Below are 55,826 nucleotides of genomic sequence, written 5' to 3'. Positions count from 1 at the left end.
GCCTACAATGATCGGGTCGCCCCGTTCGACAACGTGCAGGTACGCAAGGCGCTCGCCCGTGCGACCGACAAGGCGCGGCTCTTGAATTCCATCTGGGGCGAGTACGGCACGCTGATCGGCTCGTTCGTGCCGCCCACCGATCCCTGGTACGTGGACCTCACCGGCGTCGATCCCTACGATCCGGAAAGCGCAAGGGAACTGCTGGCCGAGGCCGGGTATCCGGACGGGTTCGAGTTCACGCTCGACACGCCCGACTACGACCCGCATCCGATCGTCGCGCAGTTCCTGCAGAGCGAGTACGCCAAGATCGGCGTGACGGTGAACATCAACATCATCACCGCCAACGAGTGGTACACCAAGATCTACCAGGAGCATAATTTCGAGGCGACGCTGCAGGAGCACGTCAACCACCGCGATATCGTGTTCTACGGCAACCCGGACTTCTACTGGGGCTACAACAACCCCGAGGTCGTGCAGCTCATCGCCGACTCGGAGGCCGCCTCGAGCGAAGAGGAGCAGACCGAGAAACTCACCGAAGCCAACCGGATCATCGCCGAGGATGCGGCCAGCAACTGGCTCTACCTCTATCCGCAGATCGTGGTGTCGGCGGCCAACGTCACGGGTTATCCGGTCAACGGGCTCAACTCGCAGTTTTTCGCTTACGACATTCAGAAGTCGAACTAACGTCCTGCTGAGTCTATATGAACCACCGGCGCCGCAAGGGCCGGTGGTTTCGTTCGAACGTCGGCGCTATGATCCTGGGCGTCCTATCAGAGGCTACCGTCATTCTCGCCTACACTCTTCGCCGCACCGCAATCCTCCTCGTCTCGCTGCTGATCGCGGCGACCGTGCTGTTCGTGCTGCTGCGCCTCTTGCCGGGCGACCCGGCCAATGCCCTGCTCGGCGTCGGCGCGACGCAGGAGCAGATCGCGGCCGCCCGGGCGCAGGTCGGCTCGGACCAGCCGCTCTCGGTGCAGTTCGTCTCGTTCCTCGGCAATATCGCCAGGCTCGATCTCGGCACATCCTTCGTCAGCCGCGCACCGGTGCTCGCTGAAATCGGCAACCGCATGGCGGTGACGCTGCCGTTGACGCTCATCGGCTTCGCGCTCGCGTTGCTCTTTGCGATTCCGCTCGGCATCATCGCGGCGGTGCGGTCGGACCGCTGGTACGGGGCCGCCATCTCGGTCGTTTCCCAGTTGGGCATCGCCATCCCGGTGTTCTGGGTCGGCATCCTGCTCGTCTGGGTCTTCGCCATCAACCTGCGCTGGCTGCCGTCCGGAGGATTTCCCTTGCGCGGCTGGAGCAGCTGGCAGGAAGCTGCAACGGGCATGGTCCTGCCGGCGCTGACCATCGGGCTCGTCATGGGGGCCTCCCTGCTGCGCTATGTGCGCGCGGCGACGCTCGACGTGCTCGGCAGCGATTTCCTGCGCACCGCGCGCGCCCTGGGCTCGAGCTTTCCCGAGGCGCTCTTCCGTCACGGCATCCGCAACGGAGCGGTGCCGGTGGTCTCGATCCTCGGCATCGAGCTCGCCAGCACCTTTCTCGGCGCGGTGGTGATCGAGCGGGTGTTCAGCCTGCCGGGCCTCGGCTCGATGCTGCTGCTCGCCATCCAGCAGCGCGACTATCCGAATGTGCAGGGGGTGCTCTTCGTCTCGACGCTGCTGGTGCTGCTGATCGGCTTTGCGGCCGATATCGCACAGCGCCTCATCGATCCGCGACTGCGCGGGCGCGTGCAGCCATGACGGCCGCAGCCGAAACACAGGCCGTGGAGCGCCGGCAGCACTCCCTCACACTTTATGCGGGTGCGGTGCTCGTCGGCATCCATGTCGTCATCGCGCTGCTGACGCTCGTCTGGCTGCCCTACGATCCATCCGCCATGGCGGGCGGGCGGCTGGAACCGCCATCCTGGCTGCACTGGGTGGGCACCGACCGGCTGGGGCGCGATCTCTTCACGCAGCTGATGATCGGCAGCCGCATCGCGCTGATGGTTGGCGTCGGCGCTGTCGCCATCGGCGCCGTCATCGGCGTCACGCTCGGGCTCCTCGCAGCATTCGCGAGCCGGTGGTTGGACGATGCGCTGGCGGCAACGCTCGATATCCTCATCGCCTTCCCGACCCTCCTCATCGCCATGCTGGTGGTGGCGGCGAGCGACACGGCGAGCCTCTCGACGGCGATCGTCGCTCTCGGCATCGCGCTCTCGGCGATCGTGGCGCGGTTGACCCGCATCCTCGCCAAGCGCGTGCTGCTGATGGATTACATCACGGCTGCGCGCACCTCCGGCACGTCGTGGCTCGGCATCGTCTTGATCCACGTGCTGCCGAACATCTGGCCGACGTTGTCGGTCAATTTCGCCCTCCAATTCGGGCTGGCGGTGATCGCGGAGGCGTCGCTCTCCTATCTCGGCCTCGGTGCGCCGCCGCCCAACGCCTCCTGGGGACGGCTGCTGCAGGAGGCGCAGGGCACCGTTTACACCGCGCCGATCGGAGCCATCGCGCCGGGCGTCGCGCTGGTGTCGCTGGTCATCGGCATGAACCTTCTCGCCGACGGGCTGCGCGAAGCGATCGATCCGACGAGGCAGGCACGATGAGCGCGCTGCTCGATGTCCACCGGCTGACCATCCGCACGGGTACGACGACGCTGGTGCGCGATCTTTCCTTCCAGACCGCATCCGGCGAGCGAGTGGGCCTGATCGGAGAATCCGGTTCCGGCAAGTCGCTCACCGCGCTTGCAGCGACCGGCCTTCTGCCCGCGGGCCTCGTTGCGGAAGGCTCCGTGGAACTTGCCGGCCAGCAGGTCATCGGCACACCCGATAACCAGCTCGACCAGTTGCGCGGCACCGCTGCCGCCATCGTTTTCCAGGAACCGCTGACAGCGCTCGACCCGCTGAAGCGGGTCGGCCGGCAGGTCGCCGAACCGCTGTCGCGCCGGGCACGACGGGATGGCCGGCCCCTGTCCGGGACGGCTCTCGACGGGGCCGTGCTCGCACTGCTCGACGAGGTCGCACTGTCCGACCCGACCCGCATTGCCCGCGCCTATCCGCACGAACTGTCCGGTGGCCAGCGCCAGCGTATCGCCATTGCCATGGCGCTCGCCTGCCGGCCAGACCTGCTGATCGCGGACGAGCCGACGACCGCCCTCGACGTCACCACCCAGGCCGAGATCCTCAATCTCCTCGACCGGCTGGTGCGCGAGCGCAATATGGCGCTGCTGTTCATCAGCCACGACCTACCGGTCGTCGCCAATACGGTCGAGCGCGTGGTGGTGCTGCGCAAAGGCGAAGCCGTAGAGACCGGACCCGTCGCCACCGTGTTCGGAGCGCCGCAGCACGACTATACCCGCAGCCTGCTCGCCGCCGCGCGCAGCTTCGACGATGCGCTGGAGGGCCGGTCATGAGCCTCGTGCGCGTCGATGACGTCAGCTTCGGCTATGCGCGCGACCGGCGCATCCTCGATGCCGTCTCGCTCGACATCACGGCCGGCGACACGATCGGGCTGGTGGGCGAATCCGGCTCCGGCAAGACGACGCTGTTGCGTCTGCTGCTTGGCCTGCAACGCCCGGCGAGCGGCAGCATCAGCTTCGACGGGACGCCGCTCGATCCGGGCAATGCTGCCTTCATGCGCAGCTTCCGCCGGCAGGTGCAGGTGGTGTTCCAGGATCCCTACTCCTCGCTCGACCCGCGCCAGACGGTGTCTTCCATCGTCGCCGAGCCGCTGCGGTCTCTGCGCGTGCCCGGCGACCATACGCAGATGGTGGCGGACGCCCTCGCCTCGGTCGGGCTCGATCGCGACGCGGCCCGGCGCTATCCGCACCAGTTCTCGGGCGGACAACGCCAGCGTATCGCCATCGCCCGCGCCATCGTGCCCAGCCCGAAGCTGCTGCTCGCCGACGAGGCAGTGAGCGCCTTGGACCTCACCACCCGCACCCGCATCGTTGATCTGCTGCGGCGGCTGGGCGCGGGCATGAGCCTCGTCTTCGTCTCGCACGACATCGGCGTCGTCGCGGCCCTCTGCCGCCGCATCGTCATCCTCGAGAAGGGCCGGATCGTCGAGGCGGGCGAGACTGTGGCCGTTCTCGCCAACCCGCAACACCCTTATACGCAGCGGCTGCTCGCCAGCGTGCCGCGGCTCAAGAGCAAGGACACTTCGCCATGACCGACTACGCGCATTCTTACGAGGACTGGAAGGTCCGTCGCCTCGCGGCGTTGAAGGCGCCGGACGGCTGGCTCAACATCATCGCCCGCGTCTGGCTGTCGGAGGGCACGGTGACCGTCGGCAGCGCGGCGGACAACGACATCGCGCTCTCGGCCGGGCCTGAGCATGTCGGCAGCCTGATGCAGGATGCCTCGGGCGGCGTGACCTACACGCCGGCCAATGGTGGGCCGGCGCAGGTTCTCGCGCTCAACACGAAGAAGCCGCCGCGCTTCACCGCCGGCAACCTGCTGCTGGAGGTCACCACACTCAACGGCGAGAATGCGCTGCGCGTGCGCGATACCACCTCGGATGCGCCCAACCACCTGGCGCCGATCGAGTACTTCCCGCTCGATCCGAGCTGGCGGATCGTTGCCCGATGGGTGCCGCTGGACGCCCCTTTGGGCATCACAGTCGATACCAGCAAATCGATCCCGACGGAGGTCGAGGTGACGCACAAGGCGGTGTTCGAGCGCGACGGCCAGACCTATGAGCTCGTCGCCACGCACGGCACGCCGCAGGCGCCGCAGTTCGTCATCCGCGACCTCACCTCGCGCGATTCGACCTACCCCGCCTGCCGCTTCGTCTATGGCGAGGAGGTGACGCAGGACAGCATCGTCCTCGACTTCAACAAGGCGCTCAACCCGCCCTGCGCATTCACCGAGCACGCGGTCTGCCCACTGCCCCCGCCCGAGAACGTGCTGCCGATCCGCATCGAGGCGGGGGAGAAGCGGCTGAAGTAGTGCAAGGCTGCAAGTGGTGGCGGTCTACAAGAGCGGCTCTGCAAAGAGCGGCGTTCTGCGTTTGGTGCTCACCCTCAACCTCCCCACGCAATGCATCCGCGACATATTGCCTCATCTCGTATGAACGGGCCCCGGAGCACAGGTTCTGGGGCTATCGTTCTCTCGGTTTACCAAGTGACCGGCGCCCACGTAGCGCCGGTCATGGAGCCACAAGCGGCCCGCGGGGGAGACGGGTCGCCGGCTCTCGATTCTCGTTGCCGTGACGGTCTTGCGATGAGCCGTATCTCGCCTCTTCGCGCGTCGCACTGAGGAGGAGAGTATGCAAGCAGCAGCCTTGAGACGTGCGTTTTACGCCGCCAGCCTCGCGCTCGCGGTGCTGGTGCCGGCGTCCGCATCCGCTCAGGAACCCACGGGCGATCCGGCGGCCGGCGAAACCGTATTCCGCAAGTGCATGGCCTGCCATCGGGTCGGGCCCGATGCGCGCAACGCTGCCGGCCCCGAACTCAACGGCATCATCGGACGGCAGGCGGGCAGCCTTGCCGACTTCAACTATTCGCCGGCGATGAAGGACTCGGGCATCACCTGGGATGCCGAGTCGCTTTCGGCGTTCCTCGAAGCGCCGCGCCAGTTCGTCCAGGGCACCAGGATGGCCTTCGCAGGCCTGCCCGATGCGCAGGAGCGCGCCAATGTCGTCGCCTACCTTTCGCAGTTCGATGCGGAAGGCAATACCACCGCTCCGGCGCAATAAGCCGGCGCCGATACTGGCGCCGGGCAATTCTGCACGGCGCCAGCCATTCACATTGACAATCTTCCAAGTCGATGTGAGCATTCAACATTATCGGCCGCGACTCTCATCTGCCGCGGTTACTGTCGTGCCTAGCGTCTGTTCCGAGCATTCAGGTCACCGGGAGGGGTGATGCAAGGGGCGTGGCCATGCGAACGACCACATCATCGCCAGTCGAAGGCAGCCTAGGGCCGCTCCAAGAGCGGTTGCGGGCAATCGAGGCCCTCCCGGCCGCAAGGGAGGTCTGGGGGCGATGATCTTTGCCGTCATCATGGTGCTCATCGTCGTGGGTTCGGTGGTCTTCCACTTCCTGAGCCCCTGGTGGTTCACGCCGCTCGCGTCCAATTGGGGCTATATCGACGACACCACGGTCCTCACCTTCGCGATCACCGGAGCTGTATTCTCGGCGGTGGTGCTGTTCGTCGCCTATTGCCTGTGGAAGTTCCGCCACCAGGAGGGGCGCAAGGCCGCCTATGAGCCGGAGAACAAGCGGCTCGAGAGCATCCTGACGGCACTGACCGCCGGCGGCGTCATCGCCATGCTCACCCCCGGCCTTTTCGTGTGGGCCCAGTTCATCGAGGTGCCGGAGGAGGCGACCAATGTCGAGGTCGTCGGCCAGCAATGGCTGTGGAGCTATCGGCTGCCGGGCGCCGACGGGCAGCTCGGGGGCGCCGACAACCGGCTCATCGGCGTCGACAATACGCTCGGGGTCAATCCGGACGACCCGGCGAGTGGCGACGACGTGATCATCGAGGGCGGCGAGCTGCTGCTGCCGGTCGACAAGCCGGTGCGGTTCCTGCTGCGCTCGATCGACGTGCTGCACGATTTCTACGTGCCCGAATTCCGCGCCAAGATGGACATGATACCGGGCTCCGTCACCTATTTCTGGATCACGCCGACCAAGACGGGCACCTATGAGATTCTCTGCGCCGAACTCTGCGGCACGGGGCATTCCTACATGCGCGGCATGGTCACCGTCGTCACCCAGGAGGAGTACGACGAGTGGCTGACGACGCAGGTCACGTTCGCGGACCTCGCGAGTTGAGGGGGCATCGAGGAGGGACTGATGGCCGACATTCCCCATGAGGCGAGCGCGTCGGCGCCGCCCGCCGAAATCGAGGAAATGGAGCTGCCCCACGCCCACGGCTGGTGGAGCACCTATGTCTTCTCCCAGGACGCCAAGGTCATCGCCGTGCAGTACGCGGCGACGGCCCTCGCCATCGGCGCGGTGGCGCTGGTCCTCTCCTGGCTGATCCGCCTGCAACTCGGCTTCCCGGGCGCCGTCGCCTTCATCGATGCCGAGCGGTACTACCAGTTCATCACCATGCACGGGATGATCATGGTGGTTTACCTGCTCACCGCCCTCTTCCTCGGCGGCTTCGGCAACTACCTCATTCCGCTTATGATCGGCGCGCGGGACATGGTGTTCCCCTACGCAAACATGCTCAGCTTCTGGGTGTACCTGCTCGCCGTGCTGGTGCTGGTCGCCAGCTTCTTCGTGCCCGGCGGGCCGACGGGGGCGGGGTGGACGCTCTATCCACCGCAGGCGATCCTTTCCAACACGCCCGGACAACAGTTCGGCATCGTGCTGATGCTGGTCTCGCTCATCCTCTTCATCGCCGGCTTCACCATGGGCGGGCTCAACTACACGGTCACCGTGCTGCAGGCGCGCACGCGCGGCATGACGCTGATGCGCATGCCGCTCACCGTCTGGGGCATCTTCGTTGCCACCATCATGGCGCTCCTCGCCTTTCCGGCGCTGTTTGTCGCCGCCGTGATGATGCTCTTCGACAAGCTCCTGGGCACCAGCTTCTTCATGCCGACCCTCGTCGAATTCGGCGAACAGCTGAGCTATGGCGGGGGCAGCCCGATCCTCTTCCAACACCTCTTCTGGTTCTTCGGGCATCCGGAAGTCTACATCGTCGCCCTGCCCGCCTTCGGCATCGTCTCGGACCTGATCTCGACGCATGCGCGGCGCAACATCTTCGGCTACCGGATGATGGTGTGGGCCATCGTCATCATCGGGGCCCTGAGCTTCATCGTCTGGGCGCACCACATGTACGTCTCGGGCATGCACCCATATTTCGGGTTCTTCTTTGCGACGACCACCCTGATCATCGCCGTGCCGACGGCGATCAAGGTCTACAACTGGGTGCTGACGCTCTGGCGCGGCGACATCCACTTCACGCCGCCCATGCTCTTTGCGCTCGGCTTCATCGTCACCTTCGTCAACGGCGGGCTCTCGGGGCTCTTCCTCGGCAACGTGGTGGTCGACGTGCCGCTGTCGGACACCATGTTCGTCGTCGCGCACTTCCATATGGTGATGGGCGTCGCGCCGATCCTCGTCATCTTCGGGGCGATCTATCACTGGTATCCGAAGGTCACCGGGCGCATGCTCGACGATGCGATGGCCAAGTTCCACTTCTGGGTGACGTTCCTCGGCGCCTACCTCATCTTCTTCCCGATGCATTATCTCGGGCTGATGGGCGCGCCGCGGCGCTATTTCGAGAGCTCGGACATCCTGTTGATGCCGGAGTCGGCGCACGCGCTCAACGCCTTCATCTCGATCGTCGCCTTCATCGTCGGCTTCGCGCAGATCGTGTTCGTCTTCAATCTCATCTGGAGCCGCAAGCACGGCAAGGAAGCCGGCGGCAATCCGTGGCGGGCGACGACGCTCGAATGGCAGACGCCCGAAACGCCGCCCGGCCACGGCAACTGGGGCAAGGACCTGCCCGTCGTCTACCGCTGGGCTTACGACTACAGCGTGCCTGGCGCGGCCGAGGACTTCATCCCGCAGAACCAGCCGGCGACCGTCACGCGGGAGACACCGGCATGAGCGCGGTGCTGATCTTCATGGCCGTGCTGGCGCTCGGCGCCGGTTGGTGGCTTTCCCGGCAGGGCCTGCTCGCCAAGCCGTGGTTGCAGGTCGACGCGGCCGGCACGCTGGCGCAATCGGCAGAACCGCGCCAGCCGGCGCAGGTCGGGCTCGGTGTCTTCCTCGCCGTCGTCGGATCGCTCTTCGCGCTGCTCATCAGCGCTTATGTGCTGCGCGCCGAGATGACGGACTGGCAGGCGGTACCCCTGCCCTTCATCGTCTGGCCGAACACGCTCTGCCTCATCGTTGCAAGCCTCGCGCTCGAATGGGCCCGAGCGGGCGCCACGCGCGGCAATCTCGGGCACGCGAGGGCCGGCGCCATCGTCGCGAGCGTTGCGGCGCTGGCGTTCCTTGCCGGCCAGCTCGCCGCCTGGAGGATGCTCGCCGGCGGCGGCTACTTCGTCAATTCGGGGCCGGCCGTCAGCTTCTTCTACCTGATGACCGCTGCCCATGGCCTCCACGTCATCGGCGGCATGTTCGCGCTGGCCCGCACGTTCGAGCGCATCTGGCGCAGCGACGGGACGCAGCGCATCCGCCTCAGCGTCGAACTGGCGGCGACCTACTGGCTCTTCATGCTGTTCGTCTGGGTGATCCTGCTTCTGGTGCTCTCCGGCTGGGCCGGCGAGTTCCTCTCGATCTGCGGACAGATCCTGTCGGGGAGTGGCCTCACATGAACGATACCGGCGCAACCCAGCCGCACGCAGCGCCGACGCTGGAACCCGGCTTCAAGGGCATCGTCAAGGACTGGTCTTCCGACCAGCGCTCCTTCAAGACGGCCTCCTGGGGCAAGGTGATGATGTGGGTGTTCCTTCTGAGCGACACCTTCATCTTCGGCTGCTTCCTGCTCTCCTATATGACGGCGCGCATGTCGACGACGGTGCCGTGGCCGAACGCCAGCGAGGTCTTCGCGCTCGAGGTCTTCGGCATGCACATGCCGCTCCTGCTCATCGCCATTATGACGTTCGTGCTCATCACCTCGAGCGGCACGATGGCGATGGCAGTGAACTACGCCTACCGGCGCGACAGGAAGAAGACCACAGCGCTGATCCTGGTGACCGCGTTCTTTGGAGCGATGTTCGTCGGGATGCAGGCCTTCGAGTGGAGCAAGCTCATCCACGAAGGCGTGCGGCCCTGGGGCAACCCCTGGGGCGCCGAGCAGTTCGGCGCAAGCTTCTTCATGATCACGGGTTTTCACGGCACGCACGTGTCGATCGGCGTGATCTTCCTTCTCATCATGGCCCGCAAGGTCTGGCGCGGCGATCTCGACAACGGCAAGCCCGGGTTCCTGACGGGCCGCAAAGGCCGCTACGAGATGGTCGAGATCATGGGCCTCTACTGGCACTTCGTCGATCTCGTCTGGGTCTTCATCTTCGCCTTCTTCTATCTCTGGTGAGCGCCATGGATCATGCAGCCACAGCCAATACCGCCCCGCCGCAGGAGGAGCACCAGGAACATCCGATCAAGCTTTACCTCACGGTCTGGACCTGGCTCTTCATCCTCTCGGTCGGCTCCTACATGGTCGATATCCTGCAGTTCCAAGGGCTCTTGCGCTGGGGACTGATCATTGCGCTGATGCTCTTGAAGGCAGGGCTCATCATCGCCGTCTTCATGCATATGGCCTGGGAGCGGCTGGCCCTCTCCTACGCGATCCTGGTGCCGCCCGTGCTGATCCTCGTCTTCGTCGCCATGATGGGAATCGAAGCAAGCTATACCGAATGGATGCGTGTGTTCTTCCTCAGCGGCGGGACTTGAATCGCCCACCGGCTGTCATCCCTACGAAAGCCGGTACCCGGTAAACGCTGGCCGATCGAGCTGGCTCGACAACCGCCACATCACGGTCATTCCCGCGAAAGCGGGAATCTCTGTCCCTTTCCGGTCCAGCAAACGGAGGTCCCCGCTTTCGCGGGGACGACATGTTGAGGTCTGACGGCCTTGTGGAAAATGTCGCCACGCCCGGCGCCAAACCGGGCGTGGCTTTGGAAGGATAGTCGCCTACGCCGGGCGGACGCCGCTCGGAGCCCGAGCGGCTCGCGGGGCCCTTGCGCGGGCGACGCGACCGGCCTGCGGCACGATCATCTTGCGGTAGAGATGCCAGGTGGCATGGCCGAGCACCGGCATGACGATGATCAGCCCGACGAACAGCGTCGCCATGCCGACCGCCAAGAGGACGGCGACGATGAGGCCCCAGAGCAGCACGGGAATGGTGTTGGTGAGCGAGGCCTTGAGCGAGGTCTCGATGGCCTGGCGCGCCGTCACGTGCCGGTCGAGCATCAGCGGGAAGGTCACCACGGAGATGAAGAGCACCAGCGTAGCAAAGAGGAACCCGATGAGGTTGCCGAAGATGATCAGCGTCCAGCCCTGCCCGGTGGTCAGGATCTCGTAGAAGAGGCCCGAGAGCGATGTCGGCGGCTCGCTGCCGAAAAGCCCGGTGAACAGCACCTGCGCGGTGATGAGCCAGGTGACGAACAGCGCGCAGAGCACGATGCCGACGGTCGCCATCTGCGACAGATTGGGTGAGCGCAAGGCTTCGAATCCATGTCTCCAGGAGGCATCCATCCTCAGCTCCTGGCGGCGACTGACCTCATAGAAGATCAGGGCGACAAAGGGTCCTAGAAGGGCGAAGCCGGTGGCCAAGGGATAGAGCAGCGGCAATATGTTTTGCCCCGAGACCCAAACGGCCGCCACCACCATGACGATCGGGTAGATCACTCCGGCGAACGCGTAGTGCGACGGGTGCTCCCAGAAGTCTTCGAAGCCATGACGCAGGGCCTCCAAGACATCGGAGGTGGTGATGTTGCGGACCTGCGGGGTTTCAACCGTCGTCGTCGTGGCGGTTGCATGCGATTGAGCCATAACCGTTCCTCCCAAACGAGCCATCTGATGGCCGCAGGCTACGTGCCCGGAAAGAACGCTCGGCCACGCGTCTGCGGACCTCATGCCGAACGAGTATAGACAAATCCGTCCGGTCTGTCGCTACCCGGCGGCCAGATAGTCACCGTCCGCCGAAGCTTCCGGCAGTCAACCCCGCAATGAAGGAACGGTTGCCGAGGATGAAGACGGCGATGACCGGCGCGACGGCGAGCACGCTGCCGGTCATCAGCAGCGGCCAGTCGGTGTTGTACTGTCCCTGCAGGGTGCTGAGCGCCACGGTCACCGTCTGCATCTCGGGGCGGGTGGTGACGATCAGCGGCCAGAGGAAGTTGTTCCACTGGCTGACGAACGCGAAAATGGCGAGCGCGCCCAGCGCCGCGCGCGAGAGCGGCATGACGATATAGAGATAGATCTGCCAGTGGGCGCAGCCGTCTATGCGGGCAGCTTCAATCAATTCCTTAGGGATGGTCTTGAAATACTGGCGCAACAGGAACGTGCCGAAGCTCGAGAAGGCAAAGGGCAGGATGAGACCCTGGTAGGTGTCGATCCAGCCGAGCGAGCGCACCAGGATGAAGTTGGGGATGATGGTAACCTGCGGCGGCACCATCAGCGCGGCGAGATAAATGAGAAACAGCGGCTCGCGTCCCCGGAAATCGAGGCAAGCGAAGGCGTAGGCGGCCATGGAGCAGACCAGGAGCTGAGCGAGCGTGATCGCGATGCAGACGACGAGCGAATTGACGAAAGCCCGTCCGAAGGGAATCGCGGAGAAGATCTCGCGGTAGTTGTCGAGCTGCGGATCGGTGGTGAAGAGCGTCGGCGGGAAGCGGAAGACTTCTGCGTCCGGCTTGATCGATGTCGCCAGCATCCAGGCGAAGGGACCGCAGGAGACGATGACGCCGGCGAGCAGCACCGCAAAGATCAGCCAGTCGACGGCGCCGTTGCGGCCCGGCCTAGCCATAATGCACCCACCTGGTCTGCAGCCGGTACTGCACGAGGGTCGCGATGAGGACGATGAGGAAGAGCACCATCGCGGCCGCGCTCGCATAGCCCATCTGATAGAACTGGAAGCCGTTCTGGTAGATGTAGAAGACGAGCGTGTTGGTGGCGTTGGCCGGTCCGGCATTGGTCATCACGAACACCAGCTCGAACACCTGGAAGCTGCCGATGATCGAGATGATGAGGACGAAGAACGTCGTCGGCGAAAGCATCGGCAGCGTGATGTAGTAGAACCGCCTCCAGCCCTGCGCTCCGTCGATCGCGCCGGCATCGTAGAGGTCTTTGGGGATGTTCTGCAGGCCGGCGAGGAACAGCACCATGGCGTAGCCGACGTTCTGCCAGACCGAGACGACGATCACCGCCGGCAGCGCCCAGGTGGTCGAGCCGAGCCAACGCGGCGGATCTGTGATGCCGAAGGCGCTGAGCAGCGCGTTGATCAGCCCGAAATTGGAGTTGAACAGCCATGCCCAGACGAGCGCGGCGGCGATGGTGCTGGTGACCACCGGCAGGAAATAGGCGACACGGAAGAAGGTCTGCCCCCTGATGCCACGGTTGAGCGCCAGCGCGCAGGCCAACCCCAGCACCATCTGCGCGGGCACCGAGGCGAGGACGAAATAGGCGGTGTTGCCCATGACCTTGCCGAAGATACCGTCGCGCGCCAAGGTCATGTAGTTGCCCAACCCGACGAATTTCGCCGGGTTGAAGAGGTCCCACTGGGTAAAGGAGATGAGGAACGCCGCAACGACCGGCAGGCCGGTGAAGGTGATGAAGAGGACGAGGCTCGGCGCGAGGAAGAGCCACGCCGCCACCGCGTCGCGCCGGGCGAGTGATCCCCTCCCCGCCATGGATCAGGCGTCCAGCCCGAAGATGTGTGCGGCGTTGCGGTAGAAGATCATGTCCTGCTGGTCCTCAGTGAGCCCCATCGTGTCGAAAGCCGCCTTCCAGCGAAGGAGATCCGCCTTCATGCGCTTCAGGTCGCAGTCGGAGCCGTAGAGGAGCTTTCTCGGGCTGATCTCCTTGCCGATGTAACCGCCCTCGACGATGTGGTTGTGCACCACGTCGCCACCCGAAATGTCGAAGTAGAGGCGCGGACGCCAACGGGCGATGGCGCAGGCTGTGCGGTAGTCCGGCCAACCCAGGTGCGCGCCGATGATGAAGAGTTCGGGAAAGTAGAAGGCGATGGTGTCGAGATAGATGGGCTGCATGCGGGCGCTCGAGAACCCGTACTTCTCGCGCCGGATCTGCCGGCCGAGCCGATGGACCAGTTCCTCCTCTGCCTTGCCCTCCGGCGGAGCCTTCCAGGCGTCCTCGTTGTCGCCTTCGAGGTAGTCCACCGGCCCGCCGAGGATGCCCGTGTGGAAGAGCAGGCGCAGCCCGCGCGCGGCAGCCGCCTCGTAGTATGGATAGTAGTCCTCGTGGTCGTAGTTCTTGGAGACCCCGATCATCTTGATGCCGTGGAATCCGCGCTGGTAGAAGTCCTCGACCAGCGAGACGGGATCGCGGTCGAGCTCCAGCCGGCCCATGGCGATGACGAGGTCCGGCCGCTGCTCCAGGGCGCGGGCGAGCTTGTCGTTGCCGCGGCCTGGATTGGCGAGGAGCGCGATCTTCTCGATGCCGGCATCCTCGCAGACATCGGAAAGAGCCTCGAGGAAGCCGCGCTCGGCGTCGCGGGTGAAGAGCTTGTCCCAGAATCCATAGTGGACGTGGGTATCGATAACGCGCATCGGAACGGTCCTGATTGCCGGAAAGGTGGAAGGCTCGCGGGAATCCGCCCGCGAGCCGCGATATCACTGGCCGAGGCGGGCGTTGACGTCGCCGGCGATGCCGGCAAGGGCCTCTTCGGCCGTCGCCTCCCCGCTCCAGACAAGGTCGAGAGCGGGCTGGATGTAGAGGTTGGTGATGTCGACGTAATTGGCGAACTGCGGCAGCGGATAGCCGTTCTCGCTTTCAGCCAGGAACACATCGGCGAAGGGCGCGCTGAAGGCCTCGCGCACCGTCTCGCTGCCGATCATCGCCGGCACCGCCGAGGCGCTGGCCGAAGCGAAGATCGCCTGCCCTTCCTCGCCCGCCAGGAACGAGAGGAACTGCCAGGCAGCCTCCTTGTTCTGCGCGTTGGCGTTCATGGCAAAGCCTGCGCCGCCGAGGCGGTTGACCCGCGTGCCGTCGCGCCCGGTCTGAAGCGGAGCCACCGCCCATTCGAACGGAGCATCGGCGAAGGTGCCGAGGCGCGCGGCGTTGGCGATGACCATCGCCGCCTGCTGGCTGAGGAAAAGCTGAGAGGTGCCACCGCTTTGCTGGGATTCCTGGAAGCTCGGCATCACCCGATCCTCGTTGATCATGTCGCCGATGAACTGGATGGCTTCGACGGCCTTGGGCTGGTCGAGCCGATATTGCGTGGGCGCGAAGGAATCGTCGAACACCTCGCCGCCGTTCTGGCGCACCCAGATCGGCCAGTCGTTGGCTTCGAGCGCGAGGCCATAGCGGGCGATGCGCGAACCCTCACGCTGCGTCAGCGCGTTTGCAGCTTCGCGCAGGTCGTCCCAGTCCCAGTTGCCGTCGGGCGGCGCGACACCGGCTTCCTCGAAGGCATCGACATTGTAGTAAAGCGCGTTGGTGTCGTTGTCGCGCGGGATGGAATAGAGCGCGCCCTCGAGCGAATGGCTCTTCAATGCCTCCTGGTTGTAGAGATCGATGGGAAAGCCGCTGTCGGCGATCCACTGGTCGAGCGGCTCCAGCTGGCCGCGCGCGGCATAGGACGGCACGTTGGTGATGAAGAACACGTCGGGCCCGGCGCCGGCGGCCAGCTGCGTGTCGAGCCGGGTGAAATATCCCGACCAGGGCGCATGCTGGACGGTGATGTCGACGTCCGGATGCGCGGCCTCGTAGGTCGAGACGATCTCCTCGAAAGGCGGCAGTTCGGCAGGGTCGCCCCAATAGGCGAAGGTCAGTGCGGTCTGGGCCATCGCGGTCGCGGGAGCCAGGGCGGCGAGCGAGGCGGCAGTCATGAGCAGCAGTCTGTTCATCGTTCCCTCCAGAATTTTCAGTTGATCGTTCCCGTAGTGGCCGACCTCTCCCGGCCGACGGGGCGGTCGCTAGACATCTCCAAAGCGGCAAGGCGTGCGAGTTCGGCAACGGTCGGGGCCGACCGGCTGCCGGGGCCCGTCGTCGATATCGAGCCGCAGAGCACAGCGAAGTGGGCCGATGTCGGGAGCCCGAGGCCCTCGATCATTGCGTGGATGAAGCCGGCATTGAAGGCGTCGCCCGCTCCCACGGTATCGACGACCTCCACTGCCGGCGGGGGGTGAGTAACCCGCATTCCCTCGGAAACGAGCAGCACGCCCCGAGCGCCGTTCTTGACGAGAAGGACCGGCGCCAGCCCCGCAAGCTCGACGACAGCGCGATCCAGTTCGCGCGTGCCCGCGAGCGCCATTGCTTCCTCGGCATTGGGCGAAAACACGTCGGCCAGCGCGATAAGCTCGCGCACGCCGGGCGTCTCCAGGGTGAAATCGCCGCCGCGGCAATCGAGGAAGACCTTGGCGCCTTGCTGGCGGGCGGTGTGGACGAATTCCAGCCAGTCAGGCTCGTAGCGGAAGGTCTGCAGCAGCCAGCGCGGGCGGTGGAGGCGCAGGCACGACATATCCGGCGCGCGTGGAACGGCGGCGCTATAGCTGATGAACCCGCGCTCGCCCTTGTCCGCGAACGCCGCCGAAATGCGTGGGAGCTCGCCGTCGACGCGGCGGAAGGCAACCGGGTCGATCCCGTCGGCACGCGCCTGCGCCAGCACGAAGTCGCTGAAGATGTCGGACCCGAAATCACAGCACCAGCGGGTCGCGAGCCCGAGGCGCGTGGCGGCGAGCGCCATGTTGTAGGTGCCGCCGGGCACGATCGACAGGCCCGATGCGAAGAGTTCCGTGCCGAGCCGCGGCACGCCATCGAGGCCGGCAAAAATCAGGTCGCAGAAGTACTCGCCTGCCACCAGAACATCGCAGTTGCGTGCCGGCGTGATCATCTCAGGCCCACTCCCCCGTGTAGGCCGCGTGCGCTTCCAGATATCCGTCGACCAGCGGACGCGCGCGCGAATATGACAGCACGAGAGGGTGCGCCACCAATGCATCGACCGCAAGCAGGCGGTCACGCCGCCGGATCGCTTCCACGGTCAGGCGCTCGTAGTTCTTGACCGATTTGACGAGGTAGGACTGCCGTTCCGGCATCGGGCCGAAATGCACCGGCTGGATGCCGCAGGCGTCGACATGGCAGCTGACCTCGACGACGTCCTCATCGCGCAAGTCTTCGATCGCGCCGGCATTGGGCACATTGAGGCCGGTGCGCACCCGCTTGCCGCCGGAGAGCGCCTCGATGACGTCCAGCGCGACCCCGGCATAGCCTTCGCCATCATCGGCGGAGTGGCCATTGGCGCCCGCGCCGTTCTGGCTGGCGCCGCGCATGTAGGAGCCGCTGCGCTCGCGCTCGTAGTCGAAATAGAGATCGAGCGCCGCGCCGGCATCGTTGGCCGCTTCCAGCCGGGGCAGCAGGCGGGCGTTCATCGCCTTGATCTCCTCGCCGCGGCTCGCCCCACTGGCGGCGGCAACCGCCTTCTCGGCATAGTAGAAATAATAGAGGTACTCGTTGAGCCACATGCCGTGGCGGCGCACCACCTCGTGCTCGAAAACGCGCTGCACGCTGCCGTCCAGGAAATCGTCGTCGGCCAATGCGTCCGGCAGCAGGTCGCGCCCATCGACCGTTGCGGAACGGGTGAAGGAGAGATGATTGAGGCCGAAGAGCTCGGTGATGACCGTCTCGTCCGGCACGCCGGCCCACCGGGCAACCGCGCGCTGGGCGCCGTTGGCGCTGTCGCAGATGCCGACCACGCGCTCGAATCCCTCATCGCGTAACGCCTGCGTTACAAGTCCGGCGGGATTGGTGAAGTTGATGAGCCAGGCGTCGGGGCAAAGGTCGGCCATGAGCCGAGCATAGTCGAGGATGGCCGGTATGGAGCGCAGCGCCATGGCAAAGCCACCGGCACCCGTCGTTTCCTGACCCAGCACGCCGATATCGAGAGCAATGCGTTCGTCGGCGATGCGCCCATCGGTGCCGCCAGGGCGGATGGTGGTGATGACATAGTCGGCGCCGCCAAGGGCGGTTGCCGCGTCGGTTGCGGTAGTGATGCGGGTCGCAACGCCTTCGCGCCGGGCCAGCTCCTGACAGAGCGTGCCGGCGAGCTCGAGCTGGCGTGCATCGACGTCCATAAGGCAGATCTCGTCGAGACCGATCCGGCCGGCACGGCGCAGCGCCGCCTGCACGAAGAGCGGCGCCCTCACACCTCCGCCACCGATCAGCGCCAGCTTCACGAACCGCCCCTGTTGCCTTTGACGTATATCTGGTTATATCCAGTTAGCCCGAAAGTGAAAAGAGGCTGCCGACTTCTCTCCACAGGACGAGATGGAGGCGAGCGATACCGGCCCCGGCGTTGCCCTGCGTCGGTATGTGCTAGTGTACGGTCTTTAGGGAATCGGCTCACGCCGTCAGAGTTTTTCAATGGCAAAGGCCATCAGCCGCGACGATCCGCGCCCGCTCTACAAGCAGGTCAAAACGCATATCCTCAACACCCTCTATGGCGACGGGGTGCCGGCGCAGGCCAAGATCGCCTCCGAGCGTGAACTGGTCGACCAGTTGGGAGTGAGCCGCATCACCGTGCGGCAGGCGATGAAGGAGCTGGTGCTGGAGGGGCATTTGCGGGCCCAGCCGGGCAAAGGCTTCTATGCCACAGGCCGGCCACGGCGCGGCTACGAGATCGAGCTTTTACGTAGTTTCACCGAGACGGCGCTGGCGCACGGCAAGGTGCCGGGCAGCGCCTTGCTTGCTGCCGAAGCCGTGGCACCACCTTCGGCGGTTGCCGAGGGGCTGGGACTCGTCTCCGGCCAATTGGCGGTCTCGCTCAAGCGCCTGAGGCTCCTCGACGGCAAACCGGTCGCGATCTCGCACGACTGGATCGCGGCCGAGCTCGCCCCCGATCTTCTCACCCTAGACTGGCGGATGGGCAACCGCTCGTTCTATGCGGAGCTGCGCAACCGCTACGGGCTCTTTCCGCACCACGGCCAGACCCTGCTGAGCGCGGCGCTGGCCGGCGAGGAAGAGGCCAGCCTTTTGCGCCTCGAGCGCCCGGCGGCGGTGCTGACCGTCGAGCAGATCGCCTACGACACCGCCGACAGGCCGATCAACATGACTTATTCGGTGCACGACCCGGCGAATTATCCGCTGCGGCTGGAGCAGGGTTAGGCGCTGCGCAGGTCTGCGGTCACGCGGCAAAAAAATGTGAAGGCCTCCTCACCCGGCTCCTGCGGAGCCGATCTCTCCCCCCAGGGAGAGGTGGCGCGCGGTGCGGCGTAGTGCCTCTCTTCACCTCTCCCTTCGGGGGAGAGGTCGACGCGCAGCGCCGGGTGAGGAGGCCTTGTCTGCCGAGTGCAGCCTCGAACCACAAGGGCGGCGCGGCAGCTAAACTACCCGACCATCCTGCCCGAAGAGATGCACACGCGCCGCATCAAAGCGCAGGCCGACCACGTCGCCGATGCGGGCTTCGGATTCGCTGTCGTCCTCGACGACGAGATTGCCGGCAGGCGTATCGACATAGAGGATGGTGGCGTTGCCCAGGCGCTCCACCACGCTCACGCGCCCGTCGAGAACTGCTCCGGAATCTCCGGGTGCCGTCGGGGCGACGTGCTCGGGGCGAATGCCGAGCTCGAGCGCACCATCGGGCCGGCCGGAATGCCGGGTCTCGACGACAAGCGTTCCGGCGCCGCTGAGGTCGAGCGTCACCGCCCTGCCCTCGCCGCCATTGCCGCTGACCGGCAGGAAGTTCATTGCCGGCGAGCCGATGAACGAGGCGACGAACTTGTTCTGCGGCCGGTGATAAAGGTCGAGGGGGGAGCCGACCTGCGCGATGCGGCCGGCGTCGAGCACGACGATGCGGTCGGCGAGCGTCATCGCCTCCACCTGATCGTGGGTGACGTAGATCATCGTGGTCTTCAGCTCCTGGTGGAGCTTGGCGAGCTCGAGGCGCATCTGCACGCGCAGCTTGGCGTCGAGGTTGGAGAGCGGCTCGTCGAACAGGAACACCTGCGGATCGCGCACCAGCGCGCGCCCGATGGCGACGCGCTGGCGCTGGCCGCCCGAGAGCTGGGCGGGTTTCCTGTCGAGATAGGGATCGAGCTGCAGCATGGCGGCGGCTTTTTCCACCTTCCGGGCGATCTCGGCCTTGGGTGCGCCGGCGATCTCGAGGCTGAAGCCGATGTTCTGGCGCACGCTCATGTGCGGATAGAGCGCGTAGGACTGGAAGACCATCGAGATCTGCCGCTTTGCCGGCGGCACCTGCGTCACGTCGCGCCCGGCGATGGTGACCTTGCCGGCGGTGACCGTCTCCAGCCCCGCTATCATGCGCAGCAATGTCGACTTGCCGCAGCCCGAGGGGCCCAGCAGCGCGCAGAACTCCCCGGCTTCGATGTCGAGGCTCAAATCGCGGATCACCTCGACGGCGCCGAACTGCTTGCTGAGCCCCCTCAGCTCCACGTGGGCCATGGTTTCCTCCCTCCCCGGCGTACGCCCCTAGTTCTCGCGTATCCACACCGCCATCGGCCCGAGCTCCCGGTTGGCCCAGATGTAATAGGGCACGGCGGTGAGGGTCACGGGCTGCGGGGTCGGTGGGCTGGTGCGGTAGAGATCGCCGTTCCAGTCGTCCTTGGCGAGCGTCTTGCCTTCTGCTTCCAGCACGGTGATGCCGTCGAAGAGGTCCTGGCGCTCCCTGGCGGCGATCTCGGCCATGCGCGGCAGCACGATCTCCGGGACGGGTACGGGGTTGTCGACCTGCTCGAGACAATAGACCAGCGGCCCGCGCCGCAACGTCACCTTGTTCTGGTCCATCTTGACCCTGGGATTGGCGAAGATGCGCTGCGGGTGCATAGGCAGATCGAGCTCGATCACGTCGCCCTTCCTCCAGTCGCGGCTGATCGTCAGATAGCCGTCCCGCGTGCCGGTGGCGACATCGACCGGCGTGCCGTTGAGGCTGGCCTTGGCGCCTTTGGCCCAGCCGGGGATACGGAGCTTCAGGTCGAGCGCGCCCTCGCCTTCCGGGTCGACGGAGATGCGGATGTTGCCGGACCAGGGATAGTTGCTCGTCTCCTCAACGCGGACCTTGCGTGCGCCCATGTCGAGGGTTGCCGAATTACCGCCATAGAGGTGCATGGCGACGACGTTTTCGCCCACCGAATAGAAATAGCCGCCGACCGACGCGACGAGGCGCGAGACGTTCATCGTGCAGCACGGGCACGGATGCCAGTCCCAGCGCTGGTGAGTGCCGTCGCTTTCGAGCTTGTTCTCGTAGAAATAGTGCTCGCCGTCGCGCGAGAGGCCCGAGAGCGCGCCGTTGAACAGGGCCAGCTCCATGATGTCGGCGTACTTGCCGTCGAGATCGAGATTGAGCATGCGCTGCGCCCAGAAGATCACGGCGACCGAGGCGCAGGTCTCGGCGTAGGCGGTGTCGTTTGGCAGGTCGTAGTCGGTGGTGAAGCCTTCGTTCGAGGCCGAGGGACCGAAGCCGCCGGTAACGTACATGCGGGTGGAGGTCACGTCGTTCCACAGCACCTCGCAGGCGCGCTTCAGTTCCGCGTCGCCGAGCTCGGCGGCGAGGTCGGCCATCGCGGTATACATGTACATGGCCCGCACCGCGTGGCCGACGACCTTGTCCTGCTCACGCACGGGCTTATGCGACTGGCTGTATTGGTGGTTGCCGGATTTGTAGAAGTGGAAGTTCTTGGGATCGTCGCCCCGAGCCACCGCCTCGATGTCGAAATAATGCGGCTGGCGGCCGCGCTCGTTGATGAAGTAGGCGGCAAGGTCGAGCTGCTTCTTCTCGCCGGTCAGCCGGTAGAGCTTGACGAGCGCGATCTCGATTTCCTGGTGGCCGCAATAGCCGCGCTTCTGGCCGGGGCCGGTGCCGAAGGTCGTGCGGATATGGTCGAGATAGCGCTCCATCACGTCGAGCAGCTTGCGCCGGCCGGTCGCCTGGAAATAGGCGATGGCGCCTTCCAGCAGATGCCCGGCATTGTAGAGCTCGTGCCGGTCACGCAGGTTGGTCCAACGGTTCTCGATCTCATGGCCCTGGTACCAGAGGTTGAGATAGCCATCCTCCATCTGCGCTGCGGCAAGCTTGTCGACGATGTCGTCGACCTTGGCTTCGATGTCGGGATCGCGCCGGTGGCGGAGCGCATAGCCGGCCGCTTCGATCCATTTGCCGATGTCGGAATCCCAGAAGACCTGGTGCGTGTGCCCGGTGGGCCCGCGCGGAATGCGCAGCGGCGGGGGCGGGTCGAGCAGCAGCAGGGATTCGAGGATGCCCGAGGAGCCGAGCTTCTCGTACTGGCTGGGGATGGTGCGCGTCAGCACGGTTTCCAGCCGCTCGCGCCAGAACGCGCCCGTCAGTGAAACCCTAGTGAAATCGACCGGTGCGAACTTTCGCATTCAGATACTCCTGCCCTTTTCAAGCTGTTGTCTTGGATTTGGCGCCGCAGCTTTCCCGCACCACCAGAGTGCAGGGCAGCCGTTCGACGCCGGAAAAGCGCTTGCCGCCGATCATGGCGAGGATGCGCCGGCCGGCCTCTTGCCCCAGCGCGTTGAGGTTCATGTCGATGCTCGTCAGCGTCGGGCGGGCGGCCTCGGCCATCACGCCCCAGTTGTCGAAGCCGACGACGCCGACGGCGCCGGGCACGTCGATGCCGCGATCGCGCAGCGCATCGAGGATGCCGCGGGCGATCTGGTCGTTGCCGGCGAGGATGCCGTCCGGCACATCGTCCGGATCGTCAAAGAGGATGTCAACGGCCTGCCGGCCCCAGCTTTCCGACCATTCGCCGCTGAGGAACCAGTTCGAGCGGATCGGCACACCTGCGTCGGCCAACGCCTTGCGGCAGCCGTCGCGGCGCAACTGCACAGCTTCGAACCTCTCGGGCCCGGTGACATGCGCGATGCGGCGGCGTCCGTTGGTGATGAGGTGCGCCGCGCCGAGGTAGGCTCCGCCCTCGTCGTCCGGCAGCAGGCAGAACGAGTGCGGATCGTCGCTCTGCGAAAAGACGAAGACGGTGGGGAGACCCGCGAGATCGACGCCTAGGTTCGGCCGCTTGTCGGCGCGGCGGGCGGTGAACACCAATCCGTCGACGCGTTTGCCCATCAGCTGTTCAATGTGCTGGCGCTCGCGCTCGGGGTCGTCGGTGGCGTTGCACATGAAGACCGCTATCCGCTCCTCGTAGAGCACGCTTTCGAGCCCTTCGAGGATCGGCATGGTGAAGCGACCGAAGCTGTCGTTGGAGATGAGGCCGACGGTAAAGCTCTGGCCCCGGTGCAGCGCCTGCGCCAGGTCGTTCGGGCGGAAGCCCAGCGAGCGGGCCGCTTCGGTCACGCGCTCGCGCGTCTCCTGCTTGAGGCTGCCGGCGTTGTTGAGGGCCTTGGAGACCGTGCCGATGCTCACCCCCGCCGCGCGTGCCACGTCGCGGATGGTCGGTCCCGACCGCTGGGTGCGGTCGGGACGCGTGGTGGGTGGTGCTTCAGGCCGAGACTTATCCATACGCAACGATCCGGTTACTTCACCGCTCCACTGAGGAGCCCGGAGACGTAATAGCGCTGCAGCAGCAGGTAGACGCCGACGCAGGGGATGACCGAGACGATGACGCCGGCCTGCAATGCGCCCCAGTCGACAACGCCGAAAATGCCGGTCGAGACGCCCGTCAGCATCACCGGCACGGTGAAGCTCGTCTCGCGGCTCATGAAGATGAGCGCGGCGATGAACTCGTTCCACGAGCTGATGAAGGCAAAGAGCGAGACGGTGATCATGCCGGGCAGCACCAGCGGCAGGAAGACGCGGCGCAGGATCTGCATGCTCGTGCACCCGTCCATAACCGCCGCCTCCTCCAGCTCGCGCGGGATCGCCTCGAAGCTGTTGCGCATGAGGTAGACCGAGAACGGCAGCTGCAGGATGGTGTGGACGATGGCGAGGCCGACATGGGTGTTGGTCAGCTTCAGCGACGAGAACATGAGGTAGAGCGGCGTCAGCATGGCCTGGTAGGGGATCATCATGCTGGCGAGGATCAAGAGGAAGAACACCTCCTTGAACGGGATCGCATAGCGCGCCAGCGCGTAGCCGGCCGGCACCGAGAGCGCCAGGCAGAAGAGGATGGTCAGGGCCGCAACGACGAGGCTGTTGGCGACGTAAGTCCACAGTCCTGCCTGATAGGTGGCGACCGTTCGGTAGTTCTCGAGGCTGAGCGAGCGCGGCAGGTATTCCGGCGGCACCGCGGCCGCCTCGGCCGGAGGTTTGAGCGAAGCGAGGAACGAGAGCACCAGCGGCACCAGCATCAAGGCGATGATGGCGAGGCACAGCGCTCCGACGAGATAGCCGACAGCCCGGCTACCGCCGACGACGCGGGCATCGGTCGTGCCGGTGGTGATGTTGGTGGCGGGGGAAGCAAGGTCGGTCATGCCGTTTCTCCCCGGCGTTGCAGCGTGATCTGCAGGGCCGCGCCCGCCATGATGACGACCATCAGGATGATCGAGAGCGCGCTGCCATAGCCCAGTTTGAAGTAGACGAAGGAGTTCTGGTAAATCCAGTAGACGGAAGTGAACGTCTGTCCGCGCGGAGCGCCGCGCGTCATCAGATAGAACTGGTCGAAGGCCAGCATCGAGCCGATGGCGCTGATGAGCGTTGCCAGCAGGATCGCCCTGGCGCTCAGTGGCAGGATGATCTTGCGGACCCGCTGCCAATAGCTCGCCCCGTCGATCATCGATGCCTCGACCACCTCGTGGCTGATCGATTGCATGCCCGAGAGCATGATGATCATGCCGAAGCCGACGACCTTCCAGACCACCGAGACAATGACCGCCGTCATGCCCAGATTGGCCCGGTTGAACCAGACGAGCGGCTCCTCGATGACGCCGAGGTCGACCAGCGCCTTGTTGAAGAGGCCCACCTGCTGGTTGAAGAGCCAGACCCAGAGCAGGCTCGAGCTGGCCAGCCCGATCACCACCGGCAGGAACACCACGCCGCGCGTCAGTTGCGCGAGCGGCCGATTCTGCATGGTCAAGAGCGCCAGCAGGAAACCGAGGATCATCAGGATGGGCGTGATGATGAGGGTGTAGCGCACCGTGAACCAGAACGACATCCAGAACGAGCGATCCGAAAAGGCGAGCAGGTAATTGTCGAACCAGACGAACTCGCCGCCGCCGAGCAGGGACTCGCTCGTCATCGAGATCATGATGAGCTGGACGAGCGGATAGAACACGAACACCGCCACGAACAGTAGCGCCGGTGAAAGGTAGAGCAACCCGACATATTTGTTGTTGGTGGAGAGCATTGTGGTTTCCTTGCCGGCCTCCCCCTCATCCGCCTTTCGGGCACCTTCTCCCACAAGGGGAGAAGGGAGGGGTGTCTCGCCCTACCCTCTCCCCTAGTGAGAGAGGGTAGAAAGTTCCCTGTTCAGGGGAACTTTCCGGGGTGAGGAGTCTACGGTATTCCGGCTTTCACTCCCTACTGGCTGGCGATCTCGAGCATGCGTGCCCGCGCTTCTTCGATCGCCCCGTCGACGTCGCCATCGAAGATGGCGCGCTGGAGCATGTTGATCCACGGGCTCGAGTCCGAGTTGACCATGTCGGCGAAGCGGAACACCCACGGCACGTAACCGGCTTCCAGCGCCTGCGCCGTCGCCTGCACCTTCTCGTTGCCGGCGAAATACTCGTTGTCGGCAAGGTCGGTGCGCGTGGTCAGGATCGAGTTCTTGGCGAGTCCTTCGAGCTGGGCTTCATCCGAGAGCACCCAGGTGACGAACTCGCGCGCAACCTCTTCATTGGCGCCGCCGGTAGGGATCGCGACCACGTCGCCGCCCACGAACCCGGAGACTTGGCCTTCCTCGAGGCCGGGCAGGAGCGTCACGCCATAGTCGAAATCGGGGAACTGCCGCTCCATCAGCGAAAGCAGGAACCCGCCCGTGCCGGCGATGCCGACATTGCCGGCGGTGAAGGCGGAAACGAAGTTCTCGCCCGCGTCGACCTCGGCGGCCTCGGGGATGAGCCCCTCCTCCCACATCTGCCGGTATTGGTCGAGCACCTCGCGGATCGCATCGCCTTCGAGCGCGGCGTCCTCGCCGTTGCGCGGCAGGATGTGCGCGCCGCCCGCCACCATCAGCGGGGAAGTCACGAAGATGTTGCAGCCGGGGCATGAGCCGGCGAAGTAGAAGCCGTAGGTGTCGTCTCCGAGCGCACCGATCTGGGTCGCCATATCGTGGATCTCGTAGATGGTTTTGGGCGGCACTTCCGGGTCGAGCCCCGCCTGCCGGAACAGCTCCTTGTTCCAGACGAGGATCGACACGTCCGGCGTGAAGCCGACGCCGTAGATGCGGTCCTCGTAAGTGGCGATGTCCTTATAGGCCTGGATGTGGGTCTCGTAGTTGGGGTCGGCCTGCAGCTGCTCGGTCAGGTCCGCCAGGAACCCGGCGCGCATGAAGTCGGGCATGTAAATGAGGTCGAACGAGATGAGGTCAGGCGCATCCCCTGCCCGCACGCTCGTCGCGAGCTTGGTGACGAGCTGGTTGTCGGGGATGGCGGTCAGCTCGATCTGGGCCTCGTGGGTCTGGTTCCACAGGTCCACCATGAGCTTGCCCGGATCGGCAGCGCTTTCGCGCACCCACATTGACAGGTTCTGGGCAAAAACAGTCGTGGTCATCAGGCCGGCCAGCCCCACCGCAAGCGGCAGCGCGACGGCCAGCATCTTGGAACGTCTCATTGAATTCCTCCCTTGGTGCGCGGCATGGCCCCTCGCCATGCTCCTCCCGCGCATGTTTTCGGAAAAGCTTTTCCCGAGCTTGCCCGAACTCACCGACGGGTGCCTCCTCAAGCGCGTCGGATGTCAGGGAACGGATTCGGAAAAGCTTTTCCGAAGGGAAAATGGCATAGGCACGAACGGCTGACAAGGGGTCTCTGGGAAGGCATCTGCCCCAATGCGCGTGTTTGAGCATCGTTCACCCCCAACTCACTGGCTGTCATCCCGGCGAAAGCCGGGACCCAGTAAACGACGCCGGTGCCGTCCCCGACGATGCTTCCACCTCACCGGGGCATTCACGCGAAAGCGGGTGCCTCTGTTTGCCGTACCGAAAAAGTAACCCGCTTCGCGGACGCGAACCTGCGAGGGAATCGTTGCGCCAAAGCCGACGGGCCGGTGTGTACTGGGTCCCGGCTTTCGCCGGGATGACAGTCGGTGATTGGGGCGAATACGGGACCACCCAAGCGTGTGCTAGCTGGTGCCGCCGCCACCCTCCCCCAACTCCTGCAACCGCTTCTGCAGGAACCGTCGCTCCGGTTCCTGCAACGCCAGCTCCAGTGCCTGCTCATAAGCCTGCCGGGCAGCAGGCTTGTCGCCGGCCCGGCGATAGAAATCGGCCTGGGCGGCGTAGGTCAGGTGGTAGTCGGAGAGGTCCCCCTCCTCCAGCAGCGCATTGACCAGCGCAAGGCCGGCCTGCGGCCCCTGGTGCATACCCACCGCCACAGCGCGATTGAGCCGCACGACCGGCGAGGGCGAGGCGCGCATCAATACGTCGTAGAGCCCGACGATCTCGCCCCAATCCGTCTCGTCGGCGGTCCGAGCCCGCGTGTGGACGGCGGCGATGGCGGCCTGAAGCGTATAGGGCCCGATCTGGCGGGTGGCGAACGCCCGGTCTATGAGGCCAAAGCCTTCTTCGATCAGCGCCCTGTCCCAGAGCGTGCGGTCCTGGTCGGCAAGCAGGATCACCTCGCCGTCCGGGGTCGTGCGCGCGTCACGACGCGAGTCGTGGAGAAGCATGAGCGCGAGCAACCCCATGGTCTCGCCCTGCGGCAACAGGTCGAGCATCAGCCGGCCGAGCCGCACCGCCTCGGCGGAAAGGTCGGCGCGGATCAATTCCGTGCCGGAATGAGCCGAATAGCCCTCGTTGTAGACGAGATAGATGACGCGCAGCACCGCATCCAGCCGCTCGGGCAAAGCCGAGAGCTCCGGTACCTCGTAGGGGATTCTTTCCTCGCGGATCCTCGCCTTGGCCCGCACGATCCGCTGCGCCAGAGCCGGCGGACGGGCGAGAAAGGCGCGGGCGATCTCCTCCGTCGTCAGGCCGCAGAGCTCGCGCAGCGTCAGCGCCACCTGCGCCGGCTGCGGCAGCGCCGGGTGGCAGCAGGTGAAAATCAGCCGGAGCTGATCGTCCTTGATGACCGCGTCCGCCATCTCCTCCCCCTCTTCCGCATCAGAGACGATCTGCTCGGCAAGTTCGGGTTCCATGGCTCTGAAGCGGGCGCGACGGCGCAGCTTGTCGATGGCGCGGAAGCGCCCGGCCGAGACGAGCCACGCGCTTGGATTGCCCGGCACGCCCTCGCGCGGCCAGCGGTCGGCGGCGGCCACGAACGCATCGTGCAACGCCTCCTCGGCGAGGTCGAAATCGCCGAGGAGGCGGATGAGGGTCGCGAGCACCTTGCGCGAGTGTTCGCGATAGGCGCCTTCGATCAGTCCGCCGCGCGGGATGGGCGCCGGCGCGTCCATCTCACTGCCAGACCATGATCGGGCGCACCTCGACGGCGCCAATGCGGGCGAGCGGAATGCCCTTGGCGATCTCGATAGCCTCGGCCATGTCTTTCGCTTCGACGAGAATGAAGCCGGCGACGTGCTCCTTGGTCTCGACATAGGGGCCGTCAGTCACGCTCGCCTCGCCCTTGCGGACGCGCACGGTCACGGCGGTGCCGGTATGCTGCAGCGCCTCGGCGAGGATGTAGTTGCCCTGCGCCTCGAGCTGCTTGTCATAGGCCATGGAATCGCGGTCGATCGCCTTCCAGTCCTCCTTGGAAAGGGTCGCTTCGATTTCGGAGTCGGCGCAAACCAGACAGAGGAACCTCATTTCTCGATCCTTTCGAGATGGTCGATCGGCCGCACCTCGATGGAGCCGACGCGCGAGAGCGGCATGCGGGCGGCGAGCGCTACGGCTTCGTTGAGGTCGCGTGCTTCGACGATGTGGAAGCCGGAGAGGTGCTCCTTGGTCTCGGCGAATGGGCCATCGGTGGTCGAGAGGCTCCCATCCCAGGTGCGCACTGTGATCGCCTCGCTCGGGAACTTCAGGGCTTCGGAGATGAGGTAGTTGCCGCTCGCGCGCAGCTCCTCGTCATAGTCGAGCATGGCGTTGACGAAGCCGTCGCGCTCGTCCTGGCTCATCGGAGCGAACTTGGCCTCGTCAAGATAGATCAGGAACATGTATTTCATGCGTGCCTCCCTTGGGTGAACGATACCCTTAGCCGAACGGGCTGCGCCACATTCGACACGGTCGGCTGCATTTTTTCTTTCATTTCATCGAAGGCATCTGTCGAAAACAGCTTCGGGCATTCGGCCAATTGCGAACCCTTTCGCAAGGAGATGACCGATGGACCTTCTGCTCGCCTGCCACATATCGCAGCTCAACGCCCTCAAACGCCCACCGCGGGGCGAGAACATGGAGGACGCCTACTTCCGCACAGTTACGACGAGCCTGCCCGCCCTGGGCGGCGTCACCCGGCTCGCCGTTGCCGCAGTGCTGCTGGTTCCGCTGATTTCCGTGCTGGCCTACAGCGTCATATGACGCGTTCGCTCTCGACGTCGAAGAGGTGCACGTTCTCGGGCGCGATGGTCAGGCCCATGACCTCGCCGGCCGAGAGCGGGCTGCGGCCGTGGATCACCACCGTGATCTCGGGGTCCGTCCCGCTCGAGATGTACGTCATCGAGCCGGTCGATTCGACAACACCGACGGGCAGGCGCAGCGCCGCCGTCTCAGCGTTCGTCACCGTCAGGTGTTCGGGGCGCAGCCCCGCCGAAACCCTGCGTCCTGGTTCCAGCGCGCGCCCTATCGGCAGGCGCGGCGCGTCGGGCAGGTCCAACAGGACCGCCTGCCCGTCCTCGCTGATCATCGCAGGCACGAAGTTCATCGCCGGCGAGCCGATGAAGCCGGCGACGAACCGGCTGGCCGGCTTGTCGTAGAGCTCGAGCGGAGCGCCCTCCTGCTCGATCACCCCGTCGCGCATCACCACCACGCGGTCGGCCATGGTCATGGCCTCCACCTGGTCATGCGTCACATAGACGGAGGTGGCGCCCAGGCGGTCGTGGAGGGCGCGGATCTCCTTCCTCATATGGACGCGCAGCGCCGCATCGAGGTTGGAGAGCGGCTCGTCGAACAGGAACGCCTTGGGGTGGCGGATGATCGCCCGGCCCATGGCGACACGCTGGCGCTGGCCTCCCGAGAGCTCGCGCGGGAAACGGCCGAGAAGGTGCGAGAGACCGGTGGTGCGCGCCACTTCTTCGGCAGCGGCCAGCGCCTGTTCCTTGGGCGTGCCCTTGAGGCGCAGCGAGTAGGTGAGGTTCTCGGCCACCCGCATGTGCGGATAGAGCGCGTAGCTCTGGAACACCATGGCGACGTCGCGCTTTCGTGGCGGTACGTCGTTCATCACCTCGCCCGCGATCTTCATGGTGCCGCCAGTAATGGTTTCCAGTCCGGCCAGCGAGCGCAGGAGCGTCGACTTCCCGCAGCCCGAAGGGCCGACGAGCGCAACGAAGGTTCCTTTTTCGATCGAGAGGTTGATGTCCTTCAAGGCATGGAACTGCCCGTAATGCTTGTCGACGCCGGTCAGCTCGATCTGAACGTTGCTCATTTGAGGGCTCCCGAGGTGAGGCCGGAAACGATGCGGCGCTGCAGTAGCACGAAGACGGCGAGGATCGGCGTCACGTAGATGGCCGAATAGGCCATGATGGCGTTCCAGTCGCTGGAGTTGGGTCCGAGGAAGCCGGAGAGCCCGACGCTCGCCGGCTGGAAGCGCGGGTCCTGGATGATCGACTTGGAGTAGATGTATTCGCCGAACGCCGACATGAAGGTCAGGATGGCGCAGACCAGAATGCCGTTGCGCGCCAGCGGCAGGACGATGGTGAAGAACGCCCCGACGCGTGAATTGCCGTCGACCAGCGCCGCCTCCTCCAGCTCACGCGGCACGCTCATGAAGGTGGCGCGCACCAGCACCACGAAGAACGGCATGGCCTTGGCCGCCGAGGCGAGGATCACGGCAAGGCGCGGGCTGCCGAGCAGGCCCACCTGGTTGAAGCCGACGAAGAGCGGCGTGATCATCACCGACGCAGGCAGCACCTGCAGCATCAGGATGCAGAAGAGCCCAACGTCGACCCAGGCGTTGCGGTAGCGCGCCAGCACATAGGCGCAGCCCGTGCCGAGGATCACCGTGACCGCGGTGACGCCCGCGGCGATGATCGTCGAGTTCCAGAGGAAGGTGCTCATGCTCCGGCGCGCCCAGACACCCGGATAGATTGCGAACTGCGGGTCGGCCGGCCAGAAGCTCGGCGGGTTGGCGAAGATCTCCGAGTTGGTCTTGAGGCTGGTCACGTACATCCAATAAAGCGGGAAGAGGTAGACCGCCGCCATGGCCAGCGCCACGGCGAGGAGCACCCATTGCGTCCAGGGCCGGGTCATCCGCGCACCTCGCTTCTGGTCGAGCGCACGTAGAGGATCGAGGCGAAGAGCACGAGGACGAACATCATCACCGAGATCGTCGCGCCGCGCGCGAAATCATAGAGGGTGAACGACATCTGCCAGGCCCAGTACTGCGCGACGGTCGAGGAATTGGCCGGGCCACCCTCGGTGATGGCCGGGAAGAGGTCGAACTGTTGCAGTGTGCCGATGAGGCCGAGCGAGAGCACGGCGCCGATCGTCGGGCGCATCATCGGCAGGGTGATGGTCAGGAACCGCTTCCAGGCGTTGGCGCCATCGAGCGCGGCCGCTTCGTAGAGTTCCTTGGGGATCGCCGCCAGCCCAACCGAAAGCAGCAGCATGTTGAAGGCGAGCCCGAGCCAGATATTGGCGATGGTGACGGCCCATATGGAAAAGTTCGGGTCCGACTTCCAGAAGATGGCCGCCTCGATGAGGCCGAGCGAGCGCAGGATGGCGTTCAGCACGCCGAAGTCGCCGGCGAGAATCCAGCTCCAGATGGCGCCGACGACGAGGCCGGGCATGACCCAGGAAACGAGGAACAGCCCGCGGATGGTCGCCGCGCCCGGAAAGTTCTGGGCAAAGAACAGGGCGAGCGCGAAGCCGAGGACGAACTGGCCGGCCATCGAGCCGACGACGAAAATGATGGTGTTGCGCACAACCAGCGGGAACTCGGGCTGCGAGATCACCGAGATGTAGTTGTCGAACCCGGCGAACGGCCGGATCCAGGCTCCCAGGGTGAACATGTCCACCTGCTGGAAGCTCATCAGCACGTTGTAGATGAGCGGCAGGCCGGCGAGCAGCACCAGAAACACCAGCGGCGCGGCAACGAGCAGAATGTCGAAGCCATTGCCGTCGCGGATGCTGGACAGGATTCGCGAGACGGGATTGCCGCGCCGACGCGAATTGACCGCAGGTGCCTCCGATATATCCATGGTCGACCTCTCCTCCATCGTGCCGCTCGAAGAAATGGCTGCCGGGGGACGATCCCGGCAGCCAGTCAGGGAGAGAGCTTTATCCGAGGATTCCCGCGATCGTCTGCTGGGCCTGGTCGAGCGCCTGCTGGGGCGTCTGCTGGCCGGTGAGCGCGGCCTGCATGGCGTCGTATATGGCCTTGGAGATCTTCTGCCATTCGGGATGGGGCCCGCGCGGCTGGGCGTACTGAAGCTGCTCCTGGAAGACCTGGAGCGCGGCATCCTTCAGCGGCACACCGGTTTCCGGCAGCACGATGTCGTTACGCGCCGGCAGCGAGGAGAACTCGGGGAACATGCGCTCGTCCTGGGAAACGAAGAACTCCAGCACCTCGAAAGCGGCGTCCGGGTTCTGGGTGGTGGCGAAGATGCCGTAGTTGAAGCCGCCCAGCGCCGAGGAGCGTTCGCCGCCGTCGGTGTCGGTCGGCAACAGCGCGACGGCCCAGTCGAACTGGGCGTCTTCCACCATGCGGTTGAGCTCCCAGGGGCCCGAGATGGCCATTGCGGCGTTGCCGGTGTTGAAGGTGCCGGTCGAATCCCACTGGCCGAGGCTCAGCACGTCCTGGCTGGCCAGGCGTTCATCGACCATCGTCTTCCAGATCTCGAGCGCGCGCACGGCGCCGGGTCCGTTGACCTCTCCGTAGGAGCCGCCGCTCATCTGGATCCACGGCAGGAACTGGAACGTGCCCTCCTCGCCGGCGCGGGCCGAGAAGGTGATGCCGTAGACGTTGTTGGCCGGATCGTTCAGCGCCCGGGCGGTCTCCAGCAGCTCGTCCCAGGTCTTGGGCGGCTCGGCGATGCCCGCGGCCTCGAACAGGTCCTTGTTGTAGAAGAGCGCGATGGTATCGGTATATTTCGGCACGCCGAAGAGCTTGCCGTCCCAGGTCACGGAGTTGAGCGGGCCCTGGAAGTAGTTCGCCGGGTCGATGACGTCGGAATTGGCCACGCGGTCGGTGATGTCGAGAAACGCGCCGCGCGAGGAGAACAGTGCGAAATCGGGGTTGTCGACCGAGATGATGTCGGGCGCGTTGCCGGTGGCGAAGGCGCGCAGCGCCTCGTTGACGAGCTCGTCGAACGGGATCGAGCGGTACTCGATCTGGATATCCCCTCCCCGCTCGTTGAACTCCTTGGAAAGCGTATCGGAGACGCCCGGCTGGTTGGTGCCGTCGATCGACCAGACCTTGACGATGGTCTGCGCCGTGGCCGGAGCCGTCATCATCGTAGCGGCGAGCAGCAGCCCGCCGAGTTTCAGTGTTGCCTTGTCCATGGTTTCCCTCCCTTTTGAACAATGGACTTGTTTTTCCGGCCGGTCAGGCCGAAAGCTTGAGCGAAGGATCTCCCCCGCCATAGGCCGCCTCGGTGTCGACGAAGTCGCCGCCGCGGCAGGTCTTCAAGTAGTTGAGGGCGCGCACCTGGCCGGTCATTTCGAGCGCGTCGCGATAGACGGGGTCGTGCCAGCCCTCGATGTCGATGGAGCCGGACCAGCCGGCCAGGCGCAACTCGGAGATGATGTCGGTCCAGTTGCTGTCGCCGAAGCCCGGCGTCCGCATGAACACGAACTTCTCCTTGCCGAAGACGCCGTGCTCGCGGATGACGTCCCAGCGCACCGTCGCGTCCTTGCCGTGGACGTGGAAGAATTTATGCGCCCACTTCCTGATCTGCGGCAGCGGATCGATGAGGTAGACGAGCTGATGGCACGGCTCCCATTCGAGGCCGACGTGGTCGTCCGGCGTCTCGTTGAAGATCAGCTCCCAGGCGTCCGGATTGTGGGCGATGTTCCAGTCGCCGGTTTGCCAGTTGCCGTCCATGGCGCAGTTCTCGAAGGCGATCCTGACGCCCTTGTCGGCGGCGCGCTTGGCGAGCTCCGACCACACTTCTCTGTACCGAGGCAGACTATCGGTCAGCGGTTTGTTACGGATGCGCCCGGTAAAGCCTGCGATGCAGGTGGCGCCGAAATGATGGGCGTTGTCGATGCAGTCCTTCCAGCCCTGCAGCGTTTCGAGGTCCATGGGCTTGTCTTCGAGCGGGTTGCCGAACATGCCGAGGGTCGAGATGGTGATGTCGCGATCCCCGATCGCCTCGCGGCAGCGCTTGCCGAGTTCGGCGAGGTTCTGGCCGTTGGTCGTCTGCCAGAAGAAGGGCTCGAAACTCTCGAAACCGAGGTTGACGATCTTGCGGATATCCTCGGCCGCCTTGCCGCCGGAGGCGGAGATCATGGTGCCGATACGAATAGATTTTGCGGGGTCGCTCACGTTCAAATCTCTCTCAGGATCTCGTCAAAATTTTACGCGCTAAAGGGTGATCTCGACCCGCTTCTTGGTCCTAGCGCTTTCGATCGCGCCGAAGACCATCGCAAGGCTCTTGATGTTGTCGTTGCTGGCTGTCTCGGGCGTGCGGCCGACCGAAATGGCATCGAGGAATTCGGCGATGACGCTGGCGTGGCCATGGGTCTGACGGAGGTCGGTAGGGTCCGGCACCTCCATGGGCGCGAGCTCGCGCAGGAACCCGGTGTCATTGGCGACGACCCTGGCCTCGAAGGCGTCGGCGCCGTCCCAGAGGAGCGTGCCCTTGGTGCCGATGAAGCGCCAGGCGCTCTCCCAACTGGTGTTGGCGCCCTCGGCGGCCCAGGAACCGCGATAGGTGAAGACCACGTCGTCGGAAAACTCGAAGATGGCGTTGGCGGCTGCGCCATGGGCGTACCAGGAACCGCGCGGATTGGTCTCGTGGCAATAGACGGCGAGCGGCGTCTTGCCGGGCATGAAGCGGGCGGCGTCGAGGGTGTGGATGGCCATGTCGAGGAGCAGGACGTTCTCCATCTCCTCACGGAAGCCGCCGAAGTGCGCGCCGATGAAGAAATCGCAGTGCAGGCCCGTGAGCTCGCCGATCGCTCCGCTTTCGAGGAAGCGGCGAATGCGGCGCACGCCTGCGATGAAGCGGCGGTTCTGCACCACGGCATGGACACGGCCCGCCTTCTCGGCCTCGGCAACCAGCGCACGCCCGGCATCAAGGGTCGTCGCCATCGGCTTTTCGCTGAGCACGTGGCAGCCATGGGCAAGACCGGTCTCGACCACGGAGTGACGAGCGGCGGGGATCACGACGTCGAACAGGATATCGGGCCGGGTCTCGGCGAGCACGGCTTGAAGGTCGGTCCCGATGACTGCCTCCGAGAGGTCGAATTCGGCGGCGCGCGCTTCGGCAGTCTTGCGGTCGATATCGACGAGGCCGACGACCTCCACCCTGCCCTTCAGCAGATCGCTGCCGGCGAGCGCCGAAAGCCACCCCTTGGACATGGCGCCGCAACCGACGAGCACCGCGCGAAACGTCATGAAACTCCTCCTCGAGAGCATCCAGCGGCCGGCCCGTTCGGGCTCACTGTCGCGGTTGCTCCGTAAACGTTTACGACGCTAAGATGGGAGCCGGATGTGAGTCAATGGGCTTTCGTAAACGTTTCTGAAGAATCGTCGCGGGAGGCATTTCGCGTCGGCGGAAAGCACGACTGGATCAGGGGACTCCCGGCTGTCATCCCGGCGAGAGCCGGGAACCAGTACACGCCAACCGGGCGGTTTGGCATCGATGCTTCAAAGCCTGTCGAGCCGAACGAAAACCGGGCCGCATCGTTTACTGGACCCCGGCTCTCGCCGGGATGACAGGTGGAGGGCCACCAAACAAGAATCCATGACACCTGCCCTCAACTGTGGCACCAGTCGTGCCGAACGGGAGGAAAGATGAAGGGCATCAAGCGGCTGGCGCAGCACCTCGATATCTCGATCGGGACGGTCTCGCGCGCGCTGAACGGCAAGCCGGACGTCAACGAGGAGACGCGCAGGCGCGTGCTCGATGCGGCCGCCCTGCTCGGCTACGCCCCCAATCAGGCGGGCCGGTCGCTGCGGCGCGGGAGCACCAACGCCGTCGGCTTCATGATCGAGTCCAACGACGAGACGGAAACCAACAGCGACAACTTCTTCCTCGGCGTTATCGGCGGACTGACGGGCGCGCTGCTCAAGCACAACCTCGACCTCGTGGTCCTGCCCTGCTCGGTCAACGAGGATCCGCACGACTATCTGCAGCGAATCGTCGCCCGGCGCCTGGTCGATGCCGTCATCATCTCGGCCACCCAGCGCAGGGACCGCCGGATCGATCTTCTCAAGGCGGCGCGCATACCGTTCATCGCCCTCGGGCGAACGGGCGGGCCCGATGAGCACGCGTGGATCGATTTGGACTTCGAAGGGGTCGCGCATAAAGCGGTCGCGCGCCTCGCAGCGCTCGGGCACAGGCAGATCGCCGTCGCCATTCCCGACAACGAGATCAACCTCGGCTACGTTTTCCGCGATGCGTTCGAGGATGCGATGGCGCATCACAGGCTGACGGTCGATCCGTCCCACATCATCCGCGCCAGATCGAGCGAGCATGGCGGCTACACCATCGGCAACGCACTGCTCGCCATGGAAAAGCGCCCAACTGCCATCGTGCTCGTCTACGAGATGATGGCGATCGGCCTTTACCGCCGCCTCAACGAGGCCGGCCTGACGCCGGGACGCGACCTCGCCGTCGTTGGCTTCCGCGAGGGGCCGCAGTCACAGTTCCTCTCGCCCGCCCTCACCAGCTTCCGCATGTCGCTGCGCGATCTCGGCATCGGATTGGCGGAGGGACTCCTTGCTACGATGCCCGCCTATGCCGATCAGTTTCCCCAAGGTTTCGTGCACAAACTCTGGCCGATGGAGCTGGTCGAGGGGGAAAGCGACGCTATGGTGATCGGGCGGTGACGGCACACCGCCGCCCATACCACTGAACGTCATCCCCGGCGAAAGCCGGGATCCAACCTTGAACGCATCGGTAAGCACGGGGAGCGCGATTACCCGCCCCGTTCATGCACCTTGCGGCCGGCGTGGCATCTCAGGATGGGTCCCGGCTTTCGCCGGGATGACAGCCGGTGGGATATGGCAGCCAACTGCCTCTCACTTCCGTCTCCTACATCATTGGGCCCTGCCAGTAGTCCGCAGAAATAACGCTCCGCCGCCCTGCCCCAAGCCGTTACGGCAGGAATTGTCCACCAATCGCCGAAATGAACCCCCTACCAGACGATGGGGTGCGTCTGCCCCGTCGCGACGTTGACAAAACCCTCCGGCGCCAGCGGCGAGGGGGCGACGAGCACCCAGCGCCATGGGGCGCAGGTCAATGTCGCGAAGGCGAGGCGTTCGGGGAATCCCGGCCACCAGCGTGGCGAGAAGGTCGGTTCGTACATCCAGTCGATCCCCTCGGCCGCCTTGTAGAGCGCCTGCATCTCGGCATCGAGCTCCTCGGGCGGGCGGCAGGTCATCAGCCCGCCGACCTCGTAGCGCACGATCGCGGCAAGGCGGCCTTCGCGCACCAGCGCCCAGCCGCCCTGCGTCTGCCGCAGCGCGTTGACCGCCTGCGCCATGGCGGCATCGGAGGAGCCGACGGCCCAGATATTGTGCTTGTCGTGGCCCATGGAGCAGGCGAGCGCAGTCTCCGGGGTGCGCGGCCCTGTGCCGAGCCAGAACATTTTTGCCACTTTCCCCTCGCCCGAGAAGCGATCGACGATGGCGAACTTGGTGACGTTGCGGTCGGCGTCGCGCTGCACCTTCCCGTCCTTCACCGGCAGCTCCATGGTGATGAACTCGTCGGTCCAGTGGAACGGGCGGAGCACCGCGGCCTGCATGGTCCCGCGCTCCGGCGCGGCGGGAATGGCGAAATCAGCGGCGGTGAGCTCACGGGCGATGTTGACGGTCTGCGTCGCCCAGTCGGGCCAATCGATCCTGGGCACCGGCTTGAGGTACTTGCCGCCTGCCGCAACCTCCTCGCCATCGGCCCAGACCTTGGCGATGGAGAGCGTTTCGACATCGTCGAGCAGCACCATGTCGGCGAAGCGCCCCGGCGCGATGGAGCCGACCCAGGGCGTCAGCCGCATGTGGCGGGCCGGGTTGATGGTGACAAGCTGGATGGCGATTTCGGGCGAGAGCCCCGCCTCGATGGCGAGGCGGACATTGTGGTCGGTCGCGCCAATCTTGAGCGTATCGGACGCCGAGCGGTCGTCGGTGCAGAGGGCGAACTGCGACCAGTCCTCCTGCCCCTCGGCGAGGAGGCCGCTGACGATGTCTTTGAGCGAATGCGGGCGCAGCTCCATGAAGAGGCCGCGGCGCAGCTTGTCGCGCACCTCCTCGGCCGTCCACGCCTCGTGGTCGGAGGCCATGCCGGCGGCGGCGAAGGCGTTGATGTCGTCGACGGCCCGCATGCCGGCCGCATGCCCCTCGACGACGCCGCGCGCCTCGAAGGTCGCGCGGATCATGCCCCAGAGCCGCTCGTGCGAAGGATTCTCCGGGTTCCAGACCGCGGGCCAGTCCATCACCTCGTCGAGGCCGGCGACCATCATCTGGCTTGCGAGGAACGCGCGCTGCTCGTCATAGCCGAAATGGCCGCCGCCCCATTCGTAGGCGGTGGGCGGCACGGCCGAGCCCGGAAGCGGGAAGATCTTCATCGGGCTGCCGGCGCGGCGCGCCGTCAGCCAGAATTCGAGGTTCCTGGGGCCATTGACGTTGGAGAACTCGTGGCTCGCCTCGCAGGTCCAGGTGTTGCCGTGGGGGATGACGAGCGCCGCCTCCCACTCCGGGGTCACGTGGCTCGATTCGATGTGCTTGTGCACCTCGCCGAAGCCGGGGACGGCGGCAAGCCGCGGCTCGCGGACCCGCTCGGCGACCTCGCCGGGATAGGCGCCGGCCGGCCCGACCCAGGCGATGCGGCGGCCGGAGATGACGATCTCCTGGTCCCCATGCCAACGGCGGCCGTTGACGTCGAGCAGGCGTCCGACGGTGAGGCTGCGGTCCGCCGGGCGCTTGCCGAGGGCGACCAGCGCCAGGTGCTGGCGGATGGCCACCTCGTCGGCGGCATTGACGATGAGGTCGTCGGGGAGAGCATGGGGCAGATTCGCCTGCGTCATTGCACCTGTCTTTCGATCCGCTCGGGGTCATCCCCGCGAAAGCGGGGACCTCTGTTTACAAGGAGCGGTGGAGAAAACAGAGGTTCCCGCTTTCGCGGGAATGACCCTGTGAAGATATCAGCATTGTGCGGGACCGAGGCATCCGTGTGTACTGGATGGTGCCAAGGCACGCGGTGCTTCTGTCACAGCCGTCCCGCCGCCCAGCCGGCGATCTGTGCCCAGAGGCGGGCGTAGCCCGGCCATTCGACGAAGGGCGGCGGGGCCCAGTGGGGGCCGCAGTCGGAGGTGAAGGCGACCGCCCTGCCCTTGCCGAACTGGCCTGCGGCAATCAACGGATCGGCGCCGACGGAGGCGACGAGGCCGGCGCCGTTCTTCATCGCCACCCGGTTGTAGCCGAGGAGCGCGGGCCACTCGCCGCCGAGGCCGGAAACGATCGGGTGCGCGGCATCCGCCACCACGGGTACAACGCCCTGCGGGGCCTCGATCCGGTCGTCATGGCGGAAGAGCGTCACCGGCAATGCCTCTTCGATGGCCGTGCCGGCATACTGCGCCTTGGCGTCGATGCCCTGGAAGGTGAGGTACCCGCCCACCATCACGAAGCCGCCGCCGTCGGCGACATAGTCGCGGACGGCCTCTAGCCGGTTGGGCAGCACCTTTGAGCGCACGAAGGTGTCCGGATGGAGCAGCAGGGTGTTGGCGCCGATATCCGAGAGCACGACGCAGTCGTAGGCGGCCAGATCCTCAGGGGTCGCGGGGAACTCGCGGGCCGCGACGTGCGCGGGCTGGTAGGTCACGTCCCACCCGGCGCCCTCCAGCGCCGAGCGCAGCCAGCGCACGCCTTCGGCGTATTCGGTGGTGGTGAAGCTGTCGAAGCCCTTCTGGTGGATGGAGTGGACGGTCCAGGATTCCCCGGCGATGAGGATTTTCGGCTTGGTCATTCAGTTGGTCTTTCGTTTGGCCGGCGCCACCGATTTGCGCACCACCAGCTCCACCGGCAGGCGGGTCAGCGCCGGCGCCGGCGTCTTGTTGAGAACGGCCATCAGCCGCTCGAAGGCGATGCGGCCCATATCGGCGATAGGCTGGCGCACGGTCGTCAGCGGCGGATCGACCAACTCGGCGAACGGCATGTCGTCGAAGCCGACGAGGGAGATGTCGCCGGGCACCGTGAGCCCCGCCTCGCGCACGGCTTTCAGGGCGCCGATGGCGAGGTAGTCCGAGCAGGCGAGGACGGCGGTCGGGCGCGGCGATTGCTTGAGGAGCCACCTCATGGCCTCGTAGCCGAACTGGCGCGAATAGTCCTTGAGCAGGATCCAGTGCGCGCGCACCGGCAGGCGCGCCTCGTCCATCGCCCGCTCGAAGCCGGCGAGGCGCTCGCGCACGGAAAAGAGCTCGGCCGGACCGCTGATGAGGGCGATGTCGTCGTGCCCCAATTCGATGAGGTGGTTAGCGGCGAGATAGGCGCCCTCGACATTCTCGACGAAGACGCGCGGGACCGCGACGTCGGGCACGTCCTCGTCGAGCAGCACGACGTTGCCGGCGCCCTTGAGGAGCCTGGCGAGCGTGCCGTCGTCGGGCTGGTTGGTCATCATGATGAGCCCGTCGACGTGCTGGTCGCGGAGGCGGTTGAGGGCGTCGATCTCCTTGGCGCGGCTGCCGCCGGTCGAGGAGATGTAGACGGCATAGCCGTGCCGCTCGGCCTCGGCCTCGACGGCAGCGGCGAGCTCGGCAAAGAACGGGTTGGCGATCTCGGGCGTGACGAGGCTGATGGCCTCGGTCTTGCCGGTCGACAGGCGCTTGGCGAGGAGGTTCGGGCGGTAGTCGAGCTTGGCGATGGCCGCGTCGATCCGGTCGCGGGTCGCCTGCGGCAGCTCGATGCGGTTGTTGAGGTAGCGGGAGACCGCGGTGGGAGAAACCCCGGCTTCCTCGGCGACATCATTGAGCGTTGCCATCTGTCACCTCGTGCCCCTTGTGGCGAAGCCGGAAGGCTTCGACCAGTTGCAGGCTTGCCTCGACGATGCCGGCGATCAGCGCCTCGCCCTTGCCGGCCGTTGCCGGCCGCGGGTCGCCGAAGACGCCGGTGGTGTTGAACTCGCGCAGCTGCATGGGTTCGTGTCCGAAAGTCACTGGGAATTCCGGATATTCTGCTGCCGCGCGGCTCATGTCGACTGCTTGCGGACGCAAAGCCAGCATCATCGCGGTCTCGACCTCGTCGGCGTGATAGAAGCCAGAGCCCGCCGGCTCGCTCTCGCAGATCTGCACGGCCAGCGCTTCGAGGCGCGGATAGTCAAGATGCAGCACCGGAAGGCCCTGGCCGGTCAATGTGCGGGCGGCGAGCGCGATGGGCTCGCGGTTGCCGAAGTGGCCGTTGACGAGCACCAGCGCCTCGACATTCATGCGGATGAGGCCGCGGCCGATATCCTCGAGCACGGCGCGCAGCGTTTCGGGCGAGATCGAGAGGGTGCCGGGGAAAGCCTCGTTGTTCCAGGCATCGCCATAGGCGACCGGCGGCAGCAGGAGCGCACCGAGGCCATCAGCGATGCGCCTTGCGACGCCATGGGCGAGGTCGGCATCCGTGGTCAGCGGCAGGTGGGCGCCGTGCTGCTCGACGGCGCCGACGGCAAGCACGGCGATGACGCCGCGCTCCAGCGCCTCGGCGACGTCCGGCCAGCTTACGCGGGACATATCGATCGCGCCGGCCATCAGCGGCCTTCGCGTGCGCGCAGGTCAGCCATGCTTGCCGCGATATTGTGCAAGAAGCCATTACGCTTAGAGTTTGTGCACAGGCGCCGCAATTGCATTTGACAAATCCGGTCGGAGTGGCGTTAGATCGCTATGTAAACCGCTTTACTTGCATTTGGTCAAATGGGTTCTCTACTAATTTTCGATGTGACGGTGCTGACTGTGGATAGCGCCGATACGGTGTTCGAGGGCGGCTGGGTCGCCATCCGCGACGAGCGCATCGCTGGCGTCGGCCCTCAGGAGACGACGCCGGACCCGGCCGGGTTCGACGAAGCCATTGCCCTGCCCGGCCACCTCGTCATGCCCGGCCTCGTCAACGCCCATACCCATTCGGCCATGGTGCTTTTCCGCGGGCGCTCCGAGGGGCAGAGCCTGCTCACCATGGAGGGCTGGTACAACTCCATCCGCGAGCCGGAGCTGTCGCTGCTGCCCTCCGACATCGGTCCGGCGGTCTCGCTCTCCTGCGCGGAGATGGCGCTGTCGGGCACCACCACATTCTGCGACCAGTATTTCTTTGCCGAGGAGATCGCAGAGGCGGCAGGAAAGAGCGGGCTGCGCGCCGTCATCGCCTACGGCATCGTGCAGCTGGGCGATACCGGGCGCGGCATCGAGGAGCTGCAGAACGCCGCCGACTTCATCGAGAAGCAGCGCTCGGCGGATGGGCGGATCGTGCCCTGGTTCGGGCCGCACGCGCCCTATGTCGACAATTCCGAGGACCTGCTGCGCGCCGAAGTCGAGCTCGCGGTCAAATACGGTTGCGGCATGCACCTGCACATGGCCGCCGGTCCCGAGGACAACGAACAGACCCTCGCCCTCTATGGCCTTACCGCGACGCAAGCGCTCTCGCGCGACGGGTTCTTCGCCGGTCGCGTGCACGCGGCACACTGCCTCGATCTCTCGGACGAAGACATCGCGATCTTTGCCGCTGCCCCTGCCGCCTCGGTCGCCTATTGCGCAACGGCGGGGCTGCGGTCCGGCCGCGAAGGCATGTGCCCGGCGGTGAAGCTGCGCGAGGCCGGCGTCGTCGTGGCGCTCGGCACCGACAATGTCGCGGCCAACAATTCCTATGACATGATCGCGGAAATGAAGGTCGCGGGTCTCGTCGCCTCGCACCGCGAGGGCCGCGCCCAGCCGATCTCCAGCCGCGAGCTCATCCGCATGGCGACGATCGAGGGCGCGCGGGCGCTGGGGCTCGACCACGAGACCGGCTCGCTGGAAGCCGGCAAGGCGGCCGACCTCATCGCCATCGACATTCGCGGTCCGGGTTATTCGGAAACGCCCGACGTCGAGACGCTTCTCGTCTATTCCGGCAGCGGCCGGGACGTGCGACATGTCTGGGTCGCCGGTGAGCAGCTGGTGCGCGACCGCACCCTCACCCGCGACGACCACAAGGACATCCGCGCCCGCTACACGGAAACCTACACGGATTTCTGGGCGCGCGTGGAAGAAGCAAGAAAGGCTGCATAAGTGGCGCACAACCGCCTTATACTGGACACCGATGGGGGCGTCGACGACGCCCAGGCCCTGCTGATGCTGATCGCCAACGGGCGCACGCCGGACGCGATCACCACCGTTTTCGGCAATGTGGGGCTCGCCGCCGCGACCCGTAACATCCTTGCGACGCTTGCCGTCGCCGATACCGATATTCCCGTCCACAGCGGCGCCGACCGGCCGCTTGCCCAACCCATCATCTCGGCCGAGCACATTCATGGCGAAGACGGGCTCGGCGGCGCGCCGCGCCCCGCCCGCACCGGGCAGGTCGCCAGCACCGACGCCATCGGGTTCCTGCGCCGCACCTTCCGGGAAGCGGCGGGGCGGGGCGAGAAGGTCGACATCCTGATGATCGGGCCGCTGACCAATTTGGCGCTGGCGCTGCGGCTGGAGCCGACGATCACCGTCGGCATCGGGCAGCTCACCATCATGGGCGGCTCGGTCTACGGGCGCGGCAACACCACGCCCGCGGCCGAGTTCAACATCTACGCCGACCCTGAAGCGGCCGCCATCGTCTTCCAGGCCGACATCGAGACCGTCGTCGTGCCGTGGGAGCCGTGCGTCACCCATTACATGGTCGGCGCCGACGTCGATGCGCTCTTCGCGCCGCTTCCGGAGGGACCGGAAAAGGCGTTCTCGCAGGCGCTGGCGCAACACGCCCGCCAGACCATTGCCGGCTATGGCGGGGGCGATGCCTTCCGTTTCGTCGACCCGTTCGCCGCCGCGGTCGTCATCGAGCCGTCGATCGTCACCAGGTCGATCAAGGCTTCCGTCGATGTCGCGCTCGCGCCGGGCATCACGCGCGGCATGACCGTCGTCGACCCTTCAGGTCGCCTCGGCACGCCCATGGTCACCCTCGTCGAGGAAGGCCGCATCGAACGGCTGGTGGGGCTCTACCAGGCATCCATCGCCTACGCCCCTGCCCCTCGCGCGAGAATAGCAACCGCATAACAAAACCCCACAAGGAGCGCCCCGAATGACCTCAGGAAAACTCACCCGCCGCAGCTTTGCCGGCCTCGCCCTTGCGGCGGGGCTGATGGGCTCGGTCTCGGCGCCGGCCGTGCTGGCGCAGGAGTATACCGAGGAGAACCCGCTGACCGTGGCCCTCGTCGTCCACGGCAATCTCGGCGACAAGAGCTTCTTCGACTCCGCCGCCGCCGGCCTGCAGCGGGCCGAGGACGAGCTGCCGGTGGAGGTGACCGTGATCGAGGCGGGCCTTGACCGCGGCCGCTGGGAGCCGGCGCTGGCCGACGCCACCGACCAGGGTTTTGACGTCGTCATCGGCGGCACCTGGGAGATGAACGGGTTCATGCAGGCGCTCTCGCCGGAGTACCCGGACACCAGGTTCATCCTCTTCGACGACACGCCGGACTTTTCGGGCGGCGCCTTCCCCAACATCCTCGCCATCCAGTACCGCACCTCGACGGCGGCTTACCTTGCCGGCTATGCGGCGGCCAAAATCTCCGAGACGGGCAAGCTCGGTGAAATCCTCGGCGTCGAAGGGGCAACGATCGTCGAGTTCGCCGTCGGCTTCGAACAGGGCGCCAAGGCGGCCAATCCGGACGTGGAAGTGACCCGCGCGATCGCGGGCTCGTTCACCGATCCGGCCAGGGGCAAGGAGCTGGCGCTCGCCCAGTTCGCACAGGGCGTCGATATCGTCTTCCCGATCGCGGGCGGCACCGGCATTGGCGCGCTGCAGGCGGCGCGCGACGAAGGCAAGCTCGCCGTCGGCGTCGACAGCGACCAGGCCGAGATCTTCGCCCCGACCGACGCGGCGCAGGCGGAAGTGATCTTCACCTCGGTCGAAAAGAAGGTCGGCCAATCGCTCTATACCGCCCTCGAGCAGACGCTGGCCGGCACCGCGCCCTACGGCTCGACGGTGCTGCTCGGCCTTGCCGACGGGGCCGTGGGGCTGTCCAAGAACAGCTACTACGAAGCGACCGTGCCGGCGGAGGTGCGCGCCGAGGTGGACGCGGTCGAAGCCCAGATCATCGCCGGCGAGATCGAAGTCGATACGGTGATGCAGTAACGAAGACCCCCTCATCCGCCCTGCGGGCACCTTCTCCCACGAGGGGAGAAGGGAACGGGTGGCACCCTCCCCTCTCCCCTCGTGGGAGAGGGTGGATCGGCCGAAGGCCGAGACGGTGCGGGTGCATGCCTCAGTACCGTTCTTGCCCCATACCCCCCACAGCGGGTCATCCCCGCGAAAGCGGGGACCTCCGTTACCGGGTGAGCAATGAACAGAGGTTCCCGCTTTCGCGGGAATGACCCGGTGGAAGGATGAACCAGTGGAAACACTCCGACACTCGTGCTTACTGGATCCCGGCTTTCGCCGGAATGACGGCCTCGGAATTTGAGATGGATCACCCAGAATGGCCGCCCTGCTCGAAGCCATAGCCATCCGAAAGACCTATCCCGGCGGCACGCTCGCCAATGACGGGGTGGACCTCTCGGTACAATCCGGCAAGGTGCACGCGGTCGTCGGCGAGAACGGGGCTGGCAAGTCGACGCTGATGAAGATCCTCTTCGGCATCGAGAAGCCCGATGCCGGGGAGTTGCGGCTCGAGGGCAACGCGATCGCCTTCGCCAATCCGCGCGAGGCGATCGATGCGGGCATCGGCATGGTGTTCCAGCATTTTTCGCTCGTGCCGTCGTTCACCGTCTACGAGAACGTGGTGCTGGGCTCCGAACCGAAATCCGGCATCCGCTTCGACCGGGAGAAGGCCATAGCCGAAGTGCGGGCCCTCTCCGAACGCTTCCGGCTCAACGTCGATCCGCTGACGCCGGTCGAGCAACTGCCCGTTGGCCAGCAGCAGCGGGTGGAAATCCTCAAGGCCCTCTACCGCAACGCGCGCATTCTCATCCTCGATGAGCCGACGGCGGTGCTCGCCCCGCAGGAGGTGGCCGAGCTCTTCGTTGCCGTGCGTTCGCTGGTCGAGCAGGGCCGCACGGTCATCTTCATCGCCCACAAGCTGCCGGAGGTGCTGGAGATTTCCGACCGCATCACCGTGATGCGTGGCGGGCGGACGGTGGGCGAGGTCGAGACGAAAAGCGTCACCGAGCAGAGCCTTGCGACCATGATGGTCGGGCGCGAGGTGTCGCTGCGGGTCGAGCGCGGGCAAACGGCCGGGGCGCTCGCCTGCGAGATCAAGGCCTTGAAGCTCGTCGGCGACAACGGCGCGACCATCGCCGAGGATTTGAACCTGAGGGTCCATTCCGGCGAGATCGTCGGCCTCGTCGGCGTCGAGGGCAACGGACAGGCCGAGCTGCTGGAAGCGGTCGCGGGCCTGCGGCCGGTGGCGGAGGGCGCCATCTATCTCGACGGCGCCGACATGCTGCCGCTCTCGGTGCTGGAGCGGCGCGGCAAGGGACTGTCCAACATTCCCGAGGACCGCATCGCGCAAGGCCTCGCCACAGGATCGAGCGTCGCCGAGAACCTCGTCGCCACGCGGTTGGACGATGCCCGGTTCGTGCGCCGGGGCCTCCTCGACCTCAAGGCGATCCGCGAGAACGCGGTGTCGCTCATCGAGCGGTTCTCGATCCGCGTCGGAGGACCGAACTCCGCCGTCGGCACGCTCTCTGGCGGCAACATGCAGAAAGTGGTGGTGGCGCGCGAGCTGTCCGAGGAGCCTAAGCTGCTGCTCGTCAACCAGCCGACGCGCGGCGTCGACCTCGGGGCGACGCAGTTCATCTGGAAGTCGATCACCGACGCGCGCGACGCCGGGGCGGCGGTGCTGCTGAGCTCGGCCGACCTCGGCGAGCTTTTAGCGCTCGCCGACCGGCTGGTGGTCTTCTACCGCGGCCGGATCGTCGCCGCCTTCGTCAATTCCGAGGCTTTGAACGCTGAGACGCTCGGCACCTACATGCTCGGCCTCGAAACGCAGGAAGCCGATACCATGAGGAGCGCGCTGCGATGAACCTCGCATCTTTCGGCCGGGAAGCCGGCCGCGCCGCCGCCGCGCTCGTCATCGCGCTCATCGTCGCCTACGTCGTGGTGCTGGCGACGTCGCAGGACCCGGGCGCCGCCTTCACGACGCTCTTGACCGCTCCGCTCTCCTCCAACCGCACGCTTGGCCTCTGGGTCGACGACATCGCCAAGCTGACGTTGACTGGCCTTGCCTTCAGCCTCATCTTCCAGGCGCGCCAGTTCTCGATGGGCGTGCAGGGGCAGGTCTATGTCGGCGGGCTCTTTGCCGCGCTCGTTGCCATGTCGCCGATCGGGGCGACACCCATCGCCATTCCGCTCTCGATGCTGGCCGCGATGGCGGCGGGCGCGGCCTACGGGTTCATCCCCGGCTATGCGAAGGCGCGGTTCGGGGCGAGCGAGATCGTCTCGTCGCTGATGCTCAACTACATCGCCATCCGCGTGGTCAACTACCTGGTGCGCGCGCACCTCGCCCCGCCGGGCACCGGTCAGCTGATGACGGAGCCGTTTCCTCCGACGGCGGTGTTCCCGGCGATCATCCCCGGCACGCGCTTCGACCTCGGCATCGTCATCGCGCTCGTTTGCGTCGTCATCGTCTGGTTCGTGCTCTACCGGACGAGCTGGGGGCTGAAGCTGCGGCTCGTCGGGCACAACCCGAAATTCGCCGAATATTCGGGCATCCGCGCCAGCGCCATCATGGTCAGCGCCATGACGGTCTCGGGCGCGATCGGCGGGCTCCTCGGCGCCGTCTTCGTGCAGGGGCGCGCGTTCGGCAAGCTTTCCATCGATTTCGACGGAAACCTCGCCTTCGAGGGCATCCTCATCGCCATCGTCGCGCGCAGCCGGCCGCTCGCCGTGCCGTTCGTCGCGCTGTTCTACGGCTATCTGCGGCAGGGGGCGCAACTGATGGGCATTCGCACCGACGTGCCGACCGAAATGATCTCGGTGGTGCAGGCGGTCATCATCCTCCTCGTAGCCTCCTCCTTCACCGTGCCGGGCCGCAAGGCGCTCGCCCGGTTGCTGCGGCGGGACGAAGCGCCGGCCGGCGCCACCGCGGGAGTTGCGCAGAAATGATCGAACTGCTGATGACGGTCTTTTCGGCCACCTTCTTCGTTACGGTCATCCGCACCGCGACGCCGTTGATCTTCGCGACCCTCGGCGGCCTCATCTCGGACCTTTCCGGGGCGCTCAACGTCGCGCTCGAGGGCATGATGCTGATTGCGGCGCTCACCGCCGTCATCGTCTCGGTCTACGCGCCCTGGTACGTGGCGGTGCTCTCAGGCGTGCTCGCAGGGGCGCTGCTCGGGGCGCTGATGGCGTTCTTCCATTTGAAGATGAAGGCCGACATCATTCTCGTCGGCTTCGCCGTCAACATCCTTGCCGCCGGCGGCACGGTGTTCGCGCTGTCGCAGGCGACGGGCGGCGACAAGGGCACCTCGATCAACCTGACCTCCAAGGCGGTGCCGGCGGTCGATCTTCCCTTCCTCGAGGCGATCCCCGTTGTCGGCCCGACACTCGACCGACTGCTTTCGGGGCACTCTATCCTCTCGTGGCTGGCGGCGCTCACCGTCTTTGCGGTCTGGTACTTCCTCTACCGCACGCCGCATGGCCTGTGGCTCCGGGGCGTCGGCGAATATCCGGCCGCGCCCGAGGCGGCGGGCATTCCAGTCAACAAGGTGCGCGCCTGGAGCCTCGTTGCTTCGGGAGCGCTGGCGGGCATCGGCGGGGCGCAACTCGCCATGTTCAACTATATCGGCTTCACCCGCGACATGACGGCGGGCCGCGGCTTCATCGCGCTCGGCGCAGTGCTACTGGGCGCCCGCCATCCGGTCGGCGCGATGCTGGCGGCCCTGCTCTTCGGCGTCTTCGAGGCGCTTTCCATCGTCATGCCCAACCTCTTCAACTGGATACCGGGCGAGCTCATCCAGACCATCCCCTTCGCAGTGACGATCCTGGCGCTCATCCTCTTCTCCTACCGCAGCCAGCGGGCGCGGCAACTGAAGACGCTGAGCAAGATATGAGCCTGCCCGTCGACCTGATCCTCAATGCCGCCGATGAAGTGGCGATCCGCCAGCACCTGACGCTGGTGGCTCTCGCCAGGAAACCGGCGGACCTCGCCATCGAGGTCGGGCGCCTGTTCGTCGCTCATGCCAACCACTGGCTCGATGATCAGGAGATCGTCGTTTCCGGCCGCCGCATCGCCTATGTGGGGCCCATCGGCTCCTATCGCGGCGAGGTGGCGGAGCGGGTGAAGTACCCGAACCTCTCTGCCGTGCCCGGCTTCGGCGAGGTGCACAAGCACATCGAGTCCACCCACATCACCCCCGAATACGAGGCGGCGCTCGTCATCCCGCGCGGCAATACGTGGACGTGCGAGGCGAGCCACGAGTTCGCCAACGTCAATGGCCCCAAGAACACCGAGTTCTGGCAGAAGGCGCGGCTGGCCGGCTCGCCGCTGAAAGTCTTCATCCAGCCGGGCTCGGCGGTGCCGCCCAGCGCCTGGGAAGAGAGCGGCGGCTGGTACGGGTACGAAGAGCAGAAGGCCTTCCTCGACAAGGACCTTTCGGTCGTCAGCCTCGACGAGGTGATGGACTGGCCGTCGGTCTGGGACCCGGGCAATCCGGGCTACCAGCGTATGTGGGGGATGATCGGGGCGACCTTCGAGAAGCGCGGCATCGTGGAGGGGCACGGCTCGGGCCTCACCGATCCGCACGAGATCAGCGCCTTCATCGCCGCCGGACTTTCCTCCGACCATGAGGTGTGGGCGCTCGACGAAGCCTGGGACAGGCTGATGCGCGGCATCTTCACGGAGCTGCGGCCGTTCTCCTACGACGCGATCATTCCCGGCCTCATCGAACGGGGTCTCAAGGACTGGTCGAACGTCGCCTTCACCACCGACGACCGCTCGGCGAGCGATACGCTGCGCGACGGCGCGACCGACCACAATGTGCGCCACGCGATCGGCTACGGCCTCCCGCCCGAGATCGCCATCCAGTGCGTGACGATCAATCCGGCCCGGCACATGCGCATCGACCAGTGGGTCGGCTCCATCGCTCCGGGCCGCTACGCCGACATCGTGCTGCTGGAGGACGTGCCCTCCGTCGCCATCGCCCATGTCTACGCCGACGGCCGGCTCGCGTCGCGGGGCAAGACCTATCTCGGCCGCCTGCCCCGCATCGACTGGCCGGACTGGGCGACCAAGACCATGAACATCGGCCGCACCCTCGCCGCCGCCGATTTCGCCATTCCCGCCGCGCCGGGGCGTAAGACCATGCAGGCGGCGGTGCTGCGCCCGTTCCACTGGAACGAGGACTTCCTCGTCGAGGAGCTGCCGGTGGTCGAGGGCAAAGTGCAGCGCGCGCCGGAAAGGCTCATCACCAAATGGTCGATGATCGACCGCTATCGCGGCGACGGCGCCGTCGCCTCCATGTTCTGGACCGGCTGCGGCCCGCGCGATCCCGACACCGCGCTCGCCTGCTCCGTCGCCCATGACAGCCACAATGTCTGGTGCATCGGCTCGTCCGACGCGGCGATGGCGAAAGCCGTCAACAGGGTGCAGGAGAGCGACGGCGGCTGGGCGCTGGTGCACCGGGGCGAGGTCGTCGGCTCGGTGCGGCTGGAGGTTGCGGGGCTGATGACCGCGCGACCCGCCGAAGCGCTCGACGCCGACATGCAGGCGTTCCTTACGCGCGCCGGGGAAGTCGACTGGATCTATGCGCCGGCTGCCATGAACCGGTGGAAGCCGGGATTCCCCGAATTCCTAATCTTCGCGACGCTCACCTGCGCGCCCTGGCGCTGGGTGCTGGTCGCACCGTCGAAGCTTGCGCCGGAGGGTTTCGTCAACGTACAGACGGGCGAGACCCACCCGATTGTCTGGTAACCGGATGGCTACCCCTGCATCCGGTCCCGCCATTCGCGCACGCCGACCGGTTCGATGCCGAATTCGGCCATCAGCTCGCGCGCACGGCCGCTGCGGAAGAACGCGTATTCGCCGGTCCGGAACGCCGCGTCGCTCGCCATGAGCTCGATCTCGCCGGGCGCATTGAAATGCAGGGCCAGCCACGAGAGACCTTCGGGCACGCGCGAGAACAGGTCGCGATAGGCCGCCTCGATGCCCTGCGGCCACTCCCAGGGCGTCTCGAGCTGCAGGTCGACGATGGGGTTCCCGCGCTGCCGCGCCCTCGCGGAGGCTGCCTCGAATTCGGCGGTCGCCACCGGCCCGACATAGTCCATGACGGAGAACGTCATGTAGTCCTTCATCAGCAGGATCGGCACGCGGTAGTCGGCGCCGAGCCGCTCGTAGATGGCAACGAACTCGGGCATCATCGCCGTGCCCATGTGGCAATCGAGGTGGGTCACGTCGATGCCCGCGGCCAATGCGGTTTCAACCTGGGCGCGCAACTCCCGCTCGACCGCCGCCGGATCGGCGTGGCGGCGCACGTCAGGCACCTCGGCCCAGAAGTAGCCGTCCGGATCGGTGAGGCCTTCCGCCGACACCCCGGTCAGCGGGCGCCAGCGATAGGGCTTCATGTCCGAGTTGAGGGTCAGGTGCACGCCAAGGTCGAGCTCTGGGTTGTCGCGGGCTATGGCGGCGATTTCCGGAAACCACGCGCACGGCACCATCACCGAGCCGGCGGTGCAGAGCCCCAGGCGCGTGAGCTCGAGGAAAGCGGTGTTGGCGCCGTGGCTGACGCCGACGTCGTCTTCGTGGATCACAACGAAACGGGAATTGGCTTGCGAGGACATTCTGGTCACCCTTTCTCGCGGCCGCCGCGACATGCGGCAGCTTCATCGAGTTCGGGGGACCGGGCGCCGTAGCACCGGATTCCAGGACGCTTCTGCGACGTCCCTTTTTCGCTCCAGGTGTGATTTTGCACCCGGAAGGGACGGCGTGCAAGTCAAAGGGGGCCGGCGCCTCCCAACTGTCATCCCGGAATCCAGTACACGCTGGCTCACGTTGCGCGCACATCACTATCCACCGGGTCATTCCCGCGAAAGCGGGAACCTCTGTTGCATTGCGCAGACCCCAAACGGAGGTCCCCGCTTTCGCGGGGATGACCGGGTGGTTGGGTAAACTTTTTGCCCGAACACACCGGCATCGTTTACTGGACCCGGCTTCCGCCGGGGTGACAACGGAGGGGCAGGACCGGCACGATTGCGAAGCCGCGCTTCACGCCGCGTGCCGATTTTGCGCTCTTATGCGCTCGCTTGCACCGCGCCACATAAGCCCCATTAGACATGGGGTGACCAAATGAGCGAAGAGAAATCGGGAGGCGGCCTCAGCCGCCGGATGTTCATCGGCGGCGCGGTGGTGGGGGCCGGGGTCGTCGGCGCGGCGGCCGGGGCGCTGGCGGCGAGCGGCGGCACGCCGGGAGCGCAGGTGGTGCGGGTGCCGGGCGAACGGGCGCGCTTCACCGACAAGGTGGTGCTGATCACCGGCGCGACCTCCGGCATCGGACGGGCCGCTGCCTTTGCCTTCGCCGCCGAGGGCGCGCGCGTCGGCTTCTGCGGCCGGCGCGTCGAGCGTGGCCGGCAGGTCGAGGAGGCGATCCGCGGCGCCGGGGGCGAAGCCACCTATTTCGAGGCGGACGTGCGCGATCCGGCGGCCGTCACCGCTTTCGTCGACGGGGTGGTAGAGCGCTATGGGAAGCTCGATGTCGCCTTCAACAACGCCGGCATCAGCATCAGCGCGCCGCTGCACGAGTCGAGCGTCGAGACCTGGGACGACGTGCAGACGACGAACGTGCGCGGCGTCTGGCTCGCCATGCAGGCCGAGATCCCGCACCTGCGCGCCAATGGCGGCGGAGTGATCCTCGTCACCTCCTCGGCCAACGCCGTCGGTTCGCGGCCGAACCTCGGCATCTACAACTCCACCAAGCGCGCGCTGGTCGGGCTGGTGCAGACGGCGGCGCTGGAATATGCGGCCGACAACATAAGGGTCAACGCTATCTGTCCCGGCGCCACCGACACCGAAATGATCCGCCGGCAGGCGGGGATGATGGAGGCGCCGGATGCGGCCTGGAACGCGGCAGTGGGCGTGTGGGCGCGCCAGAACGTCCACGCCTTCCGCCGGCTCGCCAGCGCCGACGAGATGGCGCAGGCGGCCCTCTCGCTCTGCGCCGACGAGATGAGCTACCTCACCGGCTCGGCCGTCTTCGTCGACGGCGGCATGACCGCCGCCCTCTGACGGAACTTTTGGCGCAGGAACTCGACGAGCGCGGTAAGGCGCGGCAGCGCCTGGGTGCGGCCGGGATAATAGAGGAATAGGCCGGGCGTGACGGGCGTGAAGGCGGTCAGCACCGGCTCCAGCCGACCTTCCTCCACCTGCACTTGGGCGAGGGGCGAGGCCGCATAAGCCAGCCCCTCGCCCGCCTCGGCGGCCATGAGGTTCGCGGCGGAGTCGTTGACGATGAGGCCGCCGGTCACGTCCATCTCGAACATCCTCCCGTCGCGCACGAACTGCCAGCGGTAGATGCGCCCGTCGGAGCTGCGGAAGCGGATGCAGCGATGGCCGGCAAGGTCGGCCGGGTCCAGCGGGCGACCGTTGCGCTGCAGGTAGCCGGGACTGCCATAGACGGCAAAGGCGAAAGGCGGGGTGATCGGCACAGCTACCATGTCAGGGTCCAGCGTCTCACCGAGGCGGACGCCCGCGTCGAACCCGTCGGCGAGAACGTTGTCGAAGCTGTCGCTGGCGAAGAGCTCGACCTCGAGCCCCGGATGGGCGCCCAGGAACTCCTGCAGGAGCTGCGTGAAGAGCATGCCGGACGCGGCGCGCGGCACGTTGAGCCGCAGGAGGCCGGTGACGTTGCTGCCGAGCGTCGTCACCTGCGTCAGCGCCGTTTCCACATTGGCGATGGCCGGGCGCACGCCCGCAAGGAACGCCTCGCCCGCCTGCGTCAGCCCCACCTGGCGGGTGGTGCGGGCAAGGAGCGGTGCGCCGACGCGCGCTTCGAGCAGGCGGATGATCTGGCTCAAGGCCGAGGGCGAGATGCCGAGGCGCCTGGCGGCAGCGCGGAAATTGCGGGTTTCGGCGAGCGTCGCGAAGGCGACGAGACCGTCGAAATGGTCGCGTTTCGGGCCGTTCGACGGTGGTGCCGCGTGCTTGTCGCTCATGGCGGCAATCTCGGGTGCGCGCTGCGCAAAATCAAGCGGCGCGCGGCATTGTCAGCCTCCTGACAAGCGCTGACAGTGCGTCGTGACAATCTCCTTTCATGGACGCAAGAAAGAGGGAGCCCGCCATGCCGCAAACGCTCGAAATCGTCACCTTCCGGTTACGCGATGGCCATGAGGCCGGGTTCCTGACGGCAAACATCGTGGTCAACGAATGGCTGGCGCGCCAGCCGGGGTTCGTTTCCCGCCATCTTTCCTACCGCAGGGCCGGAAACTGGTGGGTCGATACCGTACTCTGGGAGAACCGCGCCACCGCCTGGCAGGCGGCCGAGAAGATGATGCGCGAGATCGGCGAAACGCCGGCGATGCGCGCCATCGATCCGGCGAGCATCGACATGTCCCATGCCGACGTCGCCATCGTCCATCGCGCGGCCGAGCGGCTGCCCGCGCCGGCCAACGACGCGGCCTGACCCATGAGCGCACTCATCCCTCTCGATACAAGCCGCCAGGCGCTCGCCGCTCCGGTGGCCTATCGCGTAACCTTCCGGTTGCGCGAAGGCCAGAACGGCGATCCGGCCGCGTTCGATGCCGCGATAGACGCGTGGCTTGCGGAGCAGCCCGGCTTCGCCGGCCCCTCGCCGGTGGCGGACGCGGTGCTGTGGCAGAGCCATGCGAGCGCCTGGGCAGCGGCCGAGAAGCTTGCGCGTGCCGTGCGCAAGGCGCCGGGGTTTGCCGCGGTCGATCCGGCCTCGCTCTCGCTCACCCATACCGGTCCGTCGCGGGCGGCGGCCGGTCTTATATTGCGCGTCGCCTGATGCGTGAGATTCGTTCCACTTTTGTGCTATTCCAGCTGCCCCAGAAGCTGGAGCGAATCCCATGTCCAAGGCGGAGCGGCTGTTCCACCTCGTCAACCTGCTCAAGGGCCGGCGCACGGCCGTCACCGCGCGCGACCTTGCCGAGACGCTCGGGGTTTCCGAGCGCACGGTCTACCGTGATATCGGCGCGCTTGCGGCCCAGGGCGTGCCCGTCTCGGGCGATGCGGGGGTGGGGTACCTGCTCGCTCCCCATACCCATTTGCCGCCGCTGATGTTCTCGCCCGAAGAAGCCATCGCGATCTCCATCGGCCTCAAGTTCGTGCGGGCCTTCACCGATCCGGACTTGGCGACTGCGGCAACGACCGCCGAACAGCGGGTGAAGGCAGTGCTGCCCGATGGCGTCAAAGCCGACCTCGAGCGCCTGCCCTACCGCATCCCGGTGCTGCAGAGCGGGGCCGAGGAGCGCGATCGGCACCAGAGGGTGCGCCGGGCGGCGGCGGAGTATCTCAAGCTTCGGATCGACTACCGCGACGAGCACGGCAACCCGTCGGTACGGGTCATCTGGCCGCTGGCCCTCGTCGGCTGGGGGGACCACTGGACCATCCTCGCCTGGTGCGAGACGCGCGTCGCCTATCGCAACTTCCGGCTGGACCGGATCGTCGGCCTCGTCGAAACCGGCGAGAACTTCGAGGCCACGGAGACGATCAACGTCGCGCACTATTATCGGACGGAGTTCGGGTTCGAGGATATCTGAGCGCGTGCCACAGGCACAATGCTGCCCCTCCCCCTTGAGGGGAGGGGCTGGGG

54 protein-coding genes (1 of these 54 running past the window's edge) are annotated in these 55,826 nt (G+C 66.1%); 26 read left to right on the top strand and 28 right to left on the bottom strand.

Annotation, left to right across the window (positions count from 1 at the left end; genetic code table 11):
- From VE25_RS11075 to VE25_RS11020, 12 genes are all read left to right on the top strand, one after another.
- Positions 1–684, top strand: the final stretch of a protein-coding gene (locus VE25_RS11075; RefSeq protein ID WP_046108678.1) for an ABC transporter substrate-binding protein. It extends 804 nt beyond the left edge of the window; 684 of the gene's 1,488 nt are visible here — the last part of the coding sequence; the start codon falls outside the window, past its left edge; the stop codon is at positions 682–684.
- Positions 685–752: 68 nt separating this feature from the next.
- Positions 753–1,742 carry an ABC transporter permease gene (locus tag VE25_RS11070; RefSeq protein WP_046108761.1) on the top strand — a complete coding sequence of 330 codons (990 nt, stop codon included), beginning with the start codon at positions 753–755 and terminating at the stop codon, positions 1,740–1,742.
- Complete coding sequence (locus VE25_RS11065; protein ID WP_046108677.1) at positions 1,739–2,587, top strand: ABC transporter permease; 849 nt, start codon at positions 1,739–1,741, stop codon at positions 2,585–2,587. The genes VE25_RS11070 and VE25_RS11065 overlap by 4 nt, the downstream gene beginning before the upstream one ends.
- Complete coding sequence (locus tag VE25_RS11060) at positions 2,584–3,393, top strand: ATP-binding cassette domain-containing protein (RefSeq protein WP_046108676.1); 810 nt, start codon at positions 2,584–2,586, stop codon at positions 3,391–3,393. The genes VE25_RS11065 and VE25_RS11060 overlap by 4 nt, the downstream gene beginning before the upstream one ends.
- Positions 3,390–4,151 (top strand): ABC transporter ATP-binding protein, encoded by a 762-nt coding sequence (locus VE25_RS11055; protein ID WP_046108675.1) that lies wholly within the window; start codon positions 3,390–3,392, stop codon positions 4,149–4,151. The genes VE25_RS11060 and VE25_RS11055 overlap by 4 nt, the downstream gene beginning before the upstream one ends.
- A complete protein-coding gene (locus tag VE25_RS11050; RefSeq protein ID WP_046108674.1) occupies positions 4,148–4,930 on the top strand; it encodes a DUF1684 domain-containing protein in 783 nt (260 codons plus the stop codon). The genes VE25_RS11055 and VE25_RS11050 overlap by 4 nt, the downstream gene beginning before the upstream one ends.
- A 319-nt stretch (positions 4,931–5,249) precedes the next feature.
- Positions 5,250–5,678, top strand: a complete 429-nt coding sequence (locus tag VE25_RS11045) for a c-type cytochrome (protein ID WP_046108673.1) — start codon at positions 5,250–5,252, stop codon at positions 5,676–5,678.
- 289 nt (positions 5,679–5,967) lie between these two features.
- Positions 5,968–6,759: a cytochrome c oxidase subunit II gene (coxB, locus tag VE25_RS11040; protein ID WP_046108672.1), complete on the top strand. Its 792-nt coding sequence runs from the start codon at positions 5,968–5,970 to the stop codon at positions 6,757–6,759.
- 21 nt (positions 6,760–6,780) lie between these two features.
- Positions 6,781–8,550 (top strand): cbb3-type cytochrome c oxidase subunit I, encoded by a 1,770-nt coding sequence (locus VE25_RS11035; RefSeq protein WP_046108671.1) that lies wholly within the window; start codon positions 6,781–6,783, stop codon positions 8,548–8,550.
- Positions 8,547–9,263: a cytochrome c oxidase subunit 3 gene (locus VE25_RS11030; RefSeq protein WP_046108670.1), complete on the top strand. Its 717-nt coding sequence runs from the start codon at positions 8,547–8,549 to the stop codon at positions 9,261–9,263. The genes VE25_RS11035 and VE25_RS11030 overlap by 4 nt, the downstream gene beginning before the upstream one ends.
- Positions 9,260–9,982: a heme-copper oxidase subunit III family protein gene (locus tag VE25_RS11025; RefSeq protein ID WP_046108669.1), complete on the top strand. Its 723-nt coding sequence runs from the start codon at positions 9,260–9,262 to the stop codon at positions 9,980–9,982. The genes VE25_RS11030 and VE25_RS11025 overlap by 4 nt, the downstream gene beginning before the upstream one ends.
- Before the next feature lie 5 nt (positions 9,983–9,987).
- The gene (locus VE25_RS11020; RefSeq protein ID WP_046108668.1) at positions 9,988–10,341 is read left to right on the top strand and encodes a cytochrome C oxidase subunit IV family protein; all 354 of its coding nucleotides are present in this window, start codon (positions 9,988–9,990) and stop codon (positions 10,339–10,341) included.
- A gap of 240 nt (positions 10,342–10,581) precedes the next feature.
- Here the strand turns inward: VE25_RS11020 and VE25_RS11015 are convergent, their stop codons facing one another.
- The 7 genes from VE25_RS11015 to VE25_RS10985 all read right to left on the bottom strand — a co-directional run bounded on the left by VE25_RS11015 (position 10,582) and on the right by VE25_RS10985 (position 17,804).
- Positions 10,582–11,442: a DUF2189 domain-containing protein gene (locus VE25_RS11015; protein ID WP_046108667.1), complete on the bottom strand. Its 861-nt coding sequence runs from the start codon at positions 11,440–11,442 to the stop codon at positions 10,582–10,584.
- 139 nt (positions 11,443–11,581) lie between these two features.
- Positions 11,582–12,418 (bottom strand): carbohydrate ABC transporter permease, encoded by an 837-nt coding sequence (locus VE25_RS11010; RefSeq protein ID WP_046108666.1) that lies wholly within the window; start codon positions 12,416–12,418, stop codon positions 11,582–11,584.
- Positions 12,411–13,301, bottom strand: a complete 891-nt coding sequence (locus VE25_RS11005) for a carbohydrate ABC transporter permease (RefSeq protein WP_046108665.1) — start codon at positions 13,299–13,301, stop codon at positions 12,411–12,413. Before VE25_RS11005 ends, VE25_RS11010 begins: the two co-directional genes overlap by 8 nt.
- Positions 13,302–13,304: 3 nt before the next feature.
- Positions 13,305–14,180, bottom strand: coding sequence for an amidohydrolase family protein (locus VE25_RS11000; RefSeq protein WP_046108664.1), 876 nt, complete (start codon positions 14,178–14,180; stop codon positions 13,305–13,307).
- Positions 14,181–14,243: 63 nt separating this feature from the next.
- A complete protein-coding gene (locus tag VE25_RS10995; protein ID WP_046108663.1) occupies positions 14,244–15,479 on the bottom strand; it encodes an ABC transporter substrate-binding protein in 1,236 nt (411 codons plus the stop codon).
- A gap of 17 nt (positions 15,480–15,496) precedes the next feature.
- A complete protein-coding gene (locus VE25_RS10990; protein ID WP_052731897.1) occupies positions 15,497–16,465 on the bottom strand; it encodes a carbohydrate kinase family protein in 969 nt (322 codons plus the stop codon).
- A gap of 1 nt (position 16,466) precedes the next feature.
- Complete coding sequence (locus tag VE25_RS10985) at positions 16,467–17,804, bottom strand: family 4 glycosyl hydrolase (protein WP_046108662.1); 1,338 nt, start codon at positions 17,802–17,804, stop codon at positions 16,467–16,469.
- Between the two features lie 187 nt (positions 17,805–17,991).
- Between VE25_RS10985 and VE25_RS10980 the strand changes: the two genes are divergently transcribed.
- Complete coding sequence (locus tag VE25_RS10980; protein WP_046108661.1) at positions 17,992–18,732, top strand: GntR family transcriptional regulator; 741 nt, start codon at positions 17,992–17,994, stop codon at positions 18,730–18,732.
- Between the two features lie 216 nt (positions 18,733–18,948).
- Here VE25_RS10980 and VE25_RS10975 read toward each other — a convergent pair whose 3' ends face one another.
- The 9 genes from VE25_RS10975 to VE25_RS10935 all read right to left on the bottom strand — a co-directional run bounded on the left by VE25_RS10975 (position 18,949) and on the right by VE25_RS10935 (position 28,759).
- On the bottom strand, positions 18,949–20,028 hold the full coding sequence (locus VE25_RS10975) for an ABC transporter ATP-binding protein (RefSeq protein ID WP_046108660.1): 1,080 nt from the start codon (positions 20,026–20,028) through the stop codon (positions 18,949–18,951).
- A 27-nt stretch (positions 20,029–20,055) separates the two neighbouring features.
- Entirely contained in the window at positions 20,056–21,966 is a 1,911-nt protein-coding gene (locus VE25_RS10970) for a glycoside hydrolase family 127 protein (protein WP_046108659.1), read from the bottom strand.
- A 19-nt stretch (positions 21,967–21,985) separates the two neighbouring features.
- A complete protein-coding gene (locus VE25_RS10965) occupies positions 21,986–23,062 on the bottom strand; it encodes a LacI family DNA-binding transcriptional regulator (RefSeq protein WP_083988873.1) in 1,077 nt (358 codons plus the stop codon).
- Positions 23,063–23,076: 14 nt separating this feature from the next.
- Complete coding sequence (locus tag VE25_RS10960; protein ID WP_052731896.1) at positions 23,077–23,973, bottom strand: carbohydrate ABC transporter permease; 897 nt, start codon at positions 23,971–23,973, stop codon at positions 23,077–23,079.
- Positions 23,970–24,845, bottom strand: coding sequence for a carbohydrate ABC transporter permease (locus tag VE25_RS10955; RefSeq protein WP_046108658.1), 876 nt, complete (start codon positions 24,843–24,845; stop codon positions 23,970–23,972). Before VE25_RS10955 ends, VE25_RS10960 begins: the two co-directional genes overlap by 4 nt.
- A 173-nt stretch (positions 24,846–25,018) precedes the next feature.
- Complete coding sequence (locus VE25_RS10950; RefSeq protein WP_052731895.1) at positions 25,019–26,269, bottom strand: ABC transporter substrate-binding protein; 1,251 nt, start codon at positions 26,267–26,269, stop codon at positions 25,019–25,021.
- A 507-nt stretch (positions 26,270–26,776) separates the two neighbouring features.
- On the bottom strand, positions 26,777–28,048 hold the full coding sequence (locus VE25_RS10945; RefSeq protein ID WP_046108657.1) for an RNA polymerase sigma factor: 1,272 nt from the start codon (positions 28,046–28,048) through the stop codon (positions 26,777–26,779).
- A gap of 1 nt (position 28,049) precedes the next feature.
- The gene (locus tag VE25_RS10940) at positions 28,050–28,400 is read right to left on the bottom strand and encodes a YciI family protein (RefSeq protein WP_046108656.1); all 351 of its coding nucleotides are present in this window, start codon (positions 28,398–28,400) and stop codon (positions 28,050–28,052) included.
- A complete protein-coding gene (locus VE25_RS10935; RefSeq protein ID WP_046108655.1) occupies positions 28,397–28,759 on the bottom strand; it encodes a YciI family protein in 363 nt (120 codons plus the stop codon). Before VE25_RS10935 ends, VE25_RS10940 begins: the two co-directional genes overlap by 4 nt.
- A 157-nt stretch (positions 28,760–28,916) precedes the next feature.
- On the opposite strand from VE25_RS10935, the gene VE25_RS10930 reads away from it, so the two are divergent.
- A complete protein-coding gene (locus VE25_RS10930; RefSeq protein WP_046108654.1) occupies positions 28,917–29,111 on the top strand; it encodes a hypothetical protein in 195 nt (64 codons plus the stop codon).
- On the opposite strand, the gene VE25_RS10925 is transcribed toward VE25_RS10930, so the two are convergent.
- The 6 genes from VE25_RS10925 to VE25_RS10900 all read right to left on the bottom strand — a co-directional run bounded on the left by VE25_RS10925 (position 29,104) and on the right by VE25_RS10900 (position 35,310).
- Positions 29,104–30,174: an ABC transporter ATP-binding protein gene (locus tag VE25_RS10925; RefSeq protein WP_046108653.1), complete on the bottom strand. Its 1,071-nt coding sequence runs from the start codon at positions 30,172–30,174 to the stop codon at positions 29,104–29,106. The genes VE25_RS10930 and VE25_RS10925 overlap by 8 nt on opposite strands.
- Positions 30,171–30,998, bottom strand: a complete 828-nt coding sequence (locus VE25_RS10920; RefSeq protein WP_046108652.1) for a carbohydrate ABC transporter permease — start codon at positions 30,996–30,998, stop codon at positions 30,171–30,173. The genes VE25_RS10925 and VE25_RS10920 overlap by 4 nt, the downstream gene beginning before the upstream one ends.
- On the bottom strand, positions 30,995–31,948 hold the full coding sequence (locus tag VE25_RS10915; protein WP_046108651.1) for a carbohydrate ABC transporter permease: 954 nt from the start codon (positions 31,946–31,948) through the stop codon (positions 30,995–30,997). The genes VE25_RS10920 and VE25_RS10915 overlap by 4 nt, the downstream gene beginning before the upstream one ends.
- Positions 31,949–32,027: 79 nt before the next feature.
- Positions 32,028–33,251, bottom strand: coding sequence for an ABC transporter substrate-binding protein (locus VE25_RS10910; protein ID WP_046108650.1), 1,224 nt, complete (start codon positions 33,249–33,251; stop codon positions 32,028–32,030).
- 43 nt (positions 33,252–33,294) lie between these two features.
- Complete coding sequence (locus VE25_RS10905) at positions 33,295–34,236, bottom strand: sugar phosphate isomerase/epimerase family protein (RefSeq protein ID WP_046108756.1); 942 nt, start codon at positions 34,234–34,236, stop codon at positions 33,295–33,297.
- Between the two features lie 39 nt (positions 34,237–34,275).
- The gene (locus VE25_RS10900) at positions 34,276–35,310 is read right to left on the bottom strand and encodes a Gfo/Idh/MocA family protein (protein WP_083988871.1); all 1,035 of its coding nucleotides are present in this window, start codon (positions 35,308–35,310) and stop codon (positions 34,276–34,278) included.
- A gap of 399 nt (positions 35,311–35,709) precedes the next feature.
- Between VE25_RS10900 and VE25_RS10895 the strand changes: the two genes are divergently transcribed.
- A complete protein-coding gene (locus tag VE25_RS10895; protein ID WP_046108649.1) occupies positions 35,710–36,747 on the top strand; it encodes a LacI family DNA-binding transcriptional regulator in 1,038 nt (345 codons plus the stop codon).
- A 308-nt stretch (positions 36,748–37,055) separates the two neighbouring features.
- On the opposite strand, the gene VE25_RS10890 is transcribed toward VE25_RS10895, so the two are convergent.
- The 4 genes from VE25_RS10890 to VE25_RS10875 form a co-directional block, all read right to left on the bottom strand.
- Positions 37,056–38,939: an adenine deaminase gene (locus tag VE25_RS10890; protein WP_046108648.1), complete on the bottom strand. Its 1,884-nt coding sequence runs from the start codon at positions 38,937–38,939 to the stop codon at positions 37,056–37,058.
- A gap of 182 nt (positions 38,940–39,121) precedes the next feature.
- On the bottom strand, positions 39,122–39,877 hold the full coding sequence (locus VE25_RS10885) for a glutamine amidotransferase (RefSeq protein ID WP_046108647.1): 756 nt from the start codon (positions 39,875–39,877) through the stop codon (positions 39,122–39,124).
- Positions 39,878–40,888: a LacI family DNA-binding transcriptional regulator gene (locus VE25_RS10880; protein ID WP_046108646.1), complete on the bottom strand. Its 1,011-nt coding sequence runs from the start codon at positions 40,886–40,888 to the stop codon at positions 39,878–39,880.
- Complete coding sequence (locus VE25_RS10875) at positions 40,872–41,639, bottom strand: creatininase family protein (protein WP_046108645.1); 768 nt, start codon at positions 41,637–41,639, stop codon at positions 40,872–40,874. Before VE25_RS10875 ends, VE25_RS10880 begins: the two co-directional genes overlap by 17 nt.
- Positions 41,640–41,801: 162 nt before the next feature.
- Here VE25_RS10875 and VE25_RS10870 point away from each other — a divergent pair, with 162 nt between their 5' ends.
- From VE25_RS10870 to VE25_RS10840, 7 genes are all read left to right on the top strand, one after another.
- Positions 41,802–43,145: an amidohydrolase family protein gene (locus VE25_RS10870; RefSeq protein WP_046108644.1), complete on the top strand. Its 1,344-nt coding sequence runs from the start codon at positions 41,802–41,804 to the stop codon at positions 43,143–43,145.
- Complete coding sequence (locus tag VE25_RS10865) at positions 43,146–44,120, top strand: nucleoside hydrolase (protein ID WP_083988870.1); 975 nt, start codon at positions 43,146–43,148, stop codon at positions 44,118–44,120.
- A 25-nt stretch (positions 44,121–44,145) separates the two neighbouring features.
- Positions 44,146–45,198, top strand: coding sequence for a BMP family lipoprotein (locus VE25_RS10860; protein WP_052731894.1), 1,053 nt, complete (start codon positions 44,146–44,148; stop codon positions 45,196–45,198).
- Positions 45,199–45,541: 343 nt separating this feature from the next.
- A complete protein-coding gene (locus VE25_RS10855) occupies positions 45,542–47,086 on the top strand; it encodes an ABC transporter ATP-binding protein (RefSeq protein WP_046108643.1) in 1,545 nt (514 codons plus the stop codon).
- Positions 47,083–48,168 carry an ABC transporter permease gene (locus VE25_RS10850; RefSeq protein ID WP_046108642.1) on the top strand — a complete coding sequence of 362 codons (1,086 nt, stop codon included), beginning with the start codon at positions 47,083–47,085 and terminating at the stop codon, positions 48,166–48,168. Before VE25_RS10855 ends, VE25_RS10850 begins: the two co-directional genes overlap by 4 nt.
- Positions 48,165–49,115 (top strand): ABC transporter permease, encoded by a 951-nt coding sequence (locus tag VE25_RS10845; protein WP_046108641.1) that lies wholly within the window; start codon positions 48,165–48,167, stop codon positions 49,113–49,115. The genes VE25_RS10850 and VE25_RS10845 overlap by 4 nt, the downstream gene beginning before the upstream one ends.
- The gene (locus tag VE25_RS10840) at positions 49,112–50,974 is read left to right on the top strand and encodes an adenine deaminase (protein WP_046108640.1); all 1,863 of its coding nucleotides are present in this window, start codon (positions 49,112–49,114) and stop codon (positions 50,972–50,974) included. Before VE25_RS10845 ends, VE25_RS10840 begins: the two co-directional genes overlap by 4 nt.
- An 8-nt stretch (positions 50,975–50,982) precedes the next feature.
- Here VE25_RS10840 and VE25_RS10835 read toward each other — a convergent pair whose 3' ends face one another.
- Entirely contained in the window at positions 50,983–51,840 is an 858-nt protein-coding gene (locus tag VE25_RS10835) for a polysaccharide deacetylase family protein (RefSeq protein ID WP_052731893.1), read from the bottom strand.
- 505 nt (positions 51,841–52,345) lie between these two features.
- Here VE25_RS10835 and VE25_RS10830 point away from each other — a divergent pair.
- Positions 52,346–53,281 carry an SDR family NAD(P)-dependent oxidoreductase gene (locus VE25_RS10830; protein ID WP_083988868.1) on the top strand — a complete coding sequence of 312 codons (936 nt, stop codon included), beginning with the start codon at positions 52,346–52,348 and terminating at the stop codon, positions 53,279–53,281.
- Here VE25_RS10830 and VE25_RS10825 read toward each other — a convergent pair.
- On the bottom strand, positions 53,227–54,207 hold the full coding sequence (locus VE25_RS10825) for a LysR family transcriptional regulator (protein ID WP_046108638.1): 981 nt from the start codon (positions 54,205–54,207) through the stop codon (positions 53,227–53,229). The genes VE25_RS10830 and VE25_RS10825 overlap by 55 nt on opposite strands.
- A 125-nt stretch (positions 54,208–54,332) precedes the next feature.
- Here VE25_RS10825 and VE25_RS21850 point away from each other — a divergent pair, with 125 nt between their 5' ends.
- The 3 genes from VE25_RS21850 (at position 54,333) to VE25_RS10810 (ending at position 55,773) form a co-directional block, all read left to right on the top strand.
- Positions 54,333–54,674: a hypothetical protein gene (locus VE25_RS21850; protein WP_052731892.1), complete on the top strand. Its 342-nt coding sequence runs from the start codon at positions 54,333–54,335 to the stop codon at positions 54,672–54,674.
- A gap of 3 nt (positions 54,675–54,677) precedes the next feature.
- Positions 54,678–55,019 (top strand): hypothetical protein, encoded by a 342-nt coding sequence (locus tag VE25_RS10815; protein ID WP_046108637.1) that lies wholly within the window; start codon positions 54,678–54,680, stop codon positions 55,017–55,019.
- A gap of 61 nt (positions 55,020–55,080) precedes the next feature.
- Positions 55,081–55,773, top strand: coding sequence for a helix-turn-helix transcriptional regulator (locus VE25_RS10810; RefSeq protein WP_046108636.1), 693 nt, complete (start codon positions 55,081–55,083; stop codon positions 55,771–55,773).
- The last annotated feature ends 53 nt before the right edge of the window (positions 55,774–55,826 follow it).

The sequence above is a fragment of the Devosia geojensis genome (assembly GCF_000969415.1).
Lineage (GTDB): Bacteria > Pseudomonadota > Alphaproteobacteria > Rhizobiales > Devosiaceae > Devosia > Devosia geojensis.
The sequence above is the reverse complement of the archived record's forward strand: the minus strand, read 5'-3'. Positions and strand labels throughout refer to the sequence as shown.

Bases quoted from the DNA above. Each gene is read 5' to 3' on its own strand.
- VE25_RS11070 (WP_046108761.1), top strand. From the start codon at position 753: ATGATCCTGGGCGTCCTATCAGAGGCTACCGTCATTCTCGCCTACACT.
- VE25_RS11065 (WP_046108677.1), top strand. From the start codon at position 1,739: ATGACGGCCGCAGCCGAAACACAGGCCGTGGAGCGCCGGCAGCACTCC.
- VE25_RS11060 (WP_046108676.1), top strand. From the start codon at position 2,584: ATGAGCGCGCTGCTCGATGTCCACCGGCTGACCATCCGCACGGGTACG.
- VE25_RS11055 (WP_046108675.1), top strand. From the start codon at position 3,390: ATGAGCCTCGTGCGCGTCGATGACGTCAGCTTCGGCTATGCGCGCGAC.
- VE25_RS11050 (WP_046108674.1), top strand. From the start codon at position 4,148: ATGACCGACTACGCGCATTCTTACGAGGACTGGAAGGTCCGTCGCCTC.
- VE25_RS11045 (WP_046108673.1), top strand. From the start codon at position 5,250: ATGCAAGCAGCAGCCTTGAGACGTGCGTTTTACGCCGCCAGCCTCGCG.
- coxB (WP_046108672.1), top strand. From the start codon at position 5,968: ATGATCTTTGCCGTCATCATGGTGCTCATCGTCGTGGGTTCGGTGGTC.
- VE25_RS11035 (WP_046108671.1), top strand. From the start codon at position 6,781: ATGGCCGACATTCCCCATGAGGCGAGCGCGTCGGCGCCGCCCGCCGAA.
- VE25_RS11030 (WP_046108670.1), top strand. From the start codon at position 8,547: ATGAGCGCGGTGCTGATCTTCATGGCCGTGCTGGCGCTCGGCGCCGGT.
- VE25_RS11025 (WP_046108669.1), top strand. From the start codon at position 9,260: ATGAACGATACCGGCGCAACCCAGCCGCACGCAGCGCCGACGCTGGAA.
- VE25_RS11020 (WP_046108668.1), top strand. From the start codon at position 9,988: ATGGATCATGCAGCCACAGCCAATACCGCCCCGCCGCAGGAGGAGCAC.
- VE25_RS11015 (WP_046108667.1), bottom strand. From the start codon at position 11,442: ATGGCTCAATCGCATGCAACCGCCACGACGACGACGGTTGAAACCCCG.
- VE25_RS11010 (WP_046108666.1), bottom strand. From the start codon at position 12,418: ATGGCTAGGCCGGGCCGCAACGGCGCCGTCGACTGGCTGATCTTTGCG.
- VE25_RS11005 (WP_046108665.1), bottom strand. From the start codon at position 13,301: ATGGCGGGGAGGGGATCACTCGCCCGGCGCGACGCGGTGGCGGCGTGG.
- VE25_RS11000 (WP_046108664.1), bottom strand. From the start codon at position 14,180: ATGCGCGTTATCGATACCCACGTCCACTATGGATTCTGGGACAAGCTC.
- VE25_RS10995 (WP_046108663.1), bottom strand. From the start codon at position 15,479: ATGAACAGACTGCTGCTCATGACTGCCGCCTCGCTCGCCGCCCTGGCT.
- VE25_RS10990 (WP_052731897.1), bottom strand. From the start codon at position 16,465: ATGATCACGCCGGCACGCAACTGCGATGTTCTGGTGGCAGGCGAGTAC.
- VE25_RS10980 (WP_046108661.1), top strand. From the start codon at position 17,992: ATGGCAAAGGCCATCAGCCGCGACGATCCGCGCCCGCTCTACAAGCAG.
- VE25_RS10975 (WP_046108660.1), bottom strand. From the start codon at position 20,028: ATGGCCCACGTGGAGCTGAGGGGGCTCAGCAAGCAGTTCGGCGCCGTC.
- VE25_RS10970 (WP_046108659.1), bottom strand. From the start codon at position 21,966: ATGCGAAAGTTCGCACCGGTCGATTTCACTAGGGTTTCACTGACGGGC.
- VE25_RS10965 (WP_083988873.1), bottom strand. From the start codon at position 23,062: ATGGATAAGTCTCGGCCTGAAGCACCACCCACCACGCGTCCCGACCGC.
- VE25_RS10960 (WP_052731896.1), bottom strand. From the start codon at position 23,973: ATGACCGACCTTGCTTCCCCCGCCACCAACATCACCACCGGCACGACC.
- VE25_RS10955 (WP_046108658.1), bottom strand. From the start codon at position 24,845: ATGCTCTCCACCAACAACAAATATGTCGGGTTGCTCTACCTTTCACCG.
- VE25_RS10950 (WP_052731895.1), bottom strand. From the start codon at position 26,269: ATGAGACGTTCCAAGATGCTGGCCGTCGCGCTGCCGCTTGCGGTGGGG.
- VE25_RS10945 (WP_046108657.1), bottom strand. From the start codon at position 28,048: ATGGACGCGCCGGCGCCCATCCCGCGCGGCGGACTGATCGAAGGCGCC.
- VE25_RS10940 (WP_046108656.1), bottom strand. From the start codon at position 28,400: ATGAGGTTCCTCTGTCTGGTTTGCGCCGACTCCGAAATCGAAGCGACC.
- VE25_RS10935 (WP_046108655.1), bottom strand. From the start codon at position 28,759: ATGAAATACATGTTCCTGATCTATCTTGACGAGGCCAAGTTCGCTCCG.
- VE25_RS10930 (WP_046108654.1), top strand. From the start codon at position 28,917: ATGGACCTTCTGCTCGCCTGCCACATATCGCAGCTCAACGCCCTCAAA.
- VE25_RS10925 (WP_046108653.1), bottom strand. From the start codon at position 30,174: ATGAGCAACGTTCAGATCGAGCTGACCGGCGTCGACAAGCATTACGGG.
- VE25_RS10920 (WP_046108652.1), bottom strand. From the start codon at position 30,998: ATGACCCGGCCCTGGACGCAATGGGTGCTCCTCGCCGTGGCGCTGGCC.
- VE25_RS10915 (WP_046108651.1), bottom strand. From the start codon at position 31,948: ATGGATATATCGGAGGCACCTGCGGTCAATTCGCGTCGGCGCGGCAAT.
- VE25_RS10910 (WP_046108650.1), bottom strand. From the start codon at position 33,251: ATGGACAAGGCAACACTGAAACTCGGCGGGCTGCTGCTCGCCGCTACG.
- VE25_RS10900 (WP_083988871.1), bottom strand. From the start codon at position 35,310: ATGACGTTTCGCGCGGTGCTCGTCGGTTGCGGCGCCATGTCCAAGGGG.
- VE25_RS10895 (WP_046108649.1), top strand. From the start codon at position 35,710: ATGAAGGGCATCAAGCGGCTGGCGCAGCACCTCGATATCTCGATCGGG.
- VE25_RS10890 (WP_046108648.1), bottom strand. From the start codon at position 38,939: ATGACGCAGGCGAATCTGCCCCATGCTCTCCCCGACGACCTCATCGTC.
- VE25_RS10885 (WP_046108647.1), bottom strand. From the start codon at position 39,877: ATGACCAAGCCGAAAATCCTCATCGCCGGGGAATCCTGGACCGTCCAC.
- VE25_RS10880 (WP_046108646.1), bottom strand. From the start codon at position 40,888: ATGGCAACGCTCAATGATGTCGCCGAGGAAGCCGGGGTTTCTCCCACC.
- VE25_RS10875 (WP_046108645.1), bottom strand. From the start codon at position 41,639: ATGGCCGGCGCGATCGATATGTCCCGCGTAAGCTGGCCGGACGTCGCC.
- VE25_RS10870 (WP_046108644.1), top strand. From the start codon at position 41,802: ATGGGTTCTCTACTAATTTTCGATGTGACGGTGCTGACTGTGGATAGC.
- VE25_RS10860 (WP_052731894.1), top strand. From the start codon at position 44,146: ATGACCTCAGGAAAACTCACCCGCCGCAGCTTTGCCGGCCTCGCCCTT.
- VE25_RS10855 (WP_046108643.1), top strand. From the start codon at position 45,542: ATGGCCGCCCTGCTCGAAGCCATAGCCATCCGAAAGACCTATCCCGGC.
- VE25_RS10850 (WP_046108642.1), top strand. From the start codon at position 47,083: ATGAACCTCGCATCTTTCGGCCGGGAAGCCGGCCGCGCCGCCGCCGCG.
- VE25_RS10845 (WP_046108641.1), top strand. From the start codon at position 48,165: ATGATCGAACTGCTGATGACGGTCTTTTCGGCCACCTTCTTCGTTACG.
- VE25_RS10840 (WP_046108640.1), top strand. From the start codon at position 49,112: ATGAGCCTGCCCGTCGACCTGATCCTCAATGCCGCCGATGAAGTGGCG.
- VE25_RS10835 (WP_052731893.1), bottom strand. From the start codon at position 51,840: ATGTCCTCGCAAGCCAATTCCCGTTTCGTTGTGATCCACGAAGACGAC.
- VE25_RS10830 (WP_083988868.1), top strand. From the start codon at position 52,346: ATGAGCGAAGAGAAATCGGGAGGCGGCCTCAGCCGCCGGATGTTCATC.
- VE25_RS10825 (WP_046108638.1), bottom strand. From the start codon at position 54,207: ATGAGCGACAAGCACGCGGCACCACCGTCGAACGGCCCGAAACGCGAC.
- VE25_RS21850 (WP_052731892.1), top strand. From the start codon at position 54,333: ATGCCGCAAACGCTCGAAATCGTCACCTTCCGGTTACGCGATGGCCAT.
- VE25_RS10815 (WP_046108637.1), top strand. From the start codon at position 54,678: ATGAGCGCACTCATCCCTCTCGATACAAGCCGCCAGGCGCTCGCCGCT.
- VE25_RS10810 (WP_046108636.1), top strand. From the start codon at position 55,081: ATGTCCAAGGCGGAGCGGCTGTTCCACCTCGTCAACCTGCTCAAGGGC.